This is a genomic window from Emticicia sp. 17c (assembly GCF_037153985.1).
Lineage (GTDB): Bacteria > Bacteroidota > Bacteroidia > Cytophagales > Spirosomataceae > Emticicia.
Genome location: NZ_JBBAYI010000008.1, coordinates 230687 through 288357, shown reverse-complemented (window position 1 = coordinate 288357; position 57671 = coordinate 230687). Strand labels below are relative to the sequence as shown.

The window sequence follows — 57671 nt, the reverse complement described above, 5'->3', positions numbered from 1 at the left end:
CTTTGCTCAGGAAATTCACAATATTTTTAATGAATCCGGCATAGCTTTCGCCCGGTATTACGGCATGAATGTGTGATGTTTGACTGATTTTTGACTGAAAATAGACGATTATCTCGTTAAGTTTGCTTTTAAAAAGTAGCTCAACGAGTGTAAGAGCGGCTCCGCTCAGGAACTTTGCTATTGTGTTTGATAGTACATCGGGGTTATGGCGGGCCTCGAGCATAAACTGCACAAATTCTCCGGTTACTTTGCCGGGCCTGAAATCAAAATACCTTGCTCCTAAAGCCAGTTGTGTAGCAATGTCGTCACGTTGGGTATTAGCTAGGTTTGATACTTCCAGCAGTACATCGGTATACATACCGGCATCGTGCGAGCCGGGCAAAAACAGCTTGCTCAGGCTGAGGTTTTCGAGGCTGATGTTTTTACTTTTGGCCTTAGCCAGTAACTGGGTCATCCAGTTGCTTCTGTTGGGCGTAAGAGTGGCATATAACTGGTGCGAACTGGGGTTGGTGTTGTCGGCATCATAAAGCCCGAACGAAAGGCTGTAATTGTCTGCAACAATTGAAGGAATACGGATATTAGTGATGTCGTCAGATTCGATATTACCTGTTAGGGTATTTACCCTTATTGACCTTTCAAATAGTTCTTTGCCATCTTTTCTGGCATAAAACTGAAACTTGCCTTCATAATAAGGCGGAAAAATTTTAGGGTACAATTCATAATGCTCCGAAAACAACCGTAGTGGTCCGCTACCGTGTATGTGCTGAACATCGGGATTGTCTTTTTTCCCGGCGTCAGCTTTACGAATTTCAATTTCATATCCTTCTGCTACAAAGGCATAGAAATCGACTCCTTTAGAAGCCATAGTCCGATTAATAGTTTTATCTTTCCCTACTCTATTTCAGGCTTTTCGGGGAACGCCTTTCTGGTATAATTTAGCTAGGGTTATTTTTTTTCATTCAAAATAACCCTATTGTATATACGCAATTACTTTTCAGCCCATTCCTTGCGAATCAGATTTTTGAATGCAACAAAATCCATGTCTGAATCAGGCTCGTATTGTTTGATTTCGTCGTCGTCTGCGATGTAGTCAAAATAGTCATAATGCCCTAAGTCGTTTTCGTCGTACATATAGCATTGAATCGTGATACACGTAGGCCCTTGCTCGTTGGGGTTTTGCAGTTTATGAAACTGGTTGAGTGTGGGGCTAATCCATGTGATGTCTTCTTCCGAGAAAGTTGCGTTACCGAAAGGTTCTTCAATGCCCAGATAAGGAAACAGCCTTACATTAATTTGCCCATGTAGAACCCGTATAACGGCATTAGCTCCGGCATGGTTATGAATAGGCGAATAACAGCCCGGAGGCCAGATTTCCATGACGTAAGGAATACCCGGCGACTCGCCGCCATTCTGCCCTAGTGTAATACGGAGGTATACTTTCTTGGGGTTAGCTTCGCCAAATTCGCCTGCTTTTGATTTGAGTTTTTCGTAACACCAGCAACCCGGTGTGGCAATGCTGTATTCGATAGCCTCGGCGAAATCAGGGAAATCAGTCGTATTGAGGGTAAATTTTTTACCGGCTATGTTATCGTAAAGTTTTTGTGCAACTGTTGAAAGATTAGCTTTAGGCATAACCGCGCTTGTGGCTATCATGTCCATGGTAAGCTCGTCGGTGTTTTTAACCGTTAATGGCACATTATTCAGAATGGGGTCACGCAAGGCCCTCAGAATAGCCACAAGGTTATTGTCGAAGTTAAAGTATTCCAGACTTTCAAGGAATTTCTTGATACTGGTATCAGGCGAAAACTGATAAACGAAGGTCTGGGTTTCGAGCCGTGCCTCCCCTACTCCAAACCTGATACAATGGTTTTGTGAGTCGAGGCTTATCCAGTAAAAGGCTCTGTCGTTGGTTGTAAGGCCCGAATGTTTTTGTTCGGCCAGTAGCTTGCCGTTTTTAGTTAGCACAATGCTACCTACACCAAGTTTAAGTGCCAGACTTGCGCTCTGTAAGTTATTATGAAAAGCAACCGTCAGGTTTGTGTCTTGGGTAAAGGCAGTGGCGGCTTTGAAAATAACCACTCCCTGGCCTTTAATAATCAGGCTAAGCTGGTTGCCGTCAAGTAGTTCCTGCGATTCTTCGGCGGCCTCTTCGGCCAGCAACGGCGACGTATTGAAGCGGCGCTCCCGTACGAACTGTAAATTAGGATTTGAAAAAGACATAGTTATACATGGTAAAGGTGAAGCACCTTCGTTAAAATTTGAACGAATAATTTTTGTTTCATGCACTACGCACAGGTATCGGTATAGCCGAAAGTCAGGGCATAACGCATTTGTTTAAATGCTTTCAGGCATTCAATATTTTTCTGTTATAGGAGTTTGGTCTGAACAGATTCCGAAAAATCTGTTTTAAAAAGAACTGTTCGCCAGAAGTAATAAACCAAATTGGCAGCATGGCCGGAGTCATGCCTGAATACTTCTAACGGGTATATTTAATTATCTGGGACTTATAGCCACAGCATTTACATTTTATGAAACGGGATATTTTTCTTTATATGAAAAGTCAGGCAAAACAAGTTGTTTATTCATAGTATCAGGTATAGTGGTTATGGTTTTAGTAAACAATTATCTAAAAAACAACTAACAGATAAGAAAAGAGCAGGCTCTCACTTATGGTCACAACGCATTTGCCTTTTTTAAGGCATTAAAAGACATAAAATACTTTTCAAAATTTATGCCAACAACGGTTGTTATGCTTATAAAATTTTATTTAGCTTACCCAACACGGCTACAAACAAGTAAACGTTTGGTTACGGGTTTGTGTTTGCAAGTAAATAAAAAAAAGAATCGATACCCAGATTTGAATATTTTTTTTTCGGAAAAAAATACCTCTCCCCCATACTTCGGGAGGTATTTATAGAAAACATTGGAAGTACCACTCATGCCGAAAGCTACTTGTTGTTTGAAAAGGTTACACCCCTTCATTAGCACAAAAACACGCACCTTGAAGCCATTTTTTATATTAAACAAGGCTTTTTTGAGTTTTTTTATCCTGAACACAGACAATTGCTGCTGAATTTAGTTATTGCTATTAAAATCAGTATGGGCTTTTCTGAGGCTTCTCTGAATGTATCACACAAACAATGAAAAACATGAACAAAGTAATTCTGACACTCTTTTCAGCCGCGCTGGTGGGCCTCTGTTCCTGCGGCAATAATGCTTCAACCCAATTGAACAGTGCAAGCAATGCAGATAGTATGTCGCTATCGGTTGAGACCCAGAAACCTAATACCGACTACAAGCCTGCTTTTTCAGGCCAGACCCGCATAACGGCGGTGAAATCGAAAACAGCTTATGAGGGAAAGGTGCTGACCAACGAACTGGAGAGTCCGTGGGGAATTACGAGCCTGCCTGACGGCCGCTTGCTGATTACCGAAAAAAAGGGAACTATGCGCATTGCTACTACTACCGGAACCCTGAGCGAACCTATTACGGGGCTTCTGAAGGTAAACGCTGACGGGCAAGGGGGATTGCTGGGCTTATGCCTTGACCCTTCTTTTGCCAGTAATCGGATGGTTTATTGGGTGTTTTCAGAAAAACGCCCTGATGGTAACCTGACGGCCGTAGCGAAGGGGAAACTTTCGGCCGATGAGAAAAAAATTGAAGGTGCTACCGTTATTTACAGGGCAACGCCAGCCTATGATGGAGATTTGCATTATGGCGGTAGAATTTTGTTCGATAAAAACGGGAATCTGATTGTGAGTACCGGAGAGCGGTCAGACCTTGAAACCAGACCGCAGGCTCAGTTTTTAAATTCGGCGTTAGGGAAAATCCTGCGAATAACGACCGACGGAAAACCTGCCAGCGGGAATCCTTTTGCCGGAAAAGCAGATAACCGTGCCGAAATATACTCGTATGGCCACCGCAATGTGCAAGGGCTTGCACTGCACCCTACTACGGGCGATTTATGGGAAAACGAATTTGGCCCCAGAGGAGGCGACGAACTGAACAGAATTGAGGCGGGTAAGAATTACGGCTGGCCTACCATTACGTATGGCATTGAATATAAGGGTGATAAAGTAGGTGAAGGGATTCAGCAGAAAGAAGGGCTTGAACAACCCGTATACTACTGGGACCCTGTTGTGTCGCCTAGTGGGATGACATTTTATAGCGGCAGTGATATACCCGAGTGGCAGAATAACCTGTTTCTTGCCTGCCTGAGCAGTATGCACATTGCTCGACTAGTGATTGAAAACAACAAGGTTATAGGCGAAGAAAGGCTCCTTGAACCCGAACACCAACGTTTTCGTGATATTACGCAAGGAAAAGACGGGGCTTTGTATGCCATTACCGACCAGGGGCGTTTGTATAGAATTTATAAGAAATAAGGCCAGTTTCACCCCTTTGGGTTCATGGCCTAAAGGGGTAGTTATGTATTTGCGCGCGGGTTTTGGTAGCTTAGTACAAATGTTCTAACGATTATTTGTAACTTCGTGAAATTTTAATTTCATGACCACCAAGCAGCGTATCCTCCAGACTTCTCTACAATTATTTAATGAGTTTGGCGTGGAAACGGTTACAGTAAGGCATATTGCCAAAGAACTGGGCATAAGCCACGGAAATTTGTGTTATCATTTCCCGAATACCGATGCCATTGCCGAAACGCTCTACGACCAACTGATTGAAGAATTAAATACAAGGCTTTATGACCCCACTTTATTTGCCACACTCAGCCTGAAAACACTCTCTGAAACTTCGGCTTTTGTGTTTGGGAAATTATATAAATACAAGTTTCTGATACAGGATTTTGTGAGCCTTACCCGACGGAACGAAAACCTTAAACTAAAACACCGGAATCTGGTTAAAAGCCGGCGGGCGTTTTTCAAGATGTGTATTGATACAGGGATTGCCGCGGGATTTCTGAAAACAGATATTATTGATGGCCAGTATGAAAACTTTTTTAATCAGCTTTTTATTATCAGCGAATTCTGGTTGCTCAGTGCCGAGGTATTGTATGAAGGGCGCGAAGAAGATAAACTGCAATATTACCTCAATATGGCTTTTACGCTGATTGTGCCTTACCTGACCGAAAAAGGGCTTGAAGAATACAAAGCCTTAATGCCAAGCACCTAACTACGGAGCAGAAGGTAATAGATGATTTGACACAATAAGTGTATTAAAACAGGTTTTTATAAACAAAGGCAGCTTTAGGGCTGCCTTTGTTTGTTTAAGTGCAAGTTAATACCTGCTATTAATTTTTACCACTACCCGAAACCCCCGCGGCTGAACCTGCTGGTGTGCCAGTAGCTTTTTTATCGAAATCACCTGCTTTTACGATAGTGATTTTCTTAGGGTCAATGAATTTTTTGAGTGCGGCATTTACTTGGTCAACTGTGAGTGCCTCAACTTTTTTCTCGAAATCGGCATCAAAAGCCAGCGTTCTGTCGTAGTACAGGTAGCTATTCAACCGTGCGGATAATTCGTTATCCTGCGAGCGTGACACACTACGGCTTTGTAACCAACCCGATTTAGCGGCTTTCAGTTCGTCTTCTGTAAAGCCTTCGGTTACTACTTTGTTCATTTCTTCGTAGAAGGCTTTTTCGAGTTTATCGGCGTTTTCAGGCGCGTAAATGGCGTAGGTCATGAAATTACCTGATTTATCGAAAGGTGCGCCCGATAGCTGAGAACCAACACCATAGCTGATACCTTCTTTCTGACGGATTCTTACAGCCAGACGTGAACTCAAGAAACCACCACCAAGCATATAGTTACCCATAATAAGGGCCGGATAGTCGGGGTCGGTGTCTTGTAAAGGTAGGTTCAAACCAGCCAGAAATAGCGCATTGGCTTTGTCGGGCGTTTTGATAGCGTTATTGCTTGGGGCTATGTCCTGATAAACGGCTTGAATACGTTTGAACGGAACGGGGCTTTTCCATGTACCGAGCGAAGAACTGATAATGTTTTTAATGGCTGCTTCATCGAAATCGCCTACTACTGAAACCGTAGCCGCCGAAGCACCGTAAAAATCAGTATAGAATTTCTTTACATCTTCCAGTTTAACATTTTTTACGTTTTCCAGTTGCTCGTCGAGGGTTCCTACATACCGAACATCTGTTTTCGGATACGGATTCATGGTACGTTGAAAAGTAGTAAAAGCCAGCCCTTGTGGGTCACTTTTCTGTGATTCTATCTGTGCAATGCTTTCTTGTCTGAGTTTTTCAAACTCGTTGGCATCAAACACAGGGTTTTTCAGAATATCGGTTACAATAGCTAAGGCTTTAGGCAAATTAGCGCGGCTCGACTCGATATTGACCGAGATTGAGTTTCCGCCTCCGCCCACAAACACCTGTGACTTGATTTTATCAAGGCTATCTTTAATTTGCTGGCGGCTCAGGTTTTTAGTGCCTTTGTTGAGCATTGAAGCCGTAAACGAAGCAATGGTTTGCTTGTTCTGCAAGCTCTGTTCGTCGCCAATTCTTAGCGTAATATTGGCTCTTACTGTATTGCCACGAGTAGTTTTTTGCAACAGGGCGTACTCAAGTCCGTTAGGTTCTTGCCCGCGTTTGGTGCGGTTTTCGATATTTGACGGCGATGGGTCGAAAGCCTCGCCTTGTGCTACTACGGCACGACCTTTGTAGTTTTTCACCAAATCATCAACGTTTGGTGCTTCTGGTACTTTTACGCGGTCGGGGGTTTCTTCTGGCATAAACAAACCAATAGTACGGTTTGAAGGCTTGAAGTAGAACTTGGCTACCCGAATAACGTCTTCGGGTTTTATTTTCTCGATACCGTCACGGTAGATGAACGCCAGCCGCCAGTCGCCTGCGCCAATGTATTCGCTCATTTGTAAGCCGGCTCTTTCGGTATTACGCAACGTTAATTCAAGCGACTTCAGGATTTCATTCTTTGCACGCTCAACATCTTCTTTGGTTATTTCCATTGTGCTAACGGCATCAAGGGTAGCGAGCATGGTCTTTTTGGCATCTTCCAAATCTTTGTCTTTCAATACAGAGGCACCGAAATAAATGAACGTCGGGTCTTTATTAGTGAAAGAGTAGGCATACTGGTTAGAAGCCTTTTTGGTTTCAACAAGGGCTTTATAAATTTTACCTGCCGGCTCGGAGGTAAGAATAGTTTGCAGAATATCCAGTGCCGGATAATCGGGGTGGCTACTGGCACAAATATGATACGCCACGCCAATGGCCTGCACGTCTCCAACACGGCGCAATACTACCGAGCGTTCGCCGTCCTGCGTAGGCTCAACGGTATAGGTAGGTTGTAGTACACGTGTTGGGCGCGGAATGCTCCCGAAATACTCGTTTACCAGTTTAAGTGTTTTAGCTTCATCGATTTTTCCGGCTACCAGTAGCACTGCGTTGTCGGGCTGGTAGTATTTCTGATAAAATGCTTTCAGGTTATCAATAGGCACGCGTTCGATGTCCTCGCGTGAGCCGATAGTTGAGTTACCATAATTATGCCATAGGAAGGCCGTCGAAATTACTCTTTCGCTCAATACGCTTTCGGGGTCGTTTTCGCCCATTTCAAATTCGTTTCTTACTACTGAAAACTCTTTTTCGAGGTCTTCTTTTTTAATGAACGAGTTCACCATTCTGTCCGACTCAAGGTCTAAAGCCCATTTAAGGTTTTCGTCCGTAGCCGAAAAAGTTTCAAAGTAATTGGTACGGTCGAGCCAAGTGGTTCCGTTGGGGCGTGCGCCGTGGTCGGTTAGCTCCTGCGGGATATTAGTATGTTTGGTTGACCCTTTAAATACCATGTGTTCGAGCAGGTGGGCCATTCCGGTTTCGCCGTAGCCTTCATGCCGCGAACCTACCAGATAGGTAATATTTACGGTAATGGTCTGTTTTGAGGGGTCAGGAAACATCAATACTTTTAGTCCGTTGCCTAGTACGTATTCGGTGATTCCTTCAACAGACGTAACTTTTACAGGGTCTGAAATAACAGGCTTTTCATCTTTTGTAGCCTCGTCTCCTTTTTTCTTCTTTTTCTGGGCAAAGGCATTGCCACCTAACAAGAAAATACCCACAAGCAAAGTAATAGCTATCTGCCTGAACGGGAGGTGTCGGTAGGTTTTAAACATAATTTTGAGGAAATAGTGTGAGTAAATAAATACATAGAAACGCCAAAATAAGCATAAGTATTTAGCTTACACCTATTTTTGTTGTTTTAATTTTGGTATAACGAAATAAATAGTTGAAATTATTCATTCCAAACGAAAAGTGTTAAGTTGTGTTAAAGTTGTATGAATGGCTTATATTTGTTAATAAAACAGTGCATGGTTTTATGCTTTGCTTACGGCTGAATTTACTACTAGCCCTTTGAAAAGGCTCAAATACTATAAAGGCCGTAAAACTCGTTTGAGAAAAGACAAAATATTTACAGACAGCAATAACACGCGGTATTAAAGAATCAATTGCAGAAATTATTAAAAACATATCTTCGTCGGCTGACGAATCTTACTTCACGTAACAGGTCACTTCTACTGTTAAGTTTACCTCAGGAGCAGTTTATTGATTTACACAGCCTGAATTTTCTGGATAACAAACCTTCGTTCGACTACATTCATCAGTTGATTAGCCAGAAAAACCAGATTCCCTTATGCGATGTGCAGGATAGCCGCTTTGAAAAGGTAAACGAGGTTAGCAAACGCCTGCGGAAAATTGCCCGCACCGAAAACTTTATTGAGGAAGAACGAGGGGCAAAAGACCTTTACGTAGCTTACCCGTTCGTAAAAGGCAAGTTCTCGGACGGCACTACGGTTCGGTGTCCGCTTTTGTTTTTTCCGGTAACGCTGAAAAACAATGGCAAAAAATGGATTCTGGAACAACGCGACGAACCCGTGAGCCTTAACAGGAGTTTTTTGTTGGCTTATTCTTATTTTAACCAGATAAAACTGCCCGACGAATGGCTCGAAAAATCGTTTGAAGATTTTGATAAGGATAGTCTGGCGTTTCGTACGCAGCTTTATGAGTTACTGAAAGACAGCCCGTTTGAGATTAATTTTAATCAGCAGCTTTTTACGAATCAGTTGGTTGACTTCGAGAAATTTGCTAAAACCGAACTGGACGCTGCCGAACGCAACGGCGAGTTAAAGTTACATCCGCAAGCGGTGCTGGGTATTTTTCCGCAGGCGGGTTCTTATCTGGTGCCTGACTACGAAGAGCTTATTAAAAATGCCGAACTAGGGCAGTATGAACTGGATACCTTCGAGAAGTTGTTTCGGCACGCTACTTTGCCTGAACCTAAAGTAGTTTTCAAGGAAGAAAATGCTTTTTTACCTTTTGCTATTGATGCCTCGCAGGAAGAAGCCATTAAACAGGTAAAAGAAGGGTATTCGATTGTGGTGCAGGGCCCTCCGGGTACGGGTAAATCACAGTTGATTGCCAACCTGATTGCTGATTTTACAGCCAGAGGTAAAAAGGTATTGGTGGTTTGCCAGAAACGTGTAGCCCTAGACACCGTATACCAGCGGCTGCAAAAGGTAGCTATGACCGATTTTGTGGCATTGATTCATGATTTCAAGAATGACCGCAAGGGGCTTTATGAGAAAATTGCCAGCCAGATAGAAAAAATTGACGATTACCAGAAAAAAAACAAAGGGCTTGATGCTATTTTTCTGGAACGGAACTTTACGCAAATCAGCCGCCGGATTGACCGGATTTCGGAAGACCTCCAAACACTGAAAGATGCGCTCTTTGATGAAACCGTGTGTGGGCTTTCGGTAAAAGAATTGTATCTGAGCAGCAGCCTGAACAAACCTTCTGTTGATTTACAGGATTTGTACCGCTCGTTTCCGTTCGATACACTGGCTGACTTTGAAGGCCGACTTGACCGCTTTCTGCAATATGAAACCAGACTTCGGGCATCGGCGGGTTACGATTTCTGGAAACTACGGCATTCGTTCAGTAAAAGAACATTTACTGACCTGCCAGCTATTACAGCCACCATCGAAGCCATTACTGATTTTCAGGCCACCCACGGGCGTTTGTTTTCTATTGTTGAACTACAACAGTTTAACCAACAAACCTTGCAAGGCTTTATTGACTGTTTTACAAACAGGCACGTTGAGGAGATTTTCAGGGCCATTATTCAGGATAAAAAATATATCAGCAACCGCCAGTTTGATTTAGAAAAAATCTATGCAGAACTGGAGCAGCTTTTTGCCAATGGGGGTATTGAAAAACGGATTCCGGCCAGAGATTTATTATTCAGGAAGGCACAGGTAACACAGGCATATACTGCCAGCCAGTCGGGGCTGAACTGGTTTGTCTGGAAATTATTTTCAAAGGATAAACGGGAGGTGGAAGCCTTGCTTGCGGCTAATGGGTTGGCGTTAAACAAAACTGATTTAGAATTGCTGACACAGAGAATCCTGAATCGCATGGTGTTTGAAGATATTAAAGACAAACTGGGCAAAAAAGGTATTGTTATTGATGAGGCTGACGGCTGGGAGGCAACCGGACAGGAATTGCAGCACTATATATTGGCGAATAAAGCTTATCTTATTTACCAACAGACTGATTTTATTCAACGCCAAACGGCCGATATACTAGCGCACGCTGTGGGTTTTTCGGTACAACCTTACCGCGATTTAGCGCAATTGATTGCCACTACGAAGCAACTGTTCTTGCAATGGCAGGCGTTTGTGTCTTATCAGCAAATTGAGAGCCTTGTTGCTTTGCCCGCGGCTAAAGGAGAGCGGCTGGCGTATCTGAAACAGCATTTTGATTTGATGGTGGAGGCCGACACCTTGCAGGAGGCTTTTTATACGACCGAAATGGAGGTGGTTACGCGGCTGCTGGCTTTTGAGCATCCGGCGGTGGATACTGGTGCTTTAACGGAGGTTTTTCTGAATTCGCTACGGCTGGCTTGGACTCAGCACATTGAGGCTATGTACCCAATTCTGAGGGGGGTGAGTTCGTTAAAGGTGGAACAACTGGAAACCGAGTTGCAGGATTGTGTATTGAAAAAGCAGGAGTTGAGTCAGGAGATTCTGTTATTGAAACTGCGCGAGCAAACGTATCAGGATTTGGTGATTAACCGCTTGCAGAATGTGGTGAGCTATCGGGAATTGCAGCATCAGACTACTAAAAAGCGTAAGTTGTGGTCGGTTCGTAAGTTGCTCGAGCATCATTCGTCTGAAATATTCAAACTGATTCCGTGCTGGATGGCTTCGCCGGAATCGGTATCGGCTATTTTTCCGTTATCGGGGCAGAGTCCGGCGGAGTCGCTTTTCGATTTGGTGATTTTCGATGAGGCTTCTCAATGTTTTGCCGAAAATGGTATTCCGGCTATTTATCGGGGTAAACAGGTGGTTATTGCTGGTGATTCTAAACAGTTACAGCCTACTGATTTGTATCAGATAAGGTATGATGAAGACTTAGAGGATGAGCCGATTCTGGAAATTGATTCGTTGCTCGACCTAGCGGCACAATACTTGCCTCAAACGTGGCTTAAAGGCCACTATCGGAGCCACTCGCTCGACCTTATTGATTTTTCTAACCGGTATTTTTATAAAAATTCGCTGCAACTATTGCCGCATTACGCTGAAATCAGCAAAAATCAGCCTGCTATTAGTTATATTAAGCTGGATGGCTTCTGGGAAAATAATACGAACCCGACAGAGGCGCAGCGGGTACTGGAAATTGTGCAGGATTTGAAGCAAAAGGCTCCGGCAAAGAGTATCGGGGTGGTGACTTTTAACTTTAAACAGGCTGATTTAATTTATCAGACTATTGCTCCTGTACTGGGCGAGGATTGGGGCGTTATTAAAAATATTGAGAATATTCAGGGTGATGAGTTCGACATCGTGATTTTTTCGGTAGGCTACGCGCCAAACCTGAAAGGTAAATTGCTGATGAACTTTGGTAGCCTGAATCAAATGGGTGGGGAAAACCGACTGAATGTGGCTGTTACGCGCGCCCGTGAGTTTATTTATATTGTGAGTAGTATTTTGCCGCACCAGTTACAGGTAGAACAGGCGCAGAATTCGGGTCCGAAGTTGCTAAAAAGGTATCTGGAATATGCGTTGGAGGTGTCGCAGGGAAATTATTCCCCTGAACCGCTTTCGACTGAGAAATTTAATACCCGCTGGCTTCTGAAACATCAACTGGTGCGCCAGCACTCAGGCTATTACCTGGAACTGCCTTTTGCGGATGTAACGGTGAAGGCGAATGGGGCGTATGAGTCGCTTATTCTGACGGATGATGATTTGTATTATGAGAGTATCTCGCCGAAAGATGCGCACGCTTATCTGCCGATAAGTCTGCGGCATAAGGGCTGGCGCTTTGAAAGGCTTTGGAGTCGTAACACGGAATGATATTCCGTGTGTTCTTACAGGAGCCAGCTTTTTACATTTTCTGACACATAGGTATATTTCCAGTTTTGCCAGTCAGGTACAAGACCCGCCTGCACGGGGTTCTGAACAATGTACTCAATAATTCTTTTAAATTCGGTATCGTCACGCACTACGTGGTCGTAGCTTTCTTCAGCCCAGAAAGTATGGCCTGTGAGGTCGAGTAACTCATTCGATTTTCGGGCGGTATGCCGTTTCAGCGATTGTAACACTCTAAAAAACCCTTCTTTATGAATGGTAGACGTTAACAGCACGTGCACATGATTGGGCATAATGCAAAACGCATGAAGCTCATAATATTTTGTATCGCGGTAATGCAAGGCTTCTGCCAATACATCTGCCACAGCATTGATGCCTAACCACTTTACCTCATTTAAACACTGATGCAGGTAGGTATCGAACCTTGCAAAATATCTTTTTTGCGCCTTGTATAGTTCGGCTTTTTGCGTAATATCATCAATAATGGCTGTTCTAATCTGGGCTTCTGCCCTGTTTTTCTCGGTCATTAATTGTAGTATTACTTCTTTAGGTAAAGAATTTGCCAGACGAAAGGTTATAAAAAGCCTTTCGTCTGGCGGAAGAATATGTGGCAGATACCTTCGGTAATGTGTTTTCATAGGGTGGTTTCACAGCAATTATTTGGTACAGGTTAGTCACGGAATACCATTCCGTGATACGCCTCAATCCGCCTGTTTCTTCACAGGAAACAGCACACTAGCCCCTACACTTACCGCCAGAATACCCACAATAACTATCAATGAATGCACATTCGTAAACCCAAGAGCCATTAACTGGTGATGTAAAAGCATTTTCACCCCGATAAACGATAGTAAAACCCCTAAACCATATTTCAGGAAGCGGAACAGCCCCATGATACTAGCCAAGAAGAAAAACATCGACCGAAGCCCCATAATAGCAAACACATTAGAAAAGAAAACAATGTAGGGGTCTTTGGTAATAGAAAAAATAGCCGGAATAGAGTCTACTGCAAAAACCACGTCAGTACCTGCAATTACGAGCATTACCAAAAACAGCGGAGTAATGTACCACTTTTTATAACGGTGATTAAACACCAGAAAATGGTCGGTTACATTACGTTTATAGACATTCAAATATTTAGAAGCAAATTTTACTATCGGATGATGCGCCGGGTCGATTTGCTCCTCCTCACCATTATCCCACAAGATTTTAACTCCGGTATAAATCAGGAAGGCACCGAAGATGTACAGAATCCAGTCGAACTCCTGAATTAAAGCCGCACCTACAAAAATAAACACAAAACGCAACACCACAGACCCCAGAATACCCCACACCAATACTTTTTTATAATACCTTTTATTCACACCAAAAGAGTTAAAGATGAGAATAAACACAAAAATATTATCAATAGACAGCGAATATTCGGTCAGATAGCCCGTCAGATAATCAATAGCCATGCTATTCTGAAAAGCGCGGAGTGCTACCTCAAAATTAGGAGGAAGTTTCAGCGACTCATAGTAACGTTCCTTTACCTCTTGCAAATGCGCAATATTACTGATGTCATGAATCAGGTAACCATACTGACGTATAAAAACGAAGAAGCCTAACGCCAGCGTAACCCAGACGGCACTCCAGATACCCGCCTCTTTAAAACTTACTACATGGCTTTTTGACTTACTGAAAGCCCCTAGGTCGAGCGCCATTACAAACGCTACAAAAATTGAAAATCCTATAAAAAAAATAGTTTCGCTCGATAATGTCATATTAATCAATGAATAAAATAAATACAGTATTTAAATAATAGTTATGAGACCTTTGGCATTCTGTTTGCCTTTTCACAATAGGGTGTTAAACTAAAGTTATTCTTGGAAATAAAAAGAATCGTGCCCTATTTTACAGCCGAATTCAAAAAAGGTGTGTTTTCTAGCCAAATCGCCCACAAATTAGCATCGAAAACTCAAATAATTTATGTATAATAATAAAAAAGTAGTAATTGTTATGCCCGCTTACAGGGCTTCACAAACACTTGAGCGTACTTACCGAGAAATTCCCTTCGATATTGTCGATGAAGTAATTCTAGTAGATGATTATAGCCCCGACGATACCGCCGATGTAGCCAGACGCCTGGGCATTGAGCATGTAATTCGTCATGACGTAAATAAAGGCTATGGTGGCAACCAGAAAACCTGCTATACCAAAGCCCTCGAAATAAATGCAGATATAGTTGTGATGGTTCACCCCGACTACCAGTATACCCCCAAGTTAATCAGAGCGATGGTCAGTATCATTGGTGAAGACCTCTACCCTGTTGTTTTCGGGTCTAGGATTCTGGGTAAAGGTGCATTAAAGGGAGGTATGCCCCTCTATAAATACATTGCTAACCGTTTCCTGACTTTCTCACAAAACCTTCTGATGAACCAGAAGTTATCTGAATACCACACGGGTTATCGGGCTTTTTCAAGACAGGTGCTGGAAACCGTGCCTTTCAAAAAATGTGACGACGACTTTATTTTCGATAACGAAATGATAGCACAAATATTCTGGAAAAAATTTGAAATAGCAGAAGTTACCTGCCCCACCAAATATTTTGAGGAGGCATCGTCTATCAACTTTGTCAGAAGCTCAAAATATGGCTTAGGCGTACTACGGGTATCGCTTTTATACTGCCTGTCGAAACTTGGTATTTTTAAATGGCGTTTATTAGACTAGGTTATTCATAAAAAGCCGCCTTAAAGCTAAGCTCACCAACCTCCAACCCGTTTTTGGGCTGTTATGGCAAGTAAGTTTTTAAGGCGGCTTTCGTATATACCTACGCCGATTTTAGTTCAAAAATGGTAATTTCAGGATAAATACCCACGCGCCCCGGATAAACAATATAACCAAAACCACGGTTTACGTATAACTTCTGGTCATTCTGCTCATAAAGCCCGGCCCATTCCTTATAACGCAACTGCACCGGCGACCACTTGAATTTACCCAATTCTACCCCGTATTGCATTCCGTGTGTATGCCCTGCAAAGGCTACGTCAATATCTTTGTACTGCTCTAATACTTGTGCCCGCCAGTGGCTAGGGTCATGTGAGAGTAAGAGTTTTACGGGGTAATCCTGCGTGTTGGCGTGTGCTTTTGCCAGATTACCATACTTTGAAAAACCACCCGCGCCCCAGTTCTGAATACCCAATATGGCAAGGCTTTCGCCATCAACTTTAATTTCGCGGTGCTCGTCGAGCAACAAGTCCCAGCCTAATGTTTTATGTGCGCCCATTAAATCTTGCAGGTTCTGGCGTTTAGCCTCAGCCGAAACCCAATTGGTGTAATCGCCGTAGTCGTGGTTACCTAAGGTCGAGAAAGTACCAAGCGGAGCTTTGATTTTTGAAAAAACCTCTATGTAATCTTTCACTTCAGGGGCAATGTTATTGACGAGGTCACCGGTAAAGAAAAACACGTCAGGTTTTTCTTTCATGAGCATTTCCACGCCACCCTTTACGGCCGTTTTATTAAAGAAACTACCCGAGTGTATGTCTGAAAGCTGGGCGATTTTCATTCCATCAAATTTTTTGGGAAGATTCTTCAGGCGAAGAGTCACGTTTCTGACGTGGTAGTCGTGCGCACCTGACAAAATACCCCATGTCATACCACCCATGTGCAAACCTCCGATAGCCAATGCCGATTTCGCCAGAAACTCCGAGCGAGGAATACCACTACTGCCCGTTTCTAACGCCTGTGTAACCGCTGTTGAGCTTGGGGCACTTTGAAACAACGATGCCACCCATTTAAAACCTCTGATAATATCGTCAATGAAAATAATAAGCACAGAAAATACCTTCGAGATATAGAAAATAAAAATACCTGCCATCAGAAAGGTGCGAAACGAGGCTCTGACAGGCGCCGTAATAGGTGTATAAGTAAAAATACCAATGAATGCTATGATTGAAAAGGCTGTAAGCCCCCAATAAGTAAAGCCTACAATACGGTGAGTAAGAACGCTTGCCGAGCGCATAAGTAATTTAATAGCTTGCCAAACGTACAAATCTATTAAAAAAAAGACAACTGTCACCAAACCAAGTCCGAAGGGTCTGTTCATTTTAAAGGTAGTGTTTATAAAAACTGAATGAACAAAAAACGGTTTTGCCAATAAGATGGTTTCATTTCGATGCTTTTTAATGCGTGAATGTGATGAAAGGTCTTTTTTCGTTAGCAATAGCTAGTACGCATTTGATATTAGCTATAAAATTTTACCTACCAACCGTTTGGTAAAACAAAAAACTATTTGTACGTTTGCAGGGCTACCATACGAATTGTTTTCAAATGCCTGTTCAAAAAGTTACGAAAGAAGAAATTCTGCTGAAATCGTCAGATATTTTCCGAACAAAGGGGTATCATAATACATCTATGCAGGATATTGCTCAGAATTGTGGCTTGCTGAAAGGTAGCTTGTACCATTATTTTCCGAGTAAGGAAATGCTCATGAAAGATTTGCTCTGCTGGATTCATTCGTACCTGAAAGAAAAGATTTTCCCTATTGCCACAGATGCAGCCCTGCCCCCTGAGGAACGTATGGAAAAGCTATTGAAAAAAATGGGGCGGTTGCTACTCGAAAAAGAAGGTGGTTGCCTGATAGGAAATACTACCCTTGAAACAGTAGGGGTAATTGCTGAATTTCATGAAGTACTGAAAGCAATTATGGACGACTGGACTTATGCCTTGCAACAGATTTTTATGACCAGAGAAACACCCGATGTTTCGTTCAGGATGGCACAGCATACCATTATGGAGTTTGAAGGGGCTGTTATGTTCTCGAAGTTATATGGCAATAAAAGTTATCTGTATGATGCTTTCTTGCGGGCTATGGCAAAATTGCAGTAAACCCCGAATGAGCCAACAAACAGAACCAGCTTATTGATAAAGATTTTAATAGTGCGTTAACAGGTAATAGGTCAGGGAATATACGCTGTATATTCCCATGATTTCTTCCCTGACAGTTTTTTTCTCTACTTAAGTACAAAATCTTATGACAAAATCAGCACTGAAAGATGCCTTACAAAACAGCTTTAATGGCCTAGCGCAACAAACCCATAGCCTGACCGAACAACAGTTTTTTGCCCCTATTGGCGAAAAATGGTCTGTGGCAGAAAACATTCTGCACTTAACCCAATCAGTAAAAGCTCTTAATCAGGGGCTAGCCTTACCCAAGCAGGTACTAGTGCAGCAATTCGGAACAATTGAGCGGCCTGCGTTTGATTATGACGGTGTAGTGGCTGCGTATCTGGCGGTGTTAAGCACGGGGGCCGTGGCCAAAGGTATTTATGTACCTACATTACCAGAGAACCCCTCGAAAGAGATGCTACTGGAGAGTTTTGTTAAACATCATAACATACTAGCTGGTTTTCTGGATGACTGGTCGGAACAAGAACTTGATGAAATCTGTATCCGGCATCCGGTTCTGAAACTCCTGACCATACGCGAGATTTATTATTTTATGCACTACCACATAGAACATCATAAAAAGGCTATTATGAAGGGCTTGTAAGGCTCTGTTTCAAGTATATGCCAGTGTTATAGCAAATATCGGGCGGCTCTGTATTGCTTCAATTATTGGTTCGCCCGCTATTATTTGGCTTGTCTGCCCATTATTTCTGTAAAGTTTCCTCTCTATTCTTGCCTGTTTTTATTATTAAGCGGTACAATTCTGCCATTTATTTTTTTCAGGTTTTTACAACCAATACTATATGATAAAAGTCAGTGTTTATGTAACAAAAGATGTTTATCTTTACGTACGAAAATTATACGTGTTAACATCATATAATAAATTGTATAGCGTTACGTTTATTCGCCAGACTTTTCGTTAAAAACCAGAGAAATGAAAAAGAAATGTTTGCTTATGGTAGGTTTATTGGCAGGAATAAACCTGTGTGTGGCTCCGCTCCTGCTGCCTGCTGCGGCTAGCGAACTGCCCGAACCCGCATGGAAAGCAGCAACTCAGTATGTAGTTGGCGATGCTGTGGCTGATTTCAAACTCAAAAATGTAGATGGAAAAATGGTGTCGATGAAAGATTTTGAGTCGGCCAAAGGTTTTGTTATTGTATTTACTTCTAATCATTGTCCGTTTTCAAAATCGTACGAAGACCGCATTATTGATATTGACAGAAAGTTTGCTCCGCAGGGGTATCCGGTTATTGCCATTAACCCGAACGACCCCGAAGCCTACGAGGAGGATTCTTTTATAAATATGCAGGCCCGCGCCCGCGAAAAGGGGTATCCGTACCCTTACCTGACCGATAACACGCAGGCGGTTAGTAAATCGTTCGGGGCTTTGCGCACACCTCATGCTTTTGTATTAAAAAAAGAACAGGGTAAAATTATTGTTCATTACATTGGTGCCATTGACGATAACCCCCAAGACCCCGCCAACGTAACTAAACATTATGTGGCCGATGCCGTCAATAATCTGATTCTGAACAAGCCCGTGGTTACGCCCACTACTAAGGCAGTAGGCTGTGCCATTAAATGGAAAACCTGATTTGTTTCTGGCCTGAGATAAATATTTTGCCACCCGATTGTTTCAGGTGGCTTTTTTATTGCCGAACTTTACAAAAATTTCAAGAATTAGTATGAGTAATACCCTTCCAAGCATATTTTCTCCGCAACGCATGGAGAAACTCATGGCATTTGACCGACTTCTGACTATCATGGACGAGCTAAGAGAGCAATGCCCGTGGGATAAAAAACAAACCATTGATAGCCTGAGACACCTGACCATTGAGGAAACCTATGAGCTTTCGGATGCTATTCTGGAAAAGAATATGCCGGAAATCAGGAAAGAATTAGGCGATATTATGCTGCATCTGGTGTTTTACTCCAGAATTGCTTCTGAAACCGGCGACTTCGACGTGGCTGATGTGCTGAATGGCATTTGTGATAAACTGATAGCCCGCCACCCGCATATTTATGGCGATGTAAAGGTTGAAAACGAAGAACAGGTAAAACAAAACTGGGAACAGCTAAAACTGAAAGAAGGTAACAAGTCGGTGCTGGCGGGGGTTCCGCAGTCGTTGCCGGCTTTGGTAAAGGCCATGCGTATTCAGGAAAAAGCTCGTGGTGTTGGCTTCGACTGGGAAGAGAAAAAGCAGGTGTGGGGCAAAGTAGAAGAAGAAATGCAGGAGTTTAAGGAGATGTTTAACGCCGAAAACAACGAAATGATTGATGCCGAAAAGGCCGAAGCCGAATTTGGCGATTTGCTTTTCTCGCTCGTTAATTATGCCCGTTTTATTGACCTGAACCCCGAAACGGCTCTCGAACGCACCAACAAGAAGTTTATCAAGCGTTTTCAGTATCTGGAACAGAAGGCGAAAGAAGCCAATAAAAACCTGAAAGACATGACTTTAGCCGAAATGGATGTTTTCTGGGAAGAAGCCAAACGTTTATAACCAATTACGAAAAAAATGCCTAGAATACTTGCCATCGATTACGGAGCTAAACGCACAGGGCTGGCTGTTACCGACCCCCTCAAAATTATTGCCTCGGCTTTAGAGACGGTTCCTAGCGAAACCCTGATTGCCTATTTACAACAATACACCAAAACCGAACAGGTAGAAGCCTTTGTGGTAGGCTTGCCCAAAAGTCTTGATGGCTCGGACACCCATGCTACTGCGCTGGTGAATAAACTGGTAGAAACCTTAAAAGTACATTTTGCAGATATACCCGTGCATTTGCACGACGAACGATTTACCTCAAAAATGGCCGTACAAGCCATGATTGCGGGTGGCATGAAAAAGAAAGACCGCCAAGTGAAAGGCAATATTGATAAAATAAGCGCAGTTATTATTTTACAGAGTTTTATGGGCATTTAATATGCAGGGCGTGTTAAGTAAAAACCTGCATAACTTTAGTGCTGGCGCACCCGATTACGCGCCATAAAACACATTAAATACAATAGGGTGAGCCATTATGCTTGTCTATTGGCTGCCACATGCCATGGTGTTGTTAATTCTTGGTATATAATTTATTGAAGTGCATATTTCTTAAAACAGCATGATTAAACATATTCTTTTAATGGATGGGCCCGATGCCAAAGGGTTGATTTTCCATGTTACCAGTGTTCTTTATAAAAACGAATGTAATATTCTTTCGCAGGATGAATATGTAAGCCCCGACAGGCAGTTTTTTATGCGTACCGAGTTTGAGGCCCCCAAAGACCTGCTTCCTGAGAAAGTATTGAAAGATTTAAGAGAAGCGGCCCTATCGACGGCCATCAATTTCAGGCTTAACCCCAAGAAAAAGAAAGATGTGGTTATTCTTTGTACCAAAGAACACCATTGTTTGTCGGACCTGCTGGTGCGGTATAATTTCGACGAACTCGATGCCAATATTCTGGCAGTAGTGAGTAATTATAATACGCTGCAACCACTGGTAAGCAAATTTGGTATTCCGTTTCATTATGTAAGCCACGAGCACAAAACCCGTGAGCAACACGAAGAAGCCATTTTACGCACGCTCGAAATATACCAACCCGAATATGTAGTGCTAGCCAAATATATGCGGATTTTGTCGCCGGAGTTTGTTTCGCATTACCCCGATAAAATCGTGAATATTCATCATTCGTTCCTGCCTGCATTTATTGGGGCGAATCCGTACAGACAAGCCTACGAAAGAGGTGTAAAAATTATAGGAGCAACGGCGCATTTCGTCAATAACGATTTAGACGAAGGGCCTATAATTGCCCAGAATATTAAAGAAGTTGACCATAAATATACTTACCTCGATATGGCCCGCGAAGGAAAAGAAGTTGAGAAGTCGGTACTGACACAGGCTTTAAAGCTGGTTTTTAACGACAGGGTTTTTATTCATGGCAACCGAACGGTAATTTTATAACCTTAGGTCAGTATTGTTGGCCTCGTTCTGAGCGAAACTGACTTGCTCAGAACGAGGTCAATGTGTTAATTTCTTACAATCGACAACTGCACACGGCGGTTTTGCGCCCTGCCTTCTTCGGTATCGTTGGTTGCAACTGGGCGCATCTCTCCATAGCCGATACTCGTTACTCTTTCGTTCTGCACTTTCTTTGAAAGCAGGTATTTTCTAACGGCTTCGGCACGGTCTTGCGATAATTTCTGGTTACTTTCATTTGACCCCACGTTGTCGGTGTGTCCTTGTATTTCTATCACCAGACTGGCGTTTTTCAACAGAATATCCACTATCTTATCTAACTCAGGGTAAGAGTCTGAGCGTAAAACTGCTTTTCCGGTCTCAAAGAAAACGTTGTTCAGCGGCACATCTACATTTGCTTTGATAGGCGCAATTTTTAAATCATCGTTTGTTTTTTCTTTGTAGGAGCCTATTTCGGTCAGGTCAATCAGTTTTTCGATACCAATAAAGTTTTCGGCTTCGGCGGTATAAGTATACTTGGCCCCATAGGGCAGCACTATGGTATAAATACCCGTAACGGGGTTGGTGTAGGCTTCGCCGCTTTCACCGTTCGACAAACCTTTATAGGTAATTTTGGCTTCAATAGGCTTACCCGTTTGAGAATCAAGCACCCTGCCGCTTACAATCACTACCGGATTTGGCGCAATGCTGGTTTCGTCGGTTGTGGTTTTGCTGTTGGCTGTACTCTGCCCTGTGTTTTTACTGTCGGATGTTTGGGTTCCGGCCACTGCCGGCGTTTCTTTTTTATCTTCCCGAAGTTTAAAACGCACGATGTCGTTTTTACCGACCGAGTTTTTCTTGGTACTCATGTAGGCGTATTCGCCGGAGGCCGATACCGAAAACGAATATTCGTTGGCATCGGTATTGATTTTATCGCCCATATTTTTGGGTTTCGACCACCGCTGCCAACTTCTGTCGAGGCGTTTTGAAACCCAGATGTCAGTACCGCCGAAGCCATTTTTACGGTCGCTGGCAAAATAAAGCGTGTAGTTGTCGGAGGCCAGAAAAGGGGCGGTTTCAATATCGTCGGTATTAATATCGGGGCCTAGCCCTTCGGGTTTCGACCATTTGCCGTCTTTTCCCAGAAAACTCACATATAAATCATCCTGTTTTGAGTTCTTTTTTGTGCTGAATGCCATTATCAGCGTTTTGCCGTCGTTCGAGAGGCAGGCTGTCAGAAACTGGCCTTTACACATTTCATTGAATCTCGGAATCACCACCTGTTCGGGTTCGCTCCAACCTGTTTTGGTTCGTTTACAAACCGATATTCCGGCGGCATCTTCTCTACGGCCGTTGTTAGTATACACCCCCGAAATAAGTATTTTGTTGCCGTCAGGCGTGATACTGAACAAATCGTTATACTGGTCTTTGTTAATGGTGTTGGGCATCCGGCGGGCAATAGTCCAGTTGTTGTTATCTCTCAGTTCGGCATACCACACATCTTGGCTGTGTTTGGTTCCAAAAGTATTGGAAGGGTGGCTTACACGGGCAAAATAAAGGGTTTTGCCATCGGGAGATAACACCGGATTAAGTTCGCTAAACTCGGTATTAATGGCTGAGCCTAGCTGTTCAACGGTTTGTGCGGTCGTTAAAAACGAGGTAAATACTGCTAACAAAATAATAATCTGACGCATAGTTTTGTTGGTAGTCAATAAGTCGATTCTGGTTTGGGATGACGAGGAATTGAGCCTTGTTCGCCTCAGGTTATCGTATTTCAATAAAATTATCGTTTACAAATAACGCAATCTCTGCGCCAAAATGTATGCTTTTTTAAAAAAATCGTAGTAAAAAATCCTTAGTTTTGCAGCTCGAAAAAAATAAACAACAGGAAAGCGGGGTATCCGTACGTACGAAATATATTTTTGAATGACAGTAAATCAGATTTTTGATTCTTTTGATAATCTTCGCATTCTGATTGTAGGCGATGTGATGATTGATTCTTATATTTTTGGTAAAGTTGAGCGGATTTCGCCCGAAGCACCTATTCCGGTTGTGAATGTGAAGCGCAAGGAGATTCGCCTCGGTGGGGCTGGCAATGTGGCCATGAACATCAGGTCGTTGGGAGCTACGCCGGTGTTATGCTCGGTAGTAGGTGCCGATGCCGAAGCGCAAGAGCTGCTAAACCTGCTTACGAGCAACCATTTACCAACCGAGGGTATTATCCAAAGCCCTAATAGGGTAACTACCGTAAAACAGCGTATTCTGGCGGGGTCGCAGCACGTGGTGCGGATTGACTCTGAAATGGATACGCTCATTAATGAAGAAGAAAGAGCGCAACTGATAGCCAGAGCTCAAGCACTGATTCCGACCTGTGATGTGGTGATATTTGAAGACTACGACAAAGGCGTGCTTGATGGCGAGAGTATCCGGCAGATTGTGGCTTTTGCCAAAGAGCATCAGATTCCGACCATTGTTGACCCTAAGAAACGTAATTTTACGAATTATCAGGGAACCGACCTTTTTAAACCTAACCTGAAAGAACTCAAAGAGGGTTTAAAGATTGATTTTAACGCCGATAAGCTCGACGAAGTGAAGGAAGTAGTGGCCAATGCTAAAAAGGCTTTGGGTGTAAATGGTATTTTTCTGACTTTATCGGAAAGAGGGGTATTTATTGATTACCAGAACGAGGTGCATCATATACCTGCACATTTGCGGAGTATTACGGATGTATCGGGCGCAGGAGATACCGTTGTGAGCATTGCGGCTATTTGTATGGGCCTGAAACTGGCACCAAAAACCGTTGCTGAGTTGTCGAATCTGGGAGGTGGGCTGGTTTGTGAGTATGTGGGCGTAGTACCTATTGAGAAAGAAAAGCTACGTCAGGAATACGAAAAACACGCCGTAGAAAAACGCTAGGGGCGGGTATTGTGTAAAAACAAAGCACCTCACCCCAATATTGTTTATGTTAATAAAACGAAAATCGGGATGAGGTGAAAATTTCTGAACAATTGAGTCTGAACTCCTCTGGTTGTGAAAATGACCAGTACACCGTAGACCTGAATATGGCTGTAAAATTTTTTTGGCTACAAATCATGCGAGCTAAATTATCTTACGTATGGTTTTGTATAAGGTAATGTTGGTTTGGTTTTCTTGGTTAAAGAATAAACTACAACTCCCACAGCTACAGCAGCAATTCCGAATAATACTCCTTTTTTCATTGTTGGATATGATTTTGTTAAAAATTAATAGGATGATTTCAATAATTATATAACGTAAAAAAAGGCAAAAGTGTTGTGAGAAACACTTAAAAATTTCTTAAAAATTTATTTAACGGTTATTTTCTTTTTTAAATCCTACTCAATTGGTAGGTAATAATGAAAACAAGAGAAATAATTGCTTCAGAATAGCATTCTATACGATTATATTAATATTTTTAACAAAAATGATTTTTATTTGTTCCTGAAAACAGAGGTTTTTTTGTTTTTAAGTAGAATTTAAGTTCAGGCTCTAAATTTTAAGGAAACACTAGTTATATTATTATCAGATTTTGAAGCAGAAAATTGGATTAATCATGCGTTCGACAGGCTCCTGGTACGAAGTTCGTGCCGAGGACGGAAGCATGCTGACCTGTCGGCTGAAAGGGAAGTTTAAAATTAAGGATTTAAAGGTGACGAATCCGCTGGCTGTGGGCGATAAAGTAGCCTATGAGCTTGAAAATGAGACCGAAAACACGGGTATTATATATGATATATTGCCCCGCGAGAACTATATTATCAGGCAGTCGGTACATAAAACGGCTCATGGGCATTTATTGGCATCGAATCTCGACCAAGCCGTTTTAATTGCTACGCTGATGCTACCGAGAACCTCGCTTGGCTTTATTGACCGTTTTCTGGTAACTGCCGAGTCGTTCCGTATTCCGACGGCACTGGTTTTTAATAAACTAGACGTACTGAGCAACGAGCAACAGGCATATCAGCAAGAACTGGCAACTTTATACGAAGGCTTGGGCTACAAGTGCCTGTTTACGTCGGCGTTGCATCAGGTGGGTGTTGAGGAGTTCAGGCAATTGCTTCAAGGGAAGGTATCTTTGTTGTCGGGGCATTCGGGTGTAGGCAAATCAACGCTGGTTAATGCTATTGCACCTGATTTAGACCTGCGCACCTCCGAAATTTCAAGTTTTGCCAACAAAGGGGTGCATACCACTACTTTCGCCGAGATGTTCGAGCTTGAGAAAGGCACTTTTATTATTGATTCACCCGGCATTAAAGAGCTAGGCTTGGCAGAAATGGAAAAAGAGGAAATAAGCCATTATTTTCCCGAAATGCGCGAGCTACTGGGCCAGTGCAAGTTTCATAACTGCCTGCACCTCGACGAACCCAAGTGTGCCGTGAAAGATGCCGTAATAGAAGGCACTATTGCCGAAAGCCGTTATGCCAGTTACCTGAGCATGGTACTTGGCGAAGACAACCGCAAATAAGCAGGTTATTACCGTATTGGAATACCTCTCGGCTCCTATCGGGTGTTTTATAGATGGTAGTAAGCCGTCAGGATACAGGCGGGGTGCTTTCTTGCAGCCATGCAAACTTCTTTTTGCTGAATAGCAACACAATGCCCAGTACTAATGTAAGCCCCAGTACACTTCCGGCAAAAACATCGCGGGGGAAATGCTGAAACAGGTATACCCTTGAGTAGCCAACCAGTATAGCCAACCCCAGCCACAAAAAACCCGCAAGGCTGTTTCGGGCTACGAGTATAAAAAAAGCGGCCAGCGCAAAAGCCGTAAATGTATGCCCCGACGGAAAACTCTGCCAATGGTGTATTTCTAAGCCCTGAATGACATGAATGGCACGGCCTGTTTTTTCGTAGACCTCCATAGGGCGCGGCAGATTAAAAATATTTTTTAATGAAACCGACAGAATCCCTTTGCTAATCCAGATAATTATGAGCATTATTGCCTGATTTTTCACAGGCTTTTTTTGTATAAAATACTGATAGAGGTACACTAAAAGCACGCCCAGCCAGATACCGTCTTCGCCCAGCAGGGTTGTGTATTCAAAGAAAACATCGAGTGCGGGGCTGTGGTGGGTATTAACCCAGAACATGAGTTCGGTTGGTGAAAAAAATAGCTGTAAAAGGGCCAATACAATAAGCCATATAAAAAACAAGGTAAAAAACAGGGAGTGATTTCTAAGAATTTTCAGCATTTTCTTTAAAAACTTTCTTAATTCCAAAATTAGCAGTAAATTTGCAACCTTTCTGTGAAAACGTGAGCAAGATATTATCAAAATATGACATTCACATTCAAGGCCTTGAAAATAAACGTTATACTTACGAATTTGAAGGCGGCGATGAGTTTTTCGAGTTTTTTGAACAAGATATTATAACAAAGGGGCATTTTAAAGCCACTGTTATACTTGATAAGAACTCGACACTGATGCAGTTGTGGTTTGATATTGAAGGCGTAGTTGAATTAACCTGCGACCGCTGCCTTGAGCCTTTTGAAGAGCCTGTTCATGTGAAAGAAAAGTATATCTATAAGTTCGGAGACCGCCACGAGGAGCTTTCTGACGAAATAGAGATGATTCCGCTCAATACAGCAACTGTTAATATAGCCCAACATATTTACGATTTTATTGGGGTGTCGCTTCCGATGAAAAAACTTCATCCGAAATTCAGGAATGAAGCCGATGACGAAGAAGACGAATTTATTTACTCAACTGATAAAGAAGAAGCCGAGCAGGAAGAAGAAGAAGTAATTGACCCACGCTGGGCGGCATTGTTATCGTTGAAAAACCAGAAGAATAAGGAAAATTAAGATTAAATATAAAGTATAGACAATATGACTCCTGTGAAGGAGGATATAAGTTAAATCAGATTGAAAAATGGCACATCCAAAACGAAGACATTCGACAACCAGAAGAGATAAACGTAGAACGCACGATGCTTTATCGACTAAAGCGTTATCAATCGATGCAACAACTGGTGAAATTCACCTACGCCACCGTGCGCACGTATTTGAAGGAAATTTGTATTATAAAGGTAAATTAGTGGTTGAAAGCTACGAAAAAGCATAATTGTATTTCGTAAAATACTTGTTTCTGATATATTAGCACTTCAAAACAAGACTTTAATTATTCACTAAAGCCAATCCTTTATGAAAATTGCCGTTGATGCCATGGGAGGCGATTTTGCTCCCAAAGCCATTGTCGAGGGTGCCGTATCCGCTGCTAATCATTTGCCCGAAGGTACAAAAATTGTATTGGTGGGTAAGCAGGGAGTTATGTTAGATATTTTACGAACGTTAAAATATCCGGCTCATGCTATTGAAATGGTTAATGCTGACGACATTATCGAGATGGGAGAGCATCCTACAAGAGCATTTTCTCAGAAACCCAATTCCAGCATTGGAGTTGGGTTTAAACTTTTAAAAGAAAAGCAGGTTGATGCCTTTTGTAGCGCCGGAAACACCGGAGCTATGATGGTAGGCTCGCTTTTTACGCTTAAAACCGTTGGGAATATCCAACGCCCTCCTATTGCCGGATTCTTTCCGCTCAAAAACGGTGGGTATAGCCTCATGCTCGACATCGGTGCCAACGCCGACTGTAAGCCGGAAGTACTGGCCGAGTTTGCCGAGCTAGGCTCGTTATATGCCAAGTTTTCGTTCGGAATTGAACGCCCCAAAGTAGCCTTATTGAATATTGGCGAAGAAGAACAGAAAGGGTCAACGGTGGTTCAGGCGGCTTATCAGCTTTTGAAAATCAACAAGAAAATAAATTTCATAGGTAATATAGAAGGCCGTGATTTGTTTCATGGCAAAGCCGATGTAATTGTAACAGAGGGCTTTACCGGAAATGTGATTTTTAAAATGGGTGAGTCGTTGTATGACTACGCTGCCGAACAAGGCATTAAAGACCCATTGATTGACCGCATGAATTACGAAGTAGGCGGCGGTAGCCCGATTATCGGTATCAGAGGCAACGTAATTGTAGCACACGGGATTTCAAGCCCCGAAGCTATCAAGAACATGATTCTGCTAGCCAAACGCCAAGTTGAATCGAAAGTAACCGAACAGATTATAGGTGCATACGAAGATAGATAAGCCCCGTTGTTACAGCTTTTGTAACGTTAAGGGCTTATTTTTGTTTATAAAAGGTACTTTTCCTGCTGATAAACTAACCCCAGCAACGAAAAGCTAAATTTAAATCTCTCCTTCTGTTAAGGGGTTGGAACTAATCGTACAATGAAACTTAGAGCCGCTATTACAGGTGTTCATGGCTATGTGCCAGAAGATGTTTTGACAAACGATGACTTAAGCAAACTGGTTGAAACCAGCGATGAGTGGATTACCACCCGAACAGGTATCAAAGAACGTCATATTCTACGCGGAGAAGGGCTTGCCACTTCTCACATGGCATCTGAAGCCGTAAGAGGTCTTCTCAAAAAAACAAATACCCAGCCTGAAGAAGTAGATTTAGTTATATGTGCTACGGTAACGCCTGACTACATGTTTCCGTCTACGGCCAATTTAGTGTGTACCCAATGCGGTATTCCTACTATTGGTAGTTTTGATATTCTGGCGGCTTGTTCTGGCTTTTTGTATGCGCTCTCGGTAGGGTCGCAGTTCATTGAGTCGGGCAGATACAAAAAAGTGATTATTATCGGGGCAGACAAGATGTCGTCCATTATAGATTATACAGACCGCACCACTTGCGTATTATTTGGCGATGGCGCCGGTGCTGTAATGCTTGAGCCTACAACCGAAGAGCATGGCCTGATGGATTTCCTGCTACGCTCAGACGGCACGGGCGAAAATCATCTGATTATGAAAGGTGGCGGAAGCCGTTTTCCGGCTTCGCATGAAACAGTTGACCAACGCCTGCATTATATTCATCAGGAGGGGCCATCTGTATTCAAATTTGCGGTAACCAATATGGCCGACATCTCGGCCGAAATCATGGAACGCAATCATCTGACCGGAGACGATATTGCTTGGCTGGTGCCGCATCAGGCAAACAAACGTATCATTGACGCTACGGCGCGCCGTATGGGAATTGGCGACGAAAAAGTGATGCTCAATATCCAGAATTACGGAAATACAACCGCTGGTACTATACCACTCTGCTTGTTTGATTACGAAAAACAAATAAAAAAAGGTGATAATCTGATATTGGCAGCTTTTGGAGGTGGTTTTACGTGGGGTTCGGCCTATATTAAATGGGCTTACTAAAAAAGTAAACACATAAAGTTTTATCACACATTCTATGAAAAAGTTGCTGACTTTATTTGTAGTCCTGGCAGGGCTTCAAACCTCGTTTGCACAACGAATGAGGGTACTTGAGCATTATGCTTTAAGCTACGGCTTTGATAAAAAAACAAATGTTCCGTCGTTTATGTATGCCCAAAGCCTCGTAATGGGTAAGAACCATAACTTTGCGGTGGGTGCAGGTGTACGAATTACCTCATTTTTTAATGTGGGGCAACCTTATAATGGTTTTGAAACTAAAAACAAGGGCGTAAATATTATTCCGTATCCGCGTGCCAATTCTACAACATTCAATATTCCGGTAATGTTTGAATTACACGCCCAAAAGGTAATGATTGGTGCCAGTTTCGATATTATTGGGCTGGGTTTTGGCAGAAAAAGAGACTCAGTTACGGTTATCAGCAGTAGCTCGCAACGCATCGATTCAGTGAGTGCAACACCCACCCGTGTGAATCTGGCTTTTGGCGGCAGAGGTACTACCAATAACGAAATATATATTGGTTTTAAGCCACAAAGTGAGCTTACTATCAGGGCAGGTGTGTGTTTTATGTATAGCCAGTACAATGCCAGTTACCGCAAAAATGGCAAAGATGTGGATTTTGGGCGTTTCAGATATGATGTACCGTGGATGCCCTTTGTGAGTATTGTTTTTAACTTTGAACGTTAATTTATTATCTATTAATATCATTCGATACATAAGCTTTATTTGAAATAATAATGGCAACAACAGCAGATTTCAGAAATGGCCTTTGCCTGGATTGGAACAACGACCTTTACACAATTGTTGAGTTCCAACACGTAAAACCCGGAAAAGGACCAGCCTTTGTAAGAACAAAATTAAGAAACCTTCGTACCGGAAGAGTCATTGACAACACCTTTACGTCGGGAGTAAATGTTACTACTGCAAGGGTAGAAAAAAGACAATATCAGTTTCTTTATAAAGACGAAACAGGTTTCAACTTCATGGAGACCGAAACCTTCGAGCAAATAAACGTAGAAGAAAAACTGGTGCCACAGGCCGACCTCATGAAAGAAGGCCAACAAGTAGATATTCTGGTTCATGCCGAAACAGAAACGATTCTGAGCGTTGAGCTTCCTACTTACGTTGAGCTACGCGTAACTTATACAGAGCCAGGCGTAAGAGGCGATACCGCCAATAGCCCTTCAAAACCGGCTACTGTTGAAACTGGTGCAACTATTAAAGTGCCTCTTTTCATTGAAAACGACGAGCTGATTCGTGTAAATACAACCAGCTACGAGTACGATTCAAGAGTAAAAGAGAAATAAATTATTCTGAAAGACGACACTGCATTAGATAGAAATATGGGTTCGAGCAATTTTGGTTTAGGTTTTTTTAATACTGAAATCCATTCTTTCGCTTCCTGATTTCTTTGTGGGTGTCGTCTTTATATTTACTTTTGTAGGCATAAAACCCTCGGCTTGCCTAGTAGCTTAGCCGTAAACAAACCACCCTGCCTGTGTTAAAACCGGCAGGTAAAACAATAAAACAAGTAATTTTTATCTAAGCAAATTACCTTTTTTGAGGCATAATGGCCCAGAAAAAGTGTAAAAACCAAATAAACTATTTCTTAATTAGAAACGACAAAATCTTTACCCTTCATGGAAACAAAAGACATTCAGAAACTGATAGACTTTATTGCTCAGTCAGGTTTAGATGAAGTAAATATCGAAACATCGGAGTTGAAATTAGCCATTAAACGCTATTCAAATGTAACTCCTGTTTCTGCTCCTGCGCCAGTTATGCCGGCATCGGCCCCAGCCCCTGCACCAGTGGCAACAGCCCCTGCACCGCAACCAGCAGCAAGCACCGAAAAACCAGCCGCACCAGCCAGCAACCTGATAACGATTAAATCTCCTATGATTGGTACGTTTTATCGTTCTGCCGGCCCTGATAAACCATCTTTTATAGAAGTAGGCGACGAAGTTTCGGCAGGTAAAGTGGTTTGTATCATTGAAGCCATGAAACTCTTTAACGAGATTGAATCAGAGGTATCAGGTAAGATTGTAAAAGTGTTAGTTGAAAACGCTACTCCTGTTGAATTTGACCAACCGTTGTTCTTGGTTGAGCCTAACTGAGCCACGGATTCGGGAAAATGATAACATTTTTCTGAGAAGTTTGTTAATTGATTCAATAGCGTAAAATACTGACACTACTAATTGAAACGATATGTTCAAGAAAATACTTATAGCCAACCGTGGCGAAATAGCCCTGCGTATTATTCGTACTTGCAGGGAAATGGGCATAAAAACGGTGGCTGTTTATTCAACGGCCGACCGCGATAGTTTACATGTACGCTTTGCCGATGAGGCTGTTTGCATAGGCCCAGCGGTAAGCCGCCAGTCATACCTGAGTATTCCGAATATTATTTCTGCTGCCGAAATCACAAACGCAGATGCCATTCATCCCGGCTACGGATTTTTGTCTGAAAACGCCGAGTTTTCAAGAATCTGTGCCGAATACGGGATAAAATTCATCGGAGCTACTGCCGAACAAATCAACTACATGGGCGATAAAGCTACGGCTAAAGCAACCATGAAGGCTTCGGGTGTGCCGGTTATTCCGGGTTCGGAGGGTTTGCTCGAATCAATCGAGGAAGGTAAGAAAATTGCAGCCGAAATCGGGTATCCGGTTATTATCAAAGCTACTGCCGGTGGTGGTGGCCGTGGGATGCGTATCATTAAAGAAGCAAGCGAATTTGAAAAGGCTTGGGACGACGCCAAGATGGAGTCGGGCGCAGCCTTTGGTAATGATGGTTTATACCTTGAGAAGTTTGTAGAAGAACCCCGCCACATTGAAATTCAGGTAGTGGGCGACCAATACGGCAAGGTTTGCCACCTTTCGGAGCGTGACTGTTCTATTCAACGCCGCCATCAGAAACTTGTAGAAGAAACGCCTTCGCCGATTGTATCGCAAGAACTACGCGAGCGCATGGGTGAAGCAGCCATTAAAGGTGCTTCTGCCATTGGCTATGAAGGTGCCGGAACTATCGAGTTTCTGGTTGATAAATACGGCAATTTCTATTTCATGGAAATGAACACCCGTATTCAGGTAGAACACCCGATTACAGAAGAAGTAACCGACTTTGACCTCATTAAAGAGCAAATAAAAGTGGCCGCGGGTGTGCCTATTTCGGGTAAAAACTATTTCCCGAAATTGTATGCCATGGAGTGCCGTATTAATGCCGAAGACCCGGGTAATGGTTTTCGCCCGTCGCCGGGTAAAATCACGAATTTGCACCTGCCCGGTGGCCACGGCGTAAGGGTCGACAGCCACGTGTATGCAGGCTATACCATTCCGCCAAACTATGATTCCATGATTGCCAAACTGATTGTAACGGGGCAGTCGAGAGAGGAAGTAATTACGCGTATGAAACGCGCCTTGCAGGAGTTTGTGATTGAAGGCGTAAAAACCACGATTCCGTTCCATATTAAACTGATGGAAGACGAGCAGTTTAAATCGGGTCATTTTACGACCAAGTTCCTAGAAACTTTTGATTTTAGCGATTTATAACAAAAAAGCCCTCTCAGGAGGGCTTTTTTGTTGGGGATAGGGGCATGAAACCTGCGGTGATATGTTAGGCAAAACTTACAAAATCATTGGCAATACCCACGCTTAAGGTAACAACCTCGCTAATAATTATTGCTACAATAATGAGTGTTTCAACAGCTTTTAAGTCTTGGTATGTAAGGCATTTTATCAAGCCACGTTAGTTTTTTGATGATACATAATGTCTTAATTCGATATAGTTTCTAATATATGTAGAAACTTTTCGGCTAATTGTTCAACAAAAATACAGGTAGATAGTTATATAATTGATTGACTGATAAAACCAAAACGTGGGTTTTATCGTACATAAAAAAAAATCGTGAGACAAAATCCCACGATTTTTCCACAAGTATTACAATAATATAAATCAATCCATTTGCACATGGAAATTGACCACAAATTTTAGTTTTTTTTTCTTAAAATTCCAAAAAAAACCTAAGAAAATGGAAAATTACCCCAAAAGGTCTGATTCGTCAGACCTTTTGGCTTAATATCCGATACTTGTGTTATCGCCGCGGGGGTCAGACCCACCCTCAAGTTTACCGTCAGGGCGAAGCATGATGCAATCCATACGCCCTAATGAGCCAATCATCGGCACTAGTGTATATCCTTTATTTTTGAGATTGGTAATGGTGGCTTCTGAAAAAGCATTTTTTTCAAAGGTTGTATTATCAGGCAGCCATTGATGGTGGAATTTCAGGGCATTAACGGCCTGTTGCATGGTCATGCCGTGTTCAAGCACGTTGATGATGGTCTGAAAAACCGAGGTAATAATAGTTGAACCGCCGGGGGTACCAACTACCATAAATAGTTTTCCGTCTTTTTCGACAATAGTAGGTGTCATGGACGACAGCATACGCTTATTAGGGACAATTTCGTTGGCTTTGTTGCCTATCAGCCCGAACATATTGGGCACACCGGCCTTTATACTGAAATCGTCCATTTCGTTGTTCATCAGAAACCCTCCGCCCTGCACTACTACTTTACTGCCAAAGCCTCCGTTAAGTGTAGTTGTAATAGAAACCGCGTTGCCTTCTTTATCAACGACCGAATAATGGGTGGTTTCGGTGCTTTCATAGCCCGGCACGGTTCCGCCACTAATGGCTTTGCTGTCGGTGGCTTTCTCGAACGAGAAGTCGGCCATACGCTTTTTCAGATAAGCTCTGTCGGTAAGTTCTTTTACAGGTACTTTTACAAAGTCAGGGTCGCCCAGCCATTTGGCGCGGTCGGCGTATACGCGTCGTTCGGCTTCAATCATTACTTGCACCGTTGAGTCGGTGTTCCAGCCCCAGCGTTTAATCGGATAAGGCTCTACGAACTTCATTAGTTGCATTAAAGCTACTCCACCGCTCGATGTTGGCGGCATGGTAATAATCTTGAAATCTTTATATTGGTCAACAATGGCTTCACGCCACACCGAATGATAGTTTTTTAAATCTTCGTGTGTAATGATACCCTTGCCACGCTGCATTTCTTTTACCAGCAAATCGGCGCATTCGCCTTCGTAAAAGCCTGCGCGTTTTCTGGCCTGAATCAGGCGCAGCATACGGCCTAAATCCTGCTGTACAAGCATATCGCCAGTTTTCCAGTCTTGTTTATCAGGGCGAATGTAATACGGCGAATCAGGGGCGTTTACTTTCATAACATCGTTGCGCACGCGGTTCAGCCCTACGGCTTCGCGTTCGGTTAATACGATGCCTTTTTCGGCCAGTGCAATGGCCGGAGCCACTACTTTATCCCACGGGAGTTTGCCAAAACGCTCGTGCATGGTTACCATGCCATCGACCGAGCCGGGTACACCACTAGCCAGATGCCCTAGAATACTCAGACCAGCAATAGGGTTGCCGTTGGCATCGAGGTACATATCCCGATGGGCTTTGGCAGGTGCTTTTTCCCGAAAATCGAGGGTAAAGGTTCCTCCTTTTTTGTCGCGGTAAACCAGAAAACCACCACCGCCCAGATTTCCGGCCCACGGGTATACTACTGCTAAAGCAAAATGTGTGGCTACAGCGGCATCAATGGCGTTGCCTCCGGCTTTCAGGATTTCGACACCTACTTGTGAGGCTATCGGGTGGGCCGAGGCCACCATGCCGTTGTCGGCGAGTACGCCTTTTTTATCATAGAAAGTCTGAATACCGGGTACATCAACGGCGTATTCGCTAAGTCCTTTGATTTGTTGGGTCTGGCCGGATTTGTTCTTGCAGGAAGCAACAATAATAAGCGCAAACAGGAGAGTTTTTTTCATTTAGTTTTAAAGGGTAAATCGGTGTATTGCGAAAAAACAAATTTAAGAGATAAGTACAAACCACAAACTAATATAGCCGATTTTTTATGCACTGGCTATTGGGTTTTTATGGTATTAGCTGCTTGGTTATTATACAAAAAGCCTCAAAACAGAGGCTTTTGTAGTCATAACAAACTATAAATGAAAATTATTACCTGTTTTCGTATGTGCGTAGCCAGGCAGAACTGATTATTTCTTTTACTGTTTCGACGTAAAGCTCATAGTTATATGGTTTTGTTCTGAACATATCAGCTCCTTTTTTTATCAGTTCTTCCTGCAAGTGCCTGTTACTGGCGGTAGTCAGAACGGCACAGAAGGTATCGCTATGTTTGGTATCAGCTTTGATTTCTTCCAGACTTTCGATGCCGTTTTTGAGGTGCATATTCAAATCCAGCACAATCATATCAAACTTGTCTGAAGTCTGAAGTAACTGCATAAGTTCAAGTCCATTTTTAACAGTTGTCAGTGCAGCGGGTACTCCGGTCAAGCCTACGGCCTCCCGAAAGAAGTCTCTGTCGTCTTCGTCATCGTCTGCCAAGACAATTTTCAAGGATTTAAGCATTGTTAAGAATTACATTATGGCATCCTGTTTTTTAGCTTTTCTGAACTTATCGGCTAAGTTTCAAATATAATACAATAAGCTCAGTTTTTCATCAAGCCCTTTCAGATTTGGCCGCCTAATTAATAATATTTTAAGGCAAAAACCATAAAATAACCTTCAGGTGATTTTCAGCGAAAATCATCTTGGTTTTGTGCTAATCTGATTGGGGTTGTTGAAAGAAACACTATTGTTACAAGTGCCTGTGATGAGATTTAATAAAAAGGTTTTATAATTTTGCTATAGGCAAACCAGAATTTGTTTGAAGGTACTTTAGTTATAACGATTATACCGAAATTTTATTCCGTATATTTATTCTTTTTATAGTTTTGCCACTTTTCAGGGCTATATTTTTTAACTTTATAGGTGTTAGCCATGTTTGGCTGCTGCGCCTTTCTGCCTCATGAAACTACTGAACCATACGCCTGTTTTTATGAACTGATAATCTTGAAGAAACACTTGTTTTTATGAACATAATCTGGGTTTTATTTGTGATACTCGCAACCATGATTGGGGTATATGCTTCAATTTGGGCAGCAAACCAGTTACAACGCCGGCTTATTTAGAGAACCATTATTACAGAGAACCATGACATCACGTAAGCACCTTATCAGTTTCCTGATTACTTTAGCCTTTTTGCTTATTCTGGCAGGCACTTGGTTGTATCCGGGTGGCTCGCAGGCCAACGCGCAGGCATCTGGTTTCGACTGGGCTAATAATTACCTGTGTAACCTGTTCGACGCCAAAGGTATAAACGGCGCGCATAACTCGGGGCGTTGGTTTGCCGTGGTGGGTATGGTTGTTTTATGCACAGGCTTTGCGTTGTTCTTTTTCCGGTTTTCTAAAAAAATACAGCATAAATCGGCCTCGGCTGTTATCAGGTATGCGGGTGTGTTGGGTATGGTGTTTGGTGTGCTGGTAACAACGCCTTACCATAACCTTATGGTGTCGCTGGCAAGTACCTGTATTATGCTAGCCACTTTTTACATAACAGTAATGGTTTTTATGTCGCGCCTGCATTTGTTTAAGGTGCTTACGGTTGTTTGTTTGCTGCTGCTATATATAAATGCAATTATTTATTACACACAATACGGGCTAGTTATTTTACCTGTTATGCAGAAAGTTAATTTTCTGGTAGTGATTGTCTGGGTTTTAAGTCTGGACTACCTCACTACCCGAGACGATTTCCCTACTAAATAAGCAACTGTACCAATATTAGGGCATTTATGGGGTTATATACACCGTTTTTGGGGCTTTTGGGGCAAATATTCTTCTCAAAAAAACGTAGATAGGCACATTTTTTGAGTGTTTTTGCCTATTTAAAAGGTATATACCAAAAGCATACTTTATGTCTAAAAAATTCCTTTTTGTTAGTCTGTTGTGTATTTGTCAGGCAGCCTTTGGGCAAAATGTGTTTGAGCTAAAGACTAAACTAAGAAATACCTCTCAGGAAAAAGATAAGCTACCACTGTATTTATCGCTCAGTAAATATTTTGAACAAAAACAGGCCGACTCAGCTACTTACTACGCTATTCAGGGGCTTAGGTTGGCAACGCACCTCAGCCATAAACAGGCACAGGGACAAATGCTGTACCAGCTAGGTGTCATTAACACGCTTCATGATAACCTCTCTACTGCACACCAGCACCTGATAGCCGCCCTACAAATTTTTACGCAGTTGAAAGACCACAAAAATATGATTCTGACGTATGAGGAATTAGGCGTAGTTGAAGGGAAGAACGGTCAGGTCGATAAAGCAACCGCCTACCTGAACAAAGCTATTGAGATAAGTACCGCCAGAAAAGACACTCACGATATGATTCAGAGTTATTTGCGGCTGGGGTGTATTATGGAACTTAACAACGATACCAACAAAGCCCTCGAATATTATAAAAAAGCCGAAGAACTCAATAAAAACATACCGCTTACAAAAGCTAATCTTGCTATTCTGAACCATATTGGCAGGGTGCATCTTAAACACGGAAAACCCGAAAATGCCATTGAGCATTTCAAGAAAGGTATTGCACAAACAGATACCGCCGAACACGCCCACAAGCATATTTCGTTTCTGACCCACACGGGCGATGCCTTTCAGAAGATGGGTAACGAAGATAGCGCACTTAGCTACCATAAAAGTGCTTTAGTTAAAGCACAGAAATACTCATTGCCCGAAGAACAGGCTAAAGTGCTGATTAAGATTGCCGAAATTGTAAAGAAAACCAATGCCGATAAAAGCCTTGAGCATCTGCAAAATGCGTTATCGATTGCAAAGGATATTTCGCACCCGAAATTAGCGGCAGAAGTGTACAAGGCTATGGCGGCTATATATCGCCAGCAAGAACGCTACGACGATGCCCTTTTTACGCTGGAACAACAACATGAGCTGCTGGATAGCTTGTTTCTGATTAATAAATCACAGGAATTGGCGAGCTTACAAGCCAAAAATGCCTTAATGGAATCGACAGAACAACTTTCGGTTGTAAATGAACGGAGAAGATTTGAACTGGCAGTGGCTATTGTTATTATTTTGCTGATAGGTATAGTGGCGTTTCTGGTATTGATGAATGCCCGTAAAACCAAAGCTATGAATATTAAACTGGCCGACTCGAACCAGATTAAAGACAGGCTTTTTTCGATTATTGGGCATGACCTGCGCGGCCCTATTGGCAATATGCCTCAGCTTCTGGAGATTCTGGAAATGGATGGCTTGCCAGTAGAAGAACAGCAAGACATTATCAGGATACTGAAAAAACAGAGCGAGGCTTCGTTTGAAGTACTTACGTCGCTCCTGAATTGGGGTAAAATACAGTTGCAGGGCGTAGCCGTTAGTTTCATGGAATTTAAAGCCAAACCTGTTATTGACAAAAATATCGGTGTCTTGCTGAATCAGGCAAAGGAAAAAGCAGTGAGCATTAAAAACGAAATACCCGACGACCTCAGGATATACGCCGATAACTCGCACTTCGATTTTATTATCCGAAATCTGTTGTCGAATGCCATTAAATTCAGCTATGAAGGTGGTTCGATTGAGATACGCAGCGATACCAGTACCGACGACGAATTTGTTGTTTTTTCGGTAAGCGACCACGGCGCGGGTATCAGCAAAGCGCAGCAAGAGCAATTCCTGAAAACAAATATGGATGTGGCCTACGGCACAAAGGGCGAAAAAGGCACAGGGTTGGGGCTATTGCTCATCAAGGAATTTATTCAGTCGAACGGTGGGAAAATCTGGCTCACGAGCGAAGAGAAGCAAGGCACTACTTTTTATTTCTCACTAAAAAAGGCATAGGCATTGCTTATTATTAACAAAGGCCACTTTGCTGATAAGTCAAGGTGGCCTTTGTTGTTTTTATACAGATTTTGCTAATAGCTATAAACCGATATGTTCATGATGCCCATTTTGGCCGAGAAAGAAGAAATGTACCTGAGTTTTTCTCGCTCCAGAAAATCCTTGAATTTTCGGAAAGCGTTCATGGTTGGCTCGCCTTCTACTTTAATTTTTATCATCACAAAAAAATCATTACCAAACGTATTTTGTGCCACCAGTTTGTTCGACTTCAAGGCGTCGGCCACCTTAGTTTTGAGATTGAACATTGTTTCCATGGGAGTATATTTTAAGAGGAACTGTGAATAAAGAAAATCCTTACCCAACGTACGAACCTTACACCTGTGCGTGTGCACTTTGGGTTCGTTTTCAGTTTTAACACTGCAGCTAACCGTTTGTTTCGGAAAACGGTTTTATTGTACGGATACAGTTCTGCAAACAAATCTGTTTCATGGCTGGTTTGTCGCAGAAAACGGCGGTATGCTCTACATAATCTAACGAAATATAATAAAATTTAGTCAAGAAAAACAAATATTTATTCAGAAAAATTACATCGGTTTACGGAGGTCTGCGGTCAGTTTCAAGCCAAAAATGCCACAAATAGGTAACAAAAGAGCATTTATTATTTTTTAATAAAAAATAATGGGCGTAAGTATTTCTACTTACCTGAAAAATTAGTAACTATGCCCCACGTATTAACCTATTACTTGACCCTTTTTGTAGACATTACACAAGTTCGGAGCAGCCATTTTCATGCGCTGCTCTATCTTTTAGAAGCACCTGTTTGTCTTTCTTCCGGTGGCTGTTTATCCGAATGGCCCGAAAATCTGTTTTTACCGTATAATATTTATCTGTACCCCATTAAATAACGAGGGGGTTTCAGGTATTTATGGCTTTTTTGGGCCGATTCAGGCAATAAAATTTTATTTTTAAATTTTTTTATTTATTTGGGTATGATTTTTTAATTTTTTAATTTTAGAACTTTGTAATGCAAGTACTGCTTGTGTACTTTCGTTAGAAAGAAGTAAAATAAATTGTAATTAAAGCAAAAACCCCCTTCATTTTAGGGGCTTTTTTGTAGGTAGCTGGCACAAGTACGGTTTATGGAAGTTATATAAGCAAAGCCCTGTTTTTATTGCAGGCAGGGTTTAAACAACAATTGCGAGATTCTTGTAAAATCTCGCAATTGTTGTTTTCTGACGGTATCAGGCCAAATCAATTTCTTTGGCTAAATATACATCCTGCACGGCATTCAACAGGGCCACGCCTTCATTGAAAGGGCGTTGAAAAGCCTTTCGGCCCAGAATCAGGCCCATGCCTCCAGCGCGCTTGTTGATAACTGCCGTTCTGACGGCCTCTTGCAGGTCAGACTCCCCTTTTGACTCCCCGCCTGAGTTAATCAGCCCGATACGCCCCATGTAGCAATTAGCTACCTGATACCGGCATAGGTCGATGGGGTGGTCTGAGGCCAGTTGGGTATACATCAGCGGGCTGCTTTTCGAGAAATCAATGGCCGTAAAACCACCGTTAACATCGGGTATTTTCTGTTTAATTACATCGGCCTGAATAGTAACCCCCAGATGGTTGGCCTGCCCCGTAATATCGGCGGCGGTTTCGTAATTAACGCCGTCTTTCTTGAAGGCATTGTTGCGCGTATAACACCACAAAATGGTAGCCATGCCTAGCTCGTGGGCTTTTTCAAAAGCCTGAGCTACTTCGATAATCTGGCGGTTTGAGCCTTCCGACCCAAAATAAATAGTTGCGCCAACAGCCACCGCGCCTAGTTTCCATGCGTCTTCAACGGTTCCGAACATAATCTGCTCATACTTGGTGGGGTACGTAAGCAATTCGTTATGGTTGAGTTTTACTACAAACGGAATCTTGTGCGCGTATTTGCGGGCTACGATGGCCAGATTCCCGATGGTAGTGGCTACGGCATTACAACCGCCTTCCATAGCCAGACGGATAATATTTTCGGGGTCGAAATAAATCGGATTTTTGGCGAACGAAGCCCCCGCCGTATGCTCAATGCCCTGGTCAATAGGCAGAATCGACAAAAAACCCGTATTAGCCAGCCGCCCATGCCCATAGAGTGTAGCCAAGCTACGTAGCACCGGAATGCTGCGGTTGCTGGGTGCAAAAACCTCGTCAAGATAATTTGGCGACGGCACGTGCAACAACTCCTTGCTGATGGTTTTGCTGGTGTGCTTCAACAAGTAGTCGGCATCTTTGCCCAGATAATCGATAATTTTCTGATAGCTCATAATCGTATCGTTTTTATTTATAACACAAATAAACTGATTTGGTGTAGCTATTTGTCATTAAAAAAATGTTCCATCGGCCAGTTGGGTGGGGTCAGATACTTTATTAATAAATTCTTAATCAGGCATATAGCGCAGAAAAACACGGTTTGCTCGTGTTTTTTGCCCGTTACGTAACTATTTGGATTTTGCGTTTTTTTTATTTATCGATAAATACCTAATTTTAAGGAGTTAATCTTAACCACTATAAGCACGCTATTGACGAAACGCCTGCCACTTGGACAGCCCGTTTTGATTTGCCTGAAGAGGTTATTTCGGAGCTTCGTTTCCGAGATAGCCTCTTTGAGTTTATTAGCCCCTACTCCATTGATAGCTGCGCTACGCTGGCTGTACGTATATTAACAGCCGTATTAAATACAAGCAGAAAGCCATTTTTAAAGCTACTTATTTTGCATAACAGTAAATTAATTTTATTTTTGGGTATAGGCAAAGCGAATAAGCTAGCCAACCCAGAAAACACTTAAAAATTTGCTATGACTGACCTCGCCCTGCGCCGGATAGAAGAAAACAAACGCACCGAAGCCCCATTTCTGGATTTAGGCAACTGTGGCCTTAAACACGAACTACCAAGCGAATTGGCAGAATGCACATGGTTGAAAGGCTTGAATTTAGGTAGAGGGTACTATAATGAAAAAGGATACTGGGAGTCTTCATTAAATAAGGGAAGAAACAATGAGTTTATTGGGCAAGAATTAGCTATTTTAGAAAAATTACCTCAGTTACAAAAATTATATCTCCAATCCACACAGCTCACAGATATTAGTAACCTAAGTGGTCTTAGAAAATTACAGACATTAGATCTTAGCGATAATCAACTTACTGATATTAGACCTTTGAGTAGCCTTATTAACTTACAGGAGTTATACCTTACAAATAATCAACTCACTGATATTAGACCTTTGAGTAGCATTATTAACTTACTAGAGTTATCCCTTAGCAATAATCAACTCAAAGATATTAGCACTTTGAGTAGCCTTGGGCAATTACAGGAATTATACCTTACAAATAATCGACTCAAAAATATTAGCCCTTTGAGTAGACTTGGACAGTTACAGATATTAGTCCTTAACCATAATCAACTTACTGATATTAGCTCTTTGAATAGCCTTGTTAACTTAAAGATATTAGACCTTAGCAATAATCAACTCACAGATATTAGTCCTTTGAATAGTCTTATTCAATTACAGAAATTACACCTTGACTTAAATCAAATTCTTGATATTAGTAGCTTAAGTACCCTTAGCCAATTACATACGCTATACATAAGTTACAATAAAATACAAGATATTAAACCTTTACGTTCCTTAGACCAACTTTATTATTTATCTATCAATAACAATCCTGTAATTTTCAAAAATGGCTTAACATTACCCCCCTCTGATAATCATTTACCGGTTATTAAAAATCTGTTGGCGAGAGAGGTGGAGGAAACTCCAAAAACAAACATAATATTACCTGCCAAAGTTTTGTTATTGGGCAACCATGGCAGTGGTAAATCAAGTTTGTTGCATTTTTTACAAACTGACAAACATAGCTATAAAGGCAATAGCACACACGTGCTGAAAGTGGAAGCCTACCCAAAAGATAGTGCTACCCCCGAAGCTATTTTTTATGATTTTGGTGGGCAGGACTACTACCACGGCATTTATCGGGCTTTTCTGAGTAGTGGTTCGGTTTATTTACTGCTCTGGCAGCCCGAAACCAACTATACACATACTAGCACCGACACTAACCAACTGCTGAACCACCATTTTAGTGTGCCTTACTGGCTTGGGATGAAAAGGCATCTGGAAAAACAGGCGCCTGACCCCGTTTTGCTGATACAGACCCATGCCACAGCAGATGCGCCGCCCTTATACCCAACCATTGCCCCCAACAAAGGCGTAGAAAACAGGTTTTATGTTTGCTTGAATGAAAAAGATGACTTTGCCCAAAACAAGGCTTCATTAGCCTACCTGAAAGCCTCGGTGCAGGCACTTATTACACGCAAGCGGATAATTAAGCAGGAAAGTGCGTGGTATGTGGCTTTTTTGAAACATATATTTCAGGCACAGGATATACAAGCGGTTGATATTCATAGTTTACGCAAGGTGTATACCCCACAAAACAAAACCGGAGAGGCACAAATGGAGTCGCTTCGGGTTGAGCTGGAGCAATTGCATAATCAGGGAATGGTGCTTTACTACCCTGAGATTGATAAAAACAAAGTGTGGCTGAATCCGGTAGGGCTGGTAGCGCATATTCATGAGCATATTCTGAAACGAGAAGTACTTGAACATGAATTTGATAAAGGTGTTGCACCCGAACAGCTTATGCAAAAGCATGATGCCAACCTGATTGCGCTACTCGAAAAACAAAAGGTTATTTTTAAACACCTGTACGGCAACAGTGGCACAGAATATATTTTTCCTAATTTTTTACCACTGGCCGAAACTCAGGCCCTTGAGTATGACCTGCTTACTTTTGGGCTGGGCAGCCCTCTATTTGTGTTGAAGTTCGGGGAGTTTTTACCCATAGGGCTGATTAACCAGTTGATATGTTTTTTTGGCAGGCAACCCGAAAAAAAGAAGTTCTGGCGCAACCAATTGTTGTTTACCTTCGAGAAGTGCTGCAAGGTGCTGATACAACTTGATTTTAAAAATCTGGAGATTAGGGTATTGGCTTTTTTTAAAGACAGGCAACATGAGCAGGAGCCAATAACGAAGTATCTTTTCTATTGCATACTAGCTATGTACTGGGGAGATATTGAACCACAGGAATATGCGGCATTCAGGGAAGGGCGCACGCCAAGAGACAAACCAGAAGAACGAATGCAGCCAGAGAACCTGCTGGACAATGCGATTTTCTGCCCTGAGGACCTCTATATTTCGAGAGACGACAAGTTTTTTATCAGCTACGCCGATTTGGTTAAAACCACAGAACCACGGGCCACTATTAGCAGTTACCGAAAACAGGCCGACGAAACACTGGACACCTCGCCTATCGAGATTCCGGTGAAGCAGTTTCAGGCTTTTACCAATAAACCTCTTCAAAAGATGAAAAGAATATTTATTTCGTATTCAAACAAGGATATTACTTTCAAACAGGAACTGGAAGAATATCTGAAACCACTGGCACAGTTTCAGTTGGCAAAATCGTGGAGTTGTGAAGAACTGACACCGGGTTTGTGGCACGAGCAGATTCAGGACGAACTACAAAAGGCCGATATTATCGTTTTTATGCTTTCTATCAATTTTGTTAATTCTGACTACATCATGAAAGAGGAATTTTACAAAACCATTGGCGCATTAAAAAAAGAATCGAACAAGCAGGTGGTGTGTGTGCTGGTGAAGCATTTTCCGTGGGAATCGTTCAGCAAAATGGCCGAACTGGCAGGCATTGATAAAGCTAGTCTTGAAAGTGCCTTGAAAGACCCCGACAATGAGCATAAAACTCAGGTAGGGCTGGCAACCATAACCGACTACCAGTTTTTGCCCTACTATACCGAAAACAAAGGCGATGCCTCCAGACGGTTTTTGCAGCCCATTAACAAATGGGAGTATCGGGAAGATGCCTATACCCAGATTGCAGAAAAGATTATGACCGTTCTGCCCTGATTGTATGCTTACAGAGCTACCCAAAACCCCTGTTATTTAAGCCGTTTTATGCCTTTTTGCGGGTAAGGGCTTGTTTTTAAGGTCAATTTAGGGCATTTTTGCAGCCAGTAACTTCCGGCTGACATGACAGGCATTACCCATTTCGAGACCTTTCTGCTAACAGGTTTATTATTAAACCTCACCCCCGGCAACGACACCATTTTTATTCTCAGCAAAAGCATTGCACAGGGTAAAAAAGCGGGTATTGTGTCGGCGTTGGGTATCAGCACGGGCTGCGTTGTACATACCATACTGGCCGCTTTTGGGTTATCGGTTATTATTGCGCAGTCTGTTATGCTTTTTACGGCTATTAAATATGCCGGAGCCATTTACCTGCTCTATATGGGTGTGCAAATGCTCAGGAGCAATGCCTCGTTCAATGCCAGTGCCACCCTTCAGCAAACAAAGCCTAGCTACAACCGCATTTACCGTGACGGCATCATAACCAATGTGCTTAACCCTAAGGTAGCCTTGTTTTTTATGGCTTTTCTACCGCAGTTTATCAACCCCGAGGCACAACATACGGCTTTACCTTTTCTGTTACTCGGCATTACTTTTGTGCTTACAGGCACACTCTGGTGCCTTGTACTGGCGTTTTTTGCCTCGGCTATTTTTGTCAGGCTCAAAAACAACAGCAAAATTGCCGGATACATTAACAAATGCTGCGGCATAACCCTGATAGCACTTGGCATAAAAGTAGCCCTGAGCGATAAAAAATAAAGCACTATGGGGGTATACTTTTAATATTTTGGGGTAATTAATCAGATTTGAAGTTTTTTTTCGTTAAACAAGCAGAGTGTTTTTCAGAGACCAAAGAAATTTAAACGTGCCATACTAAAACCTATTCATCAATCATGCGAAGATTTATTGTTAGTTGCCTGCTAATAATCACTGTTTTATTTTCTTACTCATGTGATAACCCCGGCGGCCCCGACTGCCCCAATATTTATTATAACGATTTAAAGATTACGGCCATTACCGAGCCTAAAATTGTGAGCGGAAGCAGCAAGCTGAGTATGCTATTAAAGGTCGATGAAAACTTTAACAAGTTTCTTCCGGTGTCGGGCTTAACTACGGGTAATTTCAAGGTGTATGAAAAAGGCGTAAATGACGACTGCCCGAACCTTATTTCGGAGAGTGAGGCTAACAAGCAGTTTTCGCCCAGCGCGCAGAAATTCAGACACAACACGCTTATTGTGCTTGACCTGAGTGCCAGCGTAACCTCGAGCAGTTTAACTCAACTTAAAAGTTCTACCACCAGTTTTATTAATAATATTCTGCCTACTTCGGGCGACGACTCGTATCAGGTGGGCATTGCGTGGTTCGACGGAGAAGATAAACTGAATACATTGGTAGATTTTACCTCGAACAAAAACCTGCTGATTAACGGCGTACAGCAACTTAGTGCCAGTTTGTCGAAAGACCCATCGACCGACCTGTACGGGGCTGTTATCAAGTCGGTTGACAAGGCCGAACAACGCCTGAAAGACTTACAGAAAGATAACGTTATATCGGCTTATTCGATTATTATTTTTACCGACGGAACCGACCAAGCCGCCCGTTATTCAAAACAGGTGGCACTCAACAAGGTAAACGGAGCAAACCCTAAAATAACGCTGTTTACGATTGGTTTAGGTACCGAAATCGACAAGGCAACTTTAAGTGCTATTGGCAAAAGCGGGGCGGTTTTCTCGCAGAATAAAAACGAACTGGAAGCGAAGTTTATAGAAGTAGCCCGCATTGTGAAAGGTGAAGCCAACAGCTATTATCTGTTTGAATATTGCTCGCCTAAAAGGGCAGGCAAAGTAACGCTGGTAATTGTAGTAGCCTACGACGCAAAAAAAGGCACGTACATGACTACCTTCGATGCTACCGGCCTTACGAGCAACTGCTATTAAAGCTACCACCGAAACATAACAAAGGGGGCAGAAGATGAAAATCCTGCCCCCTTTGTGTTATTGCTGCATCAGGTCGTTTTTATTCGCTTTTGAGGCTCTTTACGGGATTCATTAAAGCGGCTTTGATTCCCTGAAAACTAACGGTTAACAAGGCTATAAGCACGGCTAGTAAACCAGCCAGTACAAACATCCACCATTGTATGTCAATTTTATAGGCGAAATCCTGCAACCACTCGTTCATGGCATACCAAGCCAGAGGCGAGGCTATCAGAATGGCAATCAGCACAAGCACAATAAAGTCTTTTACGAGCAACTGCACAATGCCACTCACCGATGCCCCCAATACCTTGCGGATACCTACTTCTTTTTTACGTTGCTCAATAATAAAGGTCGATAAAGCAAACAAACCTAAACTGGCAATAATGATGGCCAATACCGCAAAGGCCGAGAATATCTGCTGAGTGCGGCGTTCGGCGGCATATAAGGTGGCAAATTTTTCGTCCAGAAAATAATATTCAAGCGGTGCAGCCGGATTAAACGACTCCCATTTTTTATTGAGGTCGGCCACAAAACCGTTTACATCGGCCGTATTAAATTTAATTACCATTCCGCCGTAGTTTCTGCCAAGCATCATCATGGCAGGTGCCACCTTCTGCTTTACAGAGGCATAGTTGAAATCCTGTACTACACCCAGTACTTTAAACTCATGCTGACCCGACCGCACAATGGTGCGCCCGATAGGGTTTAGTCCTTTCCAGCCCAGTTCACGAACGGCCGATTCGTTGATGATTACGCCTGAGGAATCGGTTGAAAACTCTTTGGAGAATGCCCGCCCCTGCACGATTTTCATGCCGAGCGTACGGATGTAATCATAGTCAATATTAAAAATATCGATATGGATTTCTACCCCGTTCGATTTCTCGTTTTTAGGATACACCTGTGTGCCATTGAGGTTATTATTACCCGGAACCATGCGCGAAATACTGGCCGAAACCACGCGGTTATCTTGTTTTAGCTGGTCTTGAAACACCATCTGGTTGCTACCCAACACACGGGTATCGGGCAGGAACAAAACTTGGTCTTTATCGTAGCCCAGCTTTTTGTTCTGCATGTGCTGCAATTGCTGATACACTACTATGGTAGCAATAATGAGCAGCGTAGACACCGTAAACTGAAACACAATAAGGCTGCTTTGCAAAGGTTTTTTCTGGCGGCTCTTGCTGAATAAAGCCCCTTTAAGGGTGCGTATGATATTAAATGACGACAGGAAGAATGCCGGATAAATGCCTGCCACAATACCTGAAATAAAACTCACCAAGAGTAAGGCCAGCACTACCTTGTAGTTGAGAAAAAACCAGAAACTGAGAGTTTTATTAGCTAACTGATTGAAATATGGCAAAAACAAAAAGATAAACGCATAGGCAAGCACCATAGCCAGAGAGGTAATTAAGATTGACTCGGCCAGAAACTGGATAACGAGTTGTTTTTTAACCGACCCCAGCACTTTGCGAATGCCTACTTCTTTGGAACGCTTGACCGACTGTGCCGTTGATAAATTGGTAAAATTGACACACGCCAGCAACAGAATAAAAATAGCCAATACGGCAAAAATGTATACGTACTGAATATCGCCGCCGGGTTCAATCTCATACTTGGTGCCGCCATATAAATGCAGTTCGGTGAGGGGTTGTAACAAGAAGCGGAAAGTATCGACCGACTTGCGGGCTTCTTCAATGCTAATGCCCATGTCGCGCTGTACTTCTGGCACTACGTATTTAAGCACCAGTTGCTGAAACTTGGCTTCGAGTTTCTGAGGGTCGGCGTTGGGGTATAATTCTATGTAAGTATATGGCCCCAGATTACTCCATGTAGGGTTTGTGACGTGCCATGTGCTGATACTAATAAAAGCATCGAAATGAAAATGAGAATTATCCGGTATTTTATCGAACAGGCCAGTCACTTTAAATTCCTTTTGCTGGGTACCAATAGCCAACGACTTACCGAGGGGGTCTTGGTCGCCGAAATATTTGGTAGCCAATGCTTTTGAAATAACTATGGTGTTAGGCTCGACCAATGCTTTTTCGGCGTTTCCTTCCAACATCGGAATCGAAAACATTTGCAAAAAATTAGCTGAGGCAAAAGCCAGGTGCTGCTCTTTAAACTGGTTAGGTCCGAATTTCACGAAGTCGGTGGCTTGTGATACCTGCGCGTAGTCTTTAACTTCAGGAAAAGTGCTTTTCATGCCCTCGCCCACGGCATAATCGACATTGGGGTAAGTGGCTATGTTTCCGTTCCCTGTGACGGCCACATTAACCCGATAGATTTTTTCGGCGTTAGCGGCATAACGGTCATAGGTGAGTTCGTCGTATACGAATACGGCAATGAGCATAAAACAGCTAATGCCAATGGCTAGGCCAAAAATGTTGATGAGCGAAAACGCCTTGTTTCGGGTCAGGTTTCGCCAGGCGATGGTAAAGTAATTGCGTATCATAATTAAAGAAAAGATTGGTACTGTATCAGAATGAATGCCAACAGGTGATTTTGACAAAAAACGGCGTTTCAGAAAATAAGGGCGGCAAAACCGCAGTACCTCCCACACATACAGCCAGCGGGCTTTGGTAAAGCCCAGTTGCTCGGCCTGATACGTAAACTGCTCGTGCATATCGCCTTGCAGTTCTTCGGCCAGTTCGTCGGGCAGAAAAAACCTTAACAGTTTGTCGGCCCAGCGCGGGGGTAAATTATTTTCAGTTGGTTCAACCATCTTTGTATTTACTCGCTTTTCAGGCTTTTTACGGGGTTAACTAATGCGGCCTTTATTGCCTGAAATCCGACCGATACCAAGACAATAAACAGGGCCGATGCCAGCGTAAGTACAAAAACGCCTGCACCAACTACAATTCGGTAGTTATAATCCTGCAGCCATTTTTCCATGATATACCAGCCTATGGGTGCGCCAATAACGAAGGCCACAAGCAAGAGGCGGATAAAATCTCTGGTGAGCAGTTGTACCAGACTTATAACGGGTGCGCCTAATACTTTACGAATACCTACTTCTTTGGTGCGTTGCTGAGCAGTATAAGCCGCCAGCCCAAAAAGCCCCAAACAGGCAATAAAAATGGTAAGCCCTGTAAAAAGCCCCGTTAAGGTTCCTGTTTGTTGTTCATTGGCGAATTTGGCTTTATACGATTCATCGGCGAAGAAATACTCAAACGGATACGCCTGATTGTATTTTGCAAAGATTTTCTCTAAAACTGCCAGATTGCTAGCCAACGGATTGGCTGGATTTAAGCGAATACTTAACCACCCCAGCGAAACAGGCCCGCCGGGCCCTTCGATGAGTGCGGGTTTAATGGCATCGAACGGCGAAGCATACACAAAATCTTTGACTACCCCTACCACATGCCATTCAGTATTATGAAATTTAACAGATGCGCCTATCGGATTTTTCAGACGCATGGTTTTTACGGCTGTTTCGTTCAAGAGTAGGGCTGTTGAATCGGTAGGGTATTTCCGAACGTCAATTTCACGGCCTGCAAGCAATTGCGTTCCTGTTGTTTTCAGGAAACCCGCATCTGTACCAAAGCGATTAAACTCAATGTCTTTATCGGCGGTAGTACTACCGGGCCACGAAACGCCCCATTGCCTTAAATTAACATAAGTCATTGGCCCCAGCGATTTACTCATGGCTGTTACGGCTCCGCTTTCGGTTAAGGCCTGTTGCAGGGCATCGTAATGCGCGGGCAAATTGCCCGACAGAACGGCAAAAAGAAGGTTGTTCTGGTTATAGCCTTTGTCGCGGTTTTGTGCGTAATCAATCTGGCGGCTAATAATAAGGGTAGAAACAATGAGCACGATGGCGAATGTAAACTGCACCACAACCAGAATTTTGCGTGGCGTGAAGGCGGCCCTCTGCGAGCGTAAGGCTCCCTTTAAAACTTTAGATGGCTGGAAATTAGCCAAGAAAAATGCAGGATAAAATCCGGCAAGCACACCCGTAAATAGCAAAACACCTAAAGCCAATAGCCAGAAATAAGGCGAATTAAAGTGAAGCGCGAGCGTTTTACCTGTTAGCTGATTGAAAAACGGCAGGCTTAGCCCCACCAGTAGCAAGGCAATTATACCCGCAAAAAAAGTTAGTAAGACCGACTCACCGATAAACTGTAATACCAACGATATTTTTTGTGCGCCTGCTACTTTGCGGACACCTACTTCTTTGGCGCGTTTTTCGCTTCGGGCGGTGCTGAGGTTAATAAAATTAACAGCGGCAATTAAGAGAATAAAAATGGCTATCAGACCAAAGAGACGAACGGTTACGATACGCCCCTCGACTAACTGGCCGTTTTCCGGCTTTGAATACAAATACCATTTACTGGCCGGATGCAGGAAAATCTGGCGGTTGCTGACATCATCAATTACCCCTTTCAGATGGTTGGCGGTCAGGCTTCTGATTTTCTGGTTTACAGCGGCTTCGTCGGCACGGTCTTTCAGTAATACATAAGTATAATCGTTGTTCGACTCCCAAGCGTCAGACCCCCACCCCAGATTCACGAAATAATTGTAAGGCAGTAAATATGTTACCTGCCCGAATTTGCTGTTGCGTGGTAAGTCGGCCAGCACACCCGTTACCGAAAAACTTTCTTTGTTATCAATCTGCACTACCTTACCTATGGCCTGTGTAGTACCAAATAGCTTTTCGGCCAATGTTTCTGTAATAACAATACCGTTATTTCCGGCTAGTACACTTTGTGCATTTCCTGATTTAAGCGGGAAATCGAACAGATACAAAAACGATGGGTCGACGAATGCACCGCCGGCATTCATTTTTTTATCTCCGGTGCTTAACATCAATTCTGCCGACCGGAATCTGGCGGTTTCTTCTATGTCGGCGTAATCTTGTTTCATGGCAGTTGCTAATGGTCTTGGGGTGCTTTCCCATACCTGTGGCACTCCGCTAAAAATATCTTTGTTATAAACCTGATACAGGCGGTTGGTTTTTTCATAGAAACGGTCATACTGTAATTCGTCCTGTATCCAGAGTATAATTAGTGTACAGGCGGCTATACCAACAGCCAAACCGCTAATATTAATAAACATAAAGCTCTTGGCACGCATCAGGTTGCGAAAAGCGATTTTCAAATAATTACTCAGCATAATGGGGTTTATTAAAAAGTAATAGTCTTTCAGAGAATTAAGTTTGGCCAGAAAACGGCGTTTCAGAAAATAAGGGCGGCAAAACCGCAGTACTTCCCACACATATAGCCAGCGGGCTTTGGTAAAGCCCAATTGCTCGGCCTGATGCTCAAACTGCTCGTGCATATCGCCTTGCAGCTCTTCGGCCAGTTCGTCGGGCAGAAAAAACCTTAGCAGTTTGTCGGCCCAGCGTGGGGGTAAATTATTTTCAGTTGGTTCAACCATCTTTGTATTTACTCGATTTACTCGCTTTTCAGGCTTTTTACGGGGTTCATGGTAGCGGCTTTAATGGCCTGATAACTTACCGTTAGTAAGGCCACGCTTATAGTGAACAACCCCGCAATAACAAACACCCACCATTCGATACTAACCCGATAGACGAAATCCTGCAACCAGCGGTCCATCAGGAAATAAGCAAGCGGAAAAGCCACCAGCATGGCAATAGCAACCAGCACCATAAATTCTCTGGTAAGCAAGCTGTACACGCTTCTGATACTAGCCCCAAGTACTTTTCTGATTCCTATTTCTTTTGTACGCAGCTCTACTGCATATAGTACCAAGCCTAGCAAGCCCAAAGAAGCTATCAGAATAGCCAACAAAGCAAAACTGGTAGCTATTTTACCTGTGCGTTGGTCGGCTTCATACTGGCGGTTGAAATCTTCATCCATAAAACTGTATTTCAATGCCTGTTCTGGCACGAGGGCTTTCCATTTTGTTTCTATCTGGCTGATTAGTGCCGGTATGTTCTGCGAGGAGATTTTGAGAGAGATGTTTCCGGTGTCTTGCCCATAAAACAAAGCAAGCGGGGTTATTTCCTGACGCAAACTACTAAAATTAAAGCTCTTGATGATACCTACCACCGTATAAGCATACATTACTTTGGTGCTGATGTCTTGTAAGGTATAAATTTTTTGCCCCAGAATGGCATCGCCTCCAAATTTGCGGGCGGCTACGTCGTTCAGGATGACGGCTGTTGAATCGGTTGCAAATTCTTTTGAAAAATTGCGCCCCTTTAACAATTTAATACCCAGCGTAGGAATGTAGTCGTCGTCTACTGTCCATCGCTGCATTGACACCGAGCCGTCAAAGTCGGCGGTTGGGGTTTTAAAATAGGTATTGTTGTTTCTGTTGTAGTTTACAGGCAAAAATCCACTTACCGATACCGCATCAACGCCCGAAATACCTGCCAGTTCTTTTTTGAAACTGTTGGCGTGTTCGCCCAGAGGCCCCATGTTCTGTAAAATGAGTATGTGTTCGCGGTTATAGCCTACATCTTTATGCTTGATGAAATCAAGCTGGCGATAAATAATAATTGTGCCAATGAGCAGAATAATGGTTATACTGAACTGAAACACTACCAGCGAATTACGGAACCAACCAGACTTGAAGCCTTTCGAGATTTTGCCTTTTAATACCTGACTCGGCACGAAAGATGAAATAAAAAAGGCAGGATACGCCCCAGACAGCAACGACAAAACCAACATTAACACCAACGACGACAGCACAAGCTGTGGCTTGAGGATTTCTTGAAGTGATAAATTTTTGTTTGCCAGATGATTGAACGAAGGCAACAGCACCGACAACAGCGCATACGAAATAAACAACGCTACGAGCGATAACACGAGCGATTCGGCCAGAAACTGGGCAATAATACTGCCTTTGCTGCTACCCATTACTTTGCGCATACCTACTTCTTTGGCCCTGTTTGCGGCTACGGCCGTTGAAAGATTGGTATAGTTGAAACTTGCCAGTAGTAATATGAGCAAACCAATAACCGAGAAGATATAGACGTTATCGGGGTTGCCGTTTCCGTCTAGTTCGGCTACTTTATTCGATTTCAGGTGAATATCTACCAGTGGCATAAGGCTGATGTTAGCTAACCCGCCGGATTTCAGGAAGTCTTCGAGCGACTGGTTAATAACTGCTTTCAGTTCGAGTCCTATTCTTTCATGATTAAGTTTATACATTTTAGCTTGTAAAGCCGCCAGATTGGCATCTTTCCGAACCACAATGTAAGTATTATAGTTTTCGCTGAGCCATGTGGTGGTTTTGCTTTCGTTGTCGCCCGACATCGGAATAAAAACATCGAAGTTAAAATGTGACTGTTTCGGGATGTCGTCAATCACAGCCGTTACTTTATAGGTTGTGCGGTCTGTAACAAAGCTCTGCCCTACTATATTGGTGCTATTGTAAAATTTTAATGCCTGTGTGCGGGTTAAGACAATGGCGTTTGGCTCGTTGAGCGCAGTAGATAAGTCTCCGGCTAGTGGCTTGAAGTCGAAAACACTGAAAAGCGTTGAGTCGGCATAGGCTGCACGTTCAACCCATTGCTCCTGCCCATCTTTTTTAAACAGAATATTAGGGCTCCAGCGCAGGCGAGTATAATTTTCTATTTCAGGAAAAGATGCCTTAAAAACGGCTCCCATCTGTGGCGGGCAAACTGCTAAATCGTGGTGATTCCCGTTGAATTTCAGTTCGTTGTCGATGCGATAAATTCTGTCTGCTTTGCTATGGAATCGGTCGAAACTCAGCTCGTCGTTTACGTACAAAAATATGAGCAAACAGGTAGTAAGGCCCATAACCAGCCCAAAGAGGTTGATGGCTCCGAAAGTTCTGTTTTTAAGGAGGTTTCGCCAAGCAATTTTTAAATAGTTACGTATCATGTCGGGGTTTATTAAAAAGTAATAGTCGTTCAGAGAATTAAGTTTGGCCAGAAAACGGCGTTTCAGAAAATAAGGGCGGCAAAACCGCAGTACTTCCCACACATACAGCCAGCGGGCTTTGGTAAAACCCAATTGCTCGGCCTGATGCTCAAACTGCTCGTGCATATCGCCTTGTAGCTCTTCGGCCAGTTCGTCGGGCAGAAAAAACCTTAACAGTTTGTCGGCCCAGCGCGGGGGTATCGGAGGAGTTGGCTTTTTCATAATTTTGATAAATTGTATTCAGACCTGAGCCATAGGGCAAGGTGTTTTCATGAAAACGATAGCTTCGGAATGGCACTCCAGAGTTCATTTCTGACCTCACGCATTTCGTCAAGGGTGCGTTTGCCTAATCCGGTTATGCTGAAAAACCTTTTTCGTCGGCCGCCTCTTTCGTTGGTAGCACCACCCAGTTCTGACTTCACGAAGCCTTTTTCTTCAAGCCTGTACAAAGCAATATGCACACCGCTCAGGCTAATGATGCGGTCGGTACGTTTCTTGAGTTCGGTGGCAATGGTAACACCATAGGCAGTGCCATCAAGCATAGCTACTGCAAGCAATACCAGTTCTTCAAATTCTCCTAAGTAGGGTCTTCCCATGGTAGTATATTATTTCATTATTATTTGCTAAACAAATCAAGACAGATGTACCCGATTTGGCTTTAGCTCAGGGTTTATTCTGATTTCATTATAATTTGTTAAACAAATGAAATGCCAAGTACAAAACAGGGGTATTTACTAACAGACGAAAACCAAATATTATTCGGCAATATGCTAATAGCCACTCTAGTAAACCTATCCAAATGGCTCGATTATTAACCAGAGACTGCAAATTGAGAGAGAATACCTTTACCAAGCCAAATAATATTTGTTAGCAGATAAATTCGAAAGAAAACCGTTTGATGTGTGTTAGTGTCCGAAATCGGACAATACCTGTACGATTCTGGGCATTCGTCATAACCGTATTGAATGGCAAACGACCATAAAGCACCGAAGAATAAAAATACTACATTTAATACCGATGCTGCAAAGGTTTGGGGTATATGTGTGGTTTATTGTTTTTTGCCATACCAACGCTCAAAGCAATATTTTTTGTATTCTTCGGCCGTGGGTAAGCCAAAAGCATTTCTAAGGTAATCAACGTTGTTTGGGTCTTTAAGAGGCTTAAAAGTCAGGTCTGTTACTTTGTTTTCTTTGTTTACAACAGGTTCTCCGAACTGAGTGGCAAAGATTTGCTTTTCGCCAGAATTAACAAGGACTCTATCGGTTAAATAGGCAAAATTAACAAGGCTACCTTCACCTTTTGAAACAGCATTTTCTATATATCTGAGTGCCGTTTTTTGAAAATTTACATCTTTGTCGGCGTGTTGTACTATAAGCCAACAAATGCCAATACCCTCGTAACCAACCTGTTTTATCGATGGCCACCCGTAATGGCTTATAATATTTTTTAAAGCATCAGTATTCATACTATCAACCTTCAGTATGCTGTTGGTCATTATCTGACTGGCAGTTTCAACAGAATATATCGTTCTAAGGCTATCAAAGTATTCTGTTTTTCTGAATTTCTGATCTCTTGTTCTGAGGTACTGCAATAGCTGAATTAAATCTTTATTACTACCTGCCGTTTCTGATTTATTGAATTCATTGATACTTTTTAATTTTGCCCACTTTTGCTTTCTTAATACCGATGTATCAGGCAGAAACTCAAACCAATTTTTTACGATATATCCGCTTTTCAGTAAACGATAGATACTTCTTTCACCACTTTTCAACTGCCGATTTTTAACGTATAGTTCTGCCAGACTTTTGTAGACAGACTGATGAAAAGTAATACATTTTGTGTGTTTGTAAGCAAGTTTATACTGTTGTTCTGCTTGTTTATATTTTCCTATTTTAAAAAGAGAGTCGGCCTTCCATTTTTTTTCAAAAAAAACAGAATTATTCACTAGTAAATCTTGCGCATTTACTTTCATTGAAAGAATACTCAAAAACAGGCTAACTATATAGAGGCTGGCGCGAATCATTATTGTATTTACCAATCAGACAAAACATTAAAAAATTAAATAACAAAGACATAACTCTGACATATTTGTGGCAAGAATAAAGGAATAAACCGATGTTTACAATATTTTACATCTGTTTTACATAATTTATGCTACCCTGCCCCAAAGGTGTATTTACATTTACAGGTATTACTAAGCAACCCGTAAAAGGCTGGCTTGCCTAGAAAATAGTTTAACCTGTTAAATAGTTGTTATATGAAGTACTTCTTTGGTTGTTTTTATGGCTTTGTTGTGTCGGTAATATTTGTGGGGCTTTGCGCCGCCCAAACCGATAGTGTAAGGGAGATTCCGGTGGTTGCGGCACAAGCGAAACTGATAAAACCCCCACTTACCAGTCAGCACGTATTTGTAAGGTGCATCATGCAAGACAAAAAGGGTAATATGTGGTTTGGAACCACTGGGGCTGGTATTTATAGGTATGATGGCAAAACTTTTACAAATTTTGTTGAAACAGACGGCCTTATTAACAAGATTGTGTATTGCCTGCTGGAAGACAACAGCGGCATAATATGGGCCAGCACCGAAGATGGCGTGTATAGGTACGATGGCTATAAGTTTCGTCATTTTCCGTTGCCCGGTGCCGACAACATCAACTATAATTTCTTAAG

44 protein-coding genes (2 of these 44 running past the window's edge) are annotated in these 57671 nt (G+C 42.6%); 26 read left to right on the top strand and 18 right to left on the bottom strand.

What is annotated here, in order from left to right; genetic code table 11:
• Positions 1 to 865, bottom strand: the 5' portion of a protein-coding gene (locus tag WAA15_RS16830) for a hypothetical protein (RefSeq protein WP_337043974.1). 659 nt of this gene lie to the left of the window's left edge; the window shows 865 of its 1524 coding nt (coding positions 1-865); it begins with the start codon at positions 863 to 865; the stop codon falls past the left edge of the window.
• A 122-nt stretch (positions 866 to 987) separates the two neighbouring features.
• Positions 988 to 2220, bottom strand: coding sequence for a cysteine dioxygenase (locus WAA15_RS16825; RefSeq protein ID WP_337043973.1), 1233 nt, complete (start codon positions 2218 to 2220; stop codon positions 988 to 990).
• Positions 2221 to 3149: 929 nt separating this feature from the next.
• Between WAA15_RS16825 and WAA15_RS16820 the strand changes: the two genes are divergently transcribed.
• Positions 3150 to 4385 carry a PQQ-dependent sugar dehydrogenase gene (locus WAA15_RS16820; protein ID WP_442892806.1) on the top strand — a complete coding sequence of 412 codons (1236 nt, stop codon included), beginning with the start codon at positions 3150 to 3152 and terminating at the stop codon, positions 4383 to 4385.
• Between the two features lie 121 nt (positions 4386 to 4506).
• Positions 4507 to 5130, top strand: a complete 624-nt coding sequence (locus WAA15_RS16815; protein ID WP_337043971.1) for a TetR/AcrR family transcriptional regulator — start codon at positions 4507 to 4509, stop codon at positions 5128 to 5130.
• 118 nt (positions 5131 to 5248) lie between these two features.
• Here the strand turns inward: WAA15_RS16815 and WAA15_RS16810 are convergent, their stop codons facing one another.
• Positions 5249 to 8095 carry a M16 family metallopeptidase gene (locus tag WAA15_RS16810; protein WP_337043970.1) on the bottom strand — a complete coding sequence of 949 codons (2847 nt, stop codon included), beginning with the start codon at positions 8093 to 8095 and terminating at the stop codon, positions 5249 to 5251.
• A 333-nt stretch (positions 8096 to 8428) separates the two neighbouring features.
• Here WAA15_RS16810 and WAA15_RS16805 point away from each other — a divergent pair, with 333 nt between their 5' ends.
• Positions 8429 to 12334, top strand: a complete 3906-nt coding sequence (locus WAA15_RS16805; protein WP_337043969.1) for an AAA domain-containing protein — start codon at positions 8429 to 8431, stop codon at positions 12332 to 12334.
• A gap of 14 nt (positions 12335 to 12348) precedes the next feature.
• On the opposite strand, the gene WAA15_RS16800 is transcribed toward WAA15_RS16805, so the two are convergent.
• On the bottom strand, positions 12349 to 12987 hold the full coding sequence (locus tag WAA15_RS16800; RefSeq protein ID WP_337043968.1) for a transposase: 639 nt from the start codon (positions 12985 to 12987) through the stop codon (positions 12349 to 12351).
• A 63-nt stretch (positions 12988 to 13050) separates the two neighbouring features.
• On the bottom strand, positions 13051 to 14112 hold the full coding sequence (locus WAA15_RS16795) for a TerC/Alx family metal homeostasis membrane protein (RefSeq protein WP_337043967.1): 1062 nt from the start codon (positions 14110 to 14112) through the stop codon (positions 13051 to 13053).
• Between the two features lie 205 nt (positions 14113 to 14317).
• Here WAA15_RS16795 and WAA15_RS16790 point away from each other — a divergent pair, with 205 nt between their 5' ends.
• Positions 14318 to 15058, top strand: a complete 741-nt coding sequence (locus WAA15_RS16790) for a glycosyltransferase family 2 protein (RefSeq protein ID WP_337043966.1) — start codon at positions 14318 to 14320, stop codon at positions 15056 to 15058.
• Positions 15059 to 15158: 100 nt separating this feature from the next.
• On the opposite strand, the gene WAA15_RS16785 is transcribed toward WAA15_RS16790, so the two are convergent.
• A complete protein-coding gene (locus tag WAA15_RS16785) occupies positions 15159 to 16433 on the bottom strand; it encodes a metallophosphoesterase (RefSeq protein WP_337043965.1) in 1275 nt (424 codons plus the stop codon).
• 224 nt (positions 16434 to 16657) lie between these two features.
• Between WAA15_RS16785 and WAA15_RS16780 the strand changes: the two genes are divergently transcribed.
• From WAA15_RS16780 to purU, 6 genes are all read left to right on the top strand, one after another.
• A complete protein-coding gene (locus tag WAA15_RS16780; RefSeq protein WP_337043964.1) occupies positions 16658 to 17215 on the top strand; it encodes a TetR/AcrR family transcriptional regulator in 558 nt (185 codons plus the stop codon).
• A 145-nt stretch (positions 17216 to 17360) separates the two neighbouring features.
• The gene (locus WAA15_RS16775; protein ID WP_337043963.1) at positions 17361 to 17879 is read left to right on the top strand and encodes a DinB family protein; all 519 of its coding nucleotides are present in this window, start codon (positions 17361 to 17363) and stop codon (positions 17877 to 17879) included.
• Between the two features lie 330 nt (positions 17880 to 18209).
• Positions 18210 to 18869, top strand: a complete 660-nt coding sequence (locus tag WAA15_RS16770; protein WP_337043962.1) for a thioredoxin family protein — start codon at positions 18210 to 18212, stop codon at positions 18867 to 18869.
• 91 nt (positions 18870 to 18960) lie between these two features.
• Entirely contained in the window at positions 18961 to 19776 is an 816-nt protein-coding gene (gene mazG, locus WAA15_RS16765) for a nucleoside triphosphate pyrophosphohydrolase (RefSeq protein ID WP_337043961.1), read from the top strand.
• Between the two features lie 15 nt (positions 19777 to 19791).
• Positions 19792 to 20199 carry a Holliday junction resolvase RuvX gene (ruvX, locus tag WAA15_RS16760; RefSeq protein ID WP_337043960.1) on the top strand — a complete coding sequence of 136 codons (408 nt, stop codon included), beginning with the start codon at positions 19792 to 19794 and terminating at the stop codon, positions 20197 to 20199.
• Positions 20200 to 20380: 181 nt separating this feature from the next.
• Positions 20381 to 21220: a formyltetrahydrofolate deformylase gene (gene purU, locus WAA15_RS16755; protein WP_337043959.1), complete on the top strand. Its 840-nt coding sequence runs from the start codon at positions 20381 to 20383 to the stop codon at positions 21218 to 21220.
• Between the two features lie 65 nt (positions 21221 to 21285).
• Here the strand turns inward: purU and WAA15_RS16750 are convergent, their stop codons facing one another.
• Entirely contained in the window at positions 21286 to 22908 is a 1623-nt protein-coding gene (locus WAA15_RS16750; RefSeq protein ID WP_337043958.1) for an OmpA family protein, read from the bottom strand.
• Between the two features lie 232 nt (positions 22909 to 23140).
• Here WAA15_RS16750 and WAA15_RS16745 point away from each other — a divergent pair, with 232 nt between their 5' ends.
• Both WAA15_RS16745 and rsgA read left to right on the top strand, forming a co-directional pair.
• A complete protein-coding gene (locus tag WAA15_RS16745; RefSeq protein ID WP_337043957.1) occupies positions 23141 to 24130 on the top strand; it encodes a bifunctional heptose 7-phosphate kinase/heptose 1-phosphate adenyltransferase in 990 nt (329 codons plus the stop codon).
• Between the two features lie 655 nt (positions 24131 to 24785).
• On the top strand, positions 24786 to 25694 hold the full coding sequence (rsgA, locus tag WAA15_RS16740) for a ribosome small subunit-dependent GTPase A (RefSeq protein ID WP_337043982.1): 909 nt from the start codon (positions 24786 to 24788) through the stop codon (positions 25692 to 25694).
• Between the two features lie 67 nt (positions 25695 to 25761).
• Here the strand turns inward: rsgA and WAA15_RS16735 are convergent, their stop codons facing one another.
• Complete coding sequence (locus WAA15_RS16735) at positions 25762 to 26421, bottom strand: phosphatase PAP2 family protein (RefSeq protein ID WP_337043956.1); 660 nt, start codon at positions 26419 to 26421, stop codon at positions 25762 to 25764.
• Positions 26422 to 26483: 62 nt separating this feature from the next.
• On the opposite strand from WAA15_RS16735, the gene WAA15_RS16730 reads away from it, so the two are divergent.
• From WAA15_RS16730 to accC, 8 genes are all read left to right on the top strand, one after another.
• Positions 26484 to 27032 carry a YceD family protein gene (locus WAA15_RS16730; protein WP_337043955.1) on the top strand — a complete coding sequence of 183 codons (549 nt, stop codon included), beginning with the start codon at positions 26484 to 26486 and terminating at the stop codon, positions 27030 to 27032.
• Between the two features lie 67 nt (positions 27033 to 27099).
• Entirely contained in the window at positions 27100 to 27291 is a 192-nt protein-coding gene (rpmF, locus tag WAA15_RS16725) for a 50S ribosomal protein L32 (RefSeq protein WP_337043954.1), read from the top strand.
• An 80-nt stretch (positions 27292 to 27371) separates the two neighbouring features.
• On the top strand, positions 27372 to 28316 hold the full coding sequence (plsX, locus tag WAA15_RS16720) for a phosphate acyltransferase PlsX (protein WP_337043953.1): 945 nt from the start codon (positions 27372 to 27374) through the stop codon (positions 28314 to 28316).
• Positions 28317 to 28457: 141 nt separating this feature from the next.
• Entirely contained in the window at positions 28458 to 29444 is a 987-nt protein-coding gene (locus WAA15_RS16715) for a beta-ketoacyl-ACP synthase III (protein WP_337043952.1), read from the top strand.
• A 34-nt stretch (positions 29445 to 29478) separates the two neighbouring features.
• A complete protein-coding gene (locus tag WAA15_RS16710; protein ID WP_337043951.1) occupies positions 29479 to 30147 on the top strand; it encodes a hypothetical protein in 669 nt (222 codons plus the stop codon).
• Between the two features lie 50 nt (positions 30148 to 30197).
• Complete coding sequence (gene efp / locus WAA15_RS16705) at positions 30198 to 30767, top strand: elongation factor P (RefSeq protein WP_337043950.1); 570 nt, start codon at positions 30198 to 30200, stop codon at positions 30765 to 30767.
• Between the two features lie 333 nt (positions 30768 to 31100).
• Positions 31101 to 31577, top strand: a complete 477-nt coding sequence (accB, locus tag WAA15_RS16700) for an acetyl-CoA carboxylase biotin carboxyl carrier protein (RefSeq protein ID WP_337043949.1) — start codon at positions 31101 to 31103, stop codon at positions 31575 to 31577.
• 91 nt (positions 31578 to 31668) lie between these two features.
• The gene (gene accC, locus WAA15_RS16695; RefSeq protein WP_337043948.1) at positions 31669 to 33012 is read left to right on the top strand and encodes an acetyl-CoA carboxylase biotin carboxylase subunit; all 1344 of its coding nucleotides are present in this window, start codon (positions 31669 to 31671) and stop codon (positions 33010 to 33012) included.
• Positions 33013 to 33076: 64 nt separating this feature from the next.
• Here accC and WAA15_RS16690 read toward each other — a convergent pair whose 3' ends face one another.
• The 3 genes from WAA15_RS16690 to WAA15_RS16680 all read right to left on the bottom strand — a co-directional run bounded on the left by WAA15_RS16690 (position 33077) and on the right by WAA15_RS16680 (position 35894).
• Complete coding sequence (locus WAA15_RS16690; protein WP_337043947.1) at positions 33077 to 33202, bottom strand: hypothetical protein; 126 nt, start codon at positions 33200 to 33202, stop codon at positions 33077 to 33079.
• Between the two features lie 333 nt (positions 33203 to 33535).
• Positions 33536 to 35293: a gamma-glutamyltransferase gene (gene ggt, locus WAA15_RS16685; protein WP_337043946.1), complete on the bottom strand. Its 1758-nt coding sequence runs from the start codon at positions 35291 to 35293 to the stop codon at positions 33536 to 33538.
• Positions 35294 to 35483: 190 nt separating this feature from the next.
• Positions 35484 to 35894 carry a response regulator gene (locus WAA15_RS16680; protein WP_337043945.1) on the bottom strand — a complete coding sequence of 137 codons (411 nt, stop codon included), beginning with the start codon at positions 35892 to 35894 and terminating at the stop codon, positions 35484 to 35486.
• Positions 35895 to 36518: 624 nt separating this feature from the next.
• On the opposite strand from WAA15_RS16680, the gene WAA15_RS16675 reads away from it, so the two are divergent.
• Together WAA15_RS16675 and WAA15_RS16670 are read left to right on the top strand one after the other, a co-directional pair.
• Positions 36519 to 37130 (top strand): hypothetical protein, encoded by a 612-nt coding sequence (locus WAA15_RS16675; protein ID WP_337043943.1) that lies wholly within the window; start codon positions 36519 to 36521, stop codon positions 37128 to 37130.
• A 148-nt stretch (positions 37131 to 37278) separates the two neighbouring features.
• A complete protein-coding gene (locus tag WAA15_RS16670) occupies positions 37279 to 39219 on the top strand; it encodes a tetratricopeptide repeat-containing sensor histidine kinase (protein ID WP_337043942.1) in 1941 nt (646 codons plus the stop codon).
• A 74-nt stretch (positions 39220 to 39293) separates the two neighbouring features.
• Here WAA15_RS16670 and WAA15_RS16665 read toward each other — a convergent pair whose 3' ends face one another.
• Together WAA15_RS16665 and WAA15_RS16660 are read right to left on the bottom strand one after the other, a co-directional pair.
• A complete protein-coding gene (locus WAA15_RS16665; protein WP_337043941.1) occupies positions 39294 to 39533 on the bottom strand; it encodes a hypothetical protein in 240 nt (79 codons plus the stop codon).
• 927 nt (positions 39534 to 40460) lie between these two features.
• Positions 40461 to 41519, bottom strand: a complete 1059-nt coding sequence (locus WAA15_RS16660) for a class I fructose-bisphosphate aldolase (protein WP_337043940.1) — start codon at positions 41517 to 41519, stop codon at positions 40461 to 40463.
• A 530-nt stretch (positions 41520 to 42049) separates the two neighbouring features.
• Between WAA15_RS16660 and WAA15_RS16655 the strand changes: the two genes are divergently transcribed.
• The 3 genes from WAA15_RS16655 to WAA15_RS16645 all read left to right on the top strand — a co-directional run bounded on the left by WAA15_RS16655 (position 42050) and on the right by WAA15_RS16645 (position 47109).
• Positions 42050 to 45172, top strand: coding sequence for a leucine-rich repeat domain-containing protein (locus tag WAA15_RS16655; protein ID WP_337043939.1), 3123 nt, complete (start codon positions 42050 to 42052; stop codon positions 45170 to 45172).
• A 123-nt stretch (positions 45173 to 45295) separates the two neighbouring features.
• Entirely contained in the window at positions 45296 to 45931 is a 636-nt protein-coding gene (locus WAA15_RS16650; RefSeq protein ID WP_337043938.1) for a LysE family translocator, read from the top strand.
• Between the two features lie 134 nt (positions 45932 to 46065).
• Positions 46066 to 47109: a vWA domain-containing protein gene (locus tag WAA15_RS16645; protein WP_337043937.1), complete on the top strand. Its 1044-nt coding sequence runs from the start codon at positions 46066 to 46068 to the stop codon at positions 47107 to 47109.
• 79 nt (positions 47110 to 47188) lie between these two features.
• Here the strand turns inward: WAA15_RS16645 and WAA15_RS16640 are convergent, their stop codons facing one another.
• The 5 genes from WAA15_RS16640 to WAA15_RS16620 all read right to left on the bottom strand — a co-directional run bounded on the left by WAA15_RS16640 (position 47189) and on the right by WAA15_RS16620 (position 57024).
• Positions 47189 to 49870 carry an ABC transporter permease gene (locus WAA15_RS16640; RefSeq protein ID WP_337043936.1) on the bottom strand — a complete coding sequence of 894 codons (2682 nt, stop codon included), beginning with the start codon at positions 49868 to 49870 and terminating at the stop codon, positions 47189 to 47191.
• Between the two features lie 8 nt (positions 49871 to 49878).
• Positions 49879 to 52524: an ABC transporter permease gene (locus WAA15_RS16635; protein WP_337043935.1), complete on the bottom strand. Its 2646-nt coding sequence runs from the start codon at positions 52522 to 52524 to the stop codon at positions 49879 to 49881.
• 17 nt (positions 52525 to 52541) lie between these two features.
• Positions 52542 to 55223 (bottom strand): FtsX-like permease family protein, encoded by a 2682-nt coding sequence (locus tag WAA15_RS16630; protein ID WP_337043934.1) that lies wholly within the window; start codon positions 55221 to 55223, stop codon positions 52542 to 52544.
• Between the two features lie 47 nt (positions 55224 to 55270).
• A complete protein-coding gene (locus tag WAA15_RS16625; RefSeq protein WP_337043933.1) occupies positions 55271 to 55597 on the bottom strand; it encodes a PadR family transcriptional regulator in 327 nt (108 codons plus the stop codon).
• 452 nt (positions 55598 to 56049) lie between these two features.
• Positions 56050 to 57024: a DUF6624 domain-containing protein gene (locus WAA15_RS16620; RefSeq protein WP_337043932.1), complete on the bottom strand. Its 975-nt coding sequence runs from the start codon at positions 57022 to 57024 to the stop codon at positions 56050 to 56052.
• A gap of 234 nt (positions 57025 to 57258) precedes the next feature.
• On the opposite strand from WAA15_RS16620, the gene WAA15_RS16615 reads away from it, so the two are divergent.
• Positions 57259 to 57671: the start of a ligand-binding sensor domain-containing protein gene (locus tag WAA15_RS16615; protein WP_337043931.1), read on the top strand. It continues 733 nt past the right edge of the window; only the first 413 of its 1146 coding nucleotides appear in the window; it begins with the start codon at positions 57259 to 57261; its stop codon lies beyond the right edge, outside the window.

What these genes read in the sequence shown, in the direction of transcription:
- accC (WP_337043948.1), top strand. Translation starts at nt 31,669, where the DNA reads ATGTTCAAGAAAATACTTATAGCCAACCGTGGCGAAATAGCCCTGCGT.
- WAA15_RS16795 (WP_337043967.1), bottom strand. Translation starts at nt 14,112, where the DNA reads ATGACATTATCGAGCGAAACTATTTTTTTTATAGGATTTTCAATTTTT.
- WAA15_RS16810 (WP_337043970.1), bottom strand. Translation starts at nt 8,095, where the DNA reads ATGTTTAAAACCTACCGACACCTCCCGTTCAGGCAGATAGCTATTACT.
- ggt (WP_337043946.1), bottom strand. Translation starts at nt 35,293, where the DNA reads ATGAAAAAAACTCTCCTGTTTGCGCTTATTATTGTTGCTTCCTGCAAG.
- WAA15_RS16710 (WP_337043951.1), top strand. Translation starts at nt 29,479, where the DNA reads ATGAAAAAGTTGCTGACTTTATTTGTAGTCCTGGCAGGGCTTCAAACC.
- WAA15_RS16620 (WP_337043932.1), bottom strand. Translation starts at nt 57,024, where the DNA reads ATGATTCGCGCCAGCCTCTATATAGTTAGCCTGTTTTTGAGTATTCTT.
- WAA15_RS16750 (WP_337043958.1), bottom strand. Translation starts at nt 22,908, where the DNA reads ATGCGTCAGATTATTATTTTGTTAGCAGTATTTACCTCGTTTTTAACG.
- WAA15_RS16640 (WP_337043936.1), bottom strand. Translation starts at nt 49,870, where the DNA reads ATGGTTGAACCAACTGAAAATAATTTACCCCCGCGCTGGGCCGACAAA.
- accB (WP_337043949.1), top strand. Translation starts at nt 31,101, where the DNA reads ATGGAAACAAAAGACATTCAGAAACTGATAGACTTTATTGCTCAGTCA.
- WAA15_RS16670 (WP_337043942.1), top strand. Translation starts at nt 37,279, where the DNA reads ATGTCTAAAAAATTCCTTTTTGTTAGTCTGTTGTGTATTTGTCAGGCA.
- rsgA (WP_337043982.1), top strand. Translation starts at nt 24,786, where the DNA reads ATGCGTTCGACAGGCTCCTGGTACGAAGTTCGTGCCGAGGACGGAAGC.
- WAA15_RS16645 (WP_337043937.1), top strand. Translation starts at nt 46,066, where the DNA reads ATGCGAAGATTTATTGTTAGTTGCCTGCTAATAATCACTGTTTTATTT.
- WAA15_RS16820 (WP_442892806.1), top strand. Translation starts at nt 3,150, where the DNA reads ATGAACAAAGTAATTCTGACACTCTTTTCAGCCGCGCTGGTGGGCCTC.
- WAA15_RS16800 (WP_337043968.1), bottom strand. Translation starts at nt 12,987, where the DNA reads ATGAAAACACATTACCGAAGGTATCTGCCACATATTCTTCCGCCAGAC.
- efp (WP_337043950.1), top strand. Translation starts at nt 30,198, where the DNA reads ATGGCAACAACAGCAGATTTCAGAAATGGCCTTTGCCTGGATTGGAAC.
- purU (WP_337043959.1), top strand. Translation starts at nt 20,381, where the DNA reads ATGATTAAACATATTCTTTTAATGGATGGGCCCGATGCCAAAGGGTTG.
- rpmF (WP_337043954.1), top strand. Translation starts at nt 27,100, where the DNA reads ATGGCACATCCAAAACGAAGACATTCGACAACCAGAAGAGATAAACGT.
- WAA15_RS16775 (WP_337043963.1), top strand. Translation starts at nt 17,361, where the DNA reads ATGACAAAATCAGCACTGAAAGATGCCTTACAAAACAGCTTTAATGGC.
- WAA15_RS16655 (WP_337043939.1), top strand. Translation starts at nt 42,050, where the DNA reads ATGACTGACCTCGCCCTGCGCCGGATAGAAGAAAACAAACGCACCGAA.
- WAA15_RS16635 (WP_337043935.1), bottom strand. Translation starts at nt 52,524, where the DNA reads ATGGTTGAACCAACTGAAAATAATTTACCCCCACGCTGGGCCGACAAA.
- WAA15_RS16630 (WP_337043934.1), bottom strand. Translation starts at nt 55,223, where the DNA reads ATGAAAAAGCCAACTCCTCCGATACCCCCGCGCTGGGCCGACAAACTG.
- WAA15_RS16665 (WP_337043941.1), bottom strand. Translation starts at nt 39,533, where the DNA reads ATGGAAACAATGTTCAATCTCAAAACTAAGGTGGCCGACGCCTTGAAG.
- WAA15_RS16680 (WP_337043945.1), bottom strand. Translation starts at nt 35,894, where the DNA reads ATGCTTAAATCCTTGAAAATTGTCTTGGCAGACGATGACGAAGACGAC.
- WAA15_RS16675 (WP_337043943.1), top strand. Translation starts at nt 36,519, where the DNA reads ATGACATCACGTAAGCACCTTATCAGTTTCCTGATTACTTTAGCCTTT.
- ruvX (WP_337043960.1), top strand. Translation starts at nt 19,792, where the DNA reads ATGCCTAGAATACTTGCCATCGATTACGGAGCTAAACGCACAGGGCTG.
- WAA15_RS16785 (WP_337043965.1), bottom strand. Translation starts at nt 16,433, where the DNA reads ATGAACAGACCCTTCGGACTTGGTTTGGTGACAGTTGTCTTTTTTTTA.
- WAA15_RS16745 (WP_337043957.1), top strand. Translation starts at nt 23,141, where the DNA reads ATGACAGTAAATCAGATTTTTGATTCTTTTGATAATCTTCGCATTCTG.
- WAA15_RS16770 (WP_337043962.1), top strand. Translation starts at nt 18,210, where the DNA reads ATGAAAAAGAAATGTTTGCTTATGGTAGGTTTATTGGCAGGAATAAAC.
- WAA15_RS16715 (WP_337043952.1), top strand. Translation starts at nt 28,458, where the DNA reads ATGAAACTTAGAGCCGCTATTACAGGTGTTCATGGCTATGTGCCAGAA.
- mazG (WP_337043961.1), top strand. Translation starts at nt 18,961, where the DNA reads ATGAGTAATACCCTTCCAAGCATATTTTCTCCGCAACGCATGGAGAAA.
- WAA15_RS16825 (WP_337043973.1), bottom strand. Translation starts at nt 2,220, where the DNA reads ATGTCTTTTTCAAATCCTAATTTACAGTTCGTACGGGAGCGCCGCTTC.
- WAA15_RS16780 (WP_337043964.1), top strand. Translation starts at nt 16,658, where the DNA reads ATGCCTGTTCAAAAAGTTACGAAAGAAGAAATTCTGCTGAAATCGTCA.
- WAA15_RS16815 (WP_337043971.1), top strand. Translation starts at nt 4,507, where the DNA reads ATGACCACCAAGCAGCGTATCCTCCAGACTTCTCTACAATTATTTAAT.
- WAA15_RS16790 (WP_337043966.1), top strand. Translation starts at nt 14,318, where the DNA reads ATGTATAATAATAAAAAAGTAGTAATTGTTATGCCCGCTTACAGGGCT.
- WAA15_RS16660 (WP_337043940.1), bottom strand. Translation starts at nt 41,519, where the DNA reads ATGAGCTATCAGAAAATTATCGATTATCTGGGCAAAGATGCCGACTAC.
- WAA15_RS16735 (WP_337043956.1), bottom strand. Translation starts at nt 26,421, where the DNA reads ATGCTGAAAATTCTTAGAAATCACTCCCTGTTTTTTACCTTGTTTTTT.
- WAA15_RS16650 (WP_337043938.1), top strand. Translation starts at nt 45,296, where the DNA reads ATGACAGGCATTACCCATTTCGAGACCTTTCTGCTAACAGGTTTATTA.
- WAA15_RS16625 (WP_337043933.1), bottom strand. Translation starts at nt 55,597, where the DNA reads ATGGGAAGACCCTACTTAGGAGAATTTGAAGAACTGGTATTGCTTGCA.
- plsX (WP_337043953.1), top strand. Translation starts at nt 27,372, where the DNA reads ATGAAAATTGCCGTTGATGCCATGGGAGGCGATTTTGCTCCCAAAGCC.